Raw genomic sequence first — 57,493 nt, 5'->3', positions numbered from 1 at the left:
TCCACCAGCACCACTTCGTCGGCGCTGTCGAAAAAGGGATCGGGTACGGTTTCGCGCACCTGAATGCCGGTGACGCCGCCTACCACGTCATTCAGGCTCTCCAGATGCTGCACGTTGACGGTGGTAATCACGTCGATACCGGCATCCAGCAGCTCTTCAATGTCCTGCCAGCGCTTGGGATGGCGCGAGCCCTGCACGTTGGTGTGCGCCAGTTCATCCATCAGGATCACCGCCGGATGGCGCGCCAGCGCGGCATCGAGGTCGAATTCCGCATGGCGCGACCGACCGGTGGCGCGCCGCGCCAGCACCGCCAGCCCCTGCAGCAGCGCGGCGGTCTCTTCACGGCCGTGGGTTTCTACCACGCCAGCCAGCACGTCCAGCCCCTGCGCCCGCAGGCGCTGCGCCTCCTGCAGCATGGCGTAGGTTTTCCCTACGCCCGCACAGGCGCCGAAGTAGATTTTCAGTTTACCGCGATGGCTGTCGCTGTGATTGAGCAGCAGGGCATCGGGATCGGGGCGCGGTAATTCGTCGTTCATGCGAGGTCCATTTTTATCGCGTGCACCAATGTGGCATTGCGCAATAAATTGCGCCGCTACGGTATGTGCACATTTTTGTAGCGGCGCGATTCTTCGCGCGGTTTGAAACTATCCCTGCAAATCATCCAGTGCCATATTCAGCCGCAGCACGTTCACCGTTTCTTCGCCGATAAACGGCAGCAGCGGGCGCTCGGTGTTGCGCGCAATCAGCGCCTCGACGTCTTTCAGCGTCATGTTGCGCGCTGCCGCAACGCGCGGTGCCTGCCACAGCGCGGCTTCAGGGGAGATATCCGGATCCAGGCCGCTGCCTGAAGCGGTCACCAGCTCCACCGGCACCGCTGCCGGCGCCTGTGGATTGGCAGCGCGCAGCGCAGCCACCCGCTCCGCCACCGCTTTATCCAGCGCCGGATTACTGGCGGCAAGGTTGCTGCCGCCTGATGCCTGCGCGTTGTACGGCACGTCGCTGGTGGCCGATGGACGGCCCCAGAAGTGGCCCGGCTGGCTGAACGCCTGACCGATCTGCTCTGAGCCGCGCACCGCGCCGTCGCGCTCAATCAGCGAACCGTTGGCCTGCGACGGAAACCACCACTGCGCCAGGCCGGTGGTCAGCAGCGGATAGACCGCGCCGGTCAGCAGGGTAAGCAGGATTAACAATACTATAGCCGGACGTAACTGACTCATTTCTCTTCTCCTTACACCAGGCCCGACAGCGTCAGCAGCAGGTCGATCGCTTTAATGCCAATAAACGGCACCACTAAACCGCCTACGCCATAAATCCACAGATTGCGGCGCAGCAGCGCTGCCGCGCTCATCGGCCGATAGCTCACGCCTTTCAGCGCCAGCGGAATCAAAAACACAATTACCAGCGCGTTAAAGATCACCGCCGACAGAATCGCCGAGGCCGGTGAATGCAACGCCATCACGTTCAGCATATTGAGCTGCGGATAGGTCACGGCAAACGCCGCCGGGATGATGGCGAAGTATTTCGCCACATCGTTGGCGATACTGAAGGTGGTAAGCGAACCGCGCGTCATCAGCATCTGTTTGCCGATGTGCACCACTTCCAGCAGTTTGGTCGGGTTGGAGTCAAGATCGACCATGTTGCCCGCCTCTTTCGCCGCCTGGGTGCCGGAGTTCATCGCCACCGCCACGTCGGCCTGCGCCAGCGCGGGCGCATCGTTGGTGCCGTCGCCGGTCATTGCCACCAGGCGCCCTTCCGCCTGATACTGACGAATCAGCGCCAGCTTGGCTTCCGGCGTCGCTTCCGACAGGAAGTCATCGACACCGGCTTCCGCCGCAATCGCCGCGGCGGTTAACGGATTATCACCGGTGATCATCACCGTTTTGATGCCCATCTTGCGCAGCTCGGCGAAACGCTCCTTGATGCCGCCTTTAACGATGTCCTTCAACGCCACCACGCCCAGCACCTGCGCGCCTTCAGCCACCACCAGCGGCGTACCGCCGGCGCGCGCCACCTCTTCCACCCGGGCATTAACCTCAGCCGGGAAGCTGCCGTGGCTGGCTTCAATATGACGGCGTACCGCGTCCACCGCGCCTTTGCGGATCAGGCGATCCTGTACGTTGACGCCGCTCATGCGCGTCTGCGCGGAGAACGGGATAAAGCTGGCGCCCATGCTGCTGAGATCGCGTTCGCGCAGGTTAAATTTCTGCTTCGCCAGCACCACGATGCTGCGCCCTTCCGGCGTCTCATCGGCCAGCGATGCCAGCTGCGCCGCGTCGGCCAGTTGCTGCTCGCTGACGCCCGGCGCAGGCAGGAACTGCGTCGCCTGGCGGTTACCGAGCGTGATGGTGCCGGTTTTGTCCAGCATCAGCACATCCACGTCACCGGCGGCCTCCACGGCGCGCCCGCTGGTGGCAATCACGTTGGCTCCCAGCATGCGGCTCATGCCCGCCACGCCAATCGCCGACAGCAGTCCGCCGATGGTGGTGGGAATCAGGCAAACCAGCAGCGCCACCAGCACCGTCACGCTAACCGGCGTGCCGCCCCAGGCGGAAAACGGCCACAGCGTAGCGGTCGCCAGCAGGAACACAATGGTCAGCGACACCAGCAGGATGGTCAGGGCGATTTCGTTGGGCGTTTTGCGGCGTTTGGCGCCTTCCACCATGGCGATCATGCGGTCGAGGAAGGTTTCGCCCGGATTGACGCTGCACTGAATCACCAGCCAGTCCGACAGGATGCGCGTCCCGCCGGTCACCGAGGCAAAATCCCCGCCGGATTCACGAATCACCGGTGCCGATTCGCCGGTAATGGCGCTCTCATCCACTGACGCGCCGCCCTCCAGCACTTCACCGTCGCACGGGATGATGTCACCGGCTTCCACCAGCACCACATCGCCTTTGCGCAGCGTATCGGCCGCCACCGGCCGCCACTGCGCACCGTGAAACGGTTCCGCCAGTTTCTTCGCATCGCTGTGCTTGTTCACCCCTTTCAGGCTGTTGGCCTGCGCCTTGCTGCGCCCTTCCGCCAGTGCTTCGGCGAAGTTAGCGAACAGCACGGTAAACCACAGCCAGATGGCGACCGCCGCGGTAAAGCCGGCGCTGCCGTTCAGCTGCCCCGCCGCCATACCGATGGCCAGCAGCGAGGTGAGCACGCTGCCGATCCACACCAGAAACATCACCGGGTTGCGAAACTGTACGCGCGGATCGAGTTTTTTCACCGCATCCAGCATCGCGGTGCGCGTCAGCGCCGCATCAAACAGCGCCAGTTTTTGACGACTCATGATTCCGTTATCCCTGAATAAGTTGCAGATGTTCCGCCACCGGGCCAAGCGCCAGCGCGGGAACGAAGGTCAGCGCACCCACCAGCAGTACGGTGCCCACCAGCAGTGCGATAAACAGCGGGCCGTGAGTCGGCAGCGTGCCATTGCCCACCGGCTGAATTTTCTTCGCCGCCAGCGAACCGGCAATGGCCAGCACCGGAATGATGATGCCGAAGCGGCCGACCAGCATGCAGAAGCCCAGCAGCAGGTTCCAGAACGGGGTGTTGGCGCTGAGACCGGCGAAGGCGCTGCCGTTGTTGTTGGCCGCCGACGACACCGCATACAGCACCTCGCTGAAGCCGTGAATGCCAGGGTTGGCCATACCGGCGCGTCCGGCTTCGGTCATCATCGCCAGCGCAGTACCCAGCAGCACCAGCGTCGGCGTCACCAGAATCGCCAGCGCGGTCATTTTCATCTCCCACACATCGATCTTTTTGCCCATGTACTCCGGCGTACGGCCAATCATCAGACCGGCGATAAACACCCCGAGCAGCACGAACAGCAGCATGCCGTATAAGCCGGCACCGACGCCGCCGAACACCACTTCGCCCAGCTGCATCAGCCACATCGGCACCATGCCGCCCAGCGCAGTGAAGGAGTCATGCATGGCGTTTACCGCACCGCACGACGCCGCGGTGGTGATCACCGCAAACAGGCTGGAGTTGAGAATGCCGAAGCGTGTCTCCTTGCCTTCCATGTTGATCGCGCTATCGGCGCCCAGGGTCAGAAAGTGCGGATTGCCGCGCAGCTCAGCCCACATCACCGCGACTACCGCCAGCACAAACATGATGCTCATGGCCCACAGCAGCATATGGCCCTGACGGCGATCGCCCAGCTGCTGACCAAAGGCAAAACACAGCGCGGCCGGGATCAGGAAGATGCTCAGCATCTGCACAAAGTTGGTCAGTGCCGTCGGGTTTTCAAACGGATGCGCCGAGTTGGCGTTGAAGAAACCGCCGCCGTTGGTGCCGAGCATTTTGATCGCTTCCTGCGAGGCTACCGGCCCGAGCGGCAGCGTTTGCTGCGCGCCTTCCAGCGTGGTGAAGGCATGATAGGGTTCAAAGTTCTGAATGCTGCCCTGGCTGACAAAGAACAGCGCCATCAGCAGGCTAATCGGTAACAGCACGTAGACGGTGATACGCGTCAGGTCGCGCCAGGCGTTGCCGAGCGTTTCCAGCGAACGGTTGGCAAAACCGCGCATCAGCGCAAACGCCACCGCAATACCGGTTGCCGCCGAGAGGAAGTTTTGCACCGTTAAGCCCGCCATCTGGCTGAAGTAACTCAGCGTGCTCTCGCCCGCGTACGCCTGCCAGTTAGTGTTGGTGACAAAACTGATCGCCGTATTGAGCGCCAGATCCCAGCTCAGGCCAGGCAGATGCTGAGGATTGAGCGGCAGCGCGCCCTGCCCCATCAGCATCGCCAGCAGCAGCACAAAGCCGAGCGCGTTAAACAGCAGGATGGCCAGCAGATAGTGCGGCCAGCGCATCGCCGCGCCGTCAACGCCGGCCAGACGCCACAGCACGCGTTCACTGCGTGCCAGCAGGGGCTTATCCGCCACCATCAGCGCCAGCAAGCGGCCCAGCGGCTGCGCCAGCACCATCAGCACCAGCAGATAGCACGCAATCAGTAAAAACGCATTCGCCGCCATCAGAATGCCTCCGCATTAAGCAGGGCATAAATCAGGTAGCCCAGTAATAAAAATACCAGCACGATGCCGGCTATCACGCCCACACTCACAGCAACCTCCAGAGGATTTTGTAGTGCAGCAAGCATGCGCGGCGCGGCATAAAGAAGGGGTAAAAAGGCGCAGAGCGGGCGTAAAGAAAGTATAAAAACGCGGACAGATCAGGCGCTTTCCAGCGCCCAGATGCGATTCAGGTCAACGTTGTGCCACAAGCCGCTGTCCTCAGCGCCAGTGATGGTATCGGTGCAGAAGCTGTCGCCGAGGTCCAGCGCTTCCGGTTTGACCTCGCGCTGCGAATGCAGCGACCAGAACACATGCACTTTGGGCTTCAGCAGCGATTTTTCCCCGGCCTGCACCACCAGCGCCACACGCCCGGAGGCCAGCCGTACCAGCGAGCCCACCGGATAAATACCGATGGTGCGCACAAACGCGTGCAGCAGCGCACTGTCAAAGTGGCCGCGCCAGCTCAGCATATTGTGCATCGCCTCCGCCGGCGTCCAGCCTTTGCGATACGGGCGATCGGAGGTCACCGCGTCGTAGACGTCACACACCGCCGCCATGCGTGCGTAGAGCGAGATCTCTTCGCCCTGCAGCCGGTGCGGATAGCCGCTGCCATCGAATTTTTCATGGTGATGCAGCGCAATATCCAGCAAATCTTCATCCGCGTGGGCTTCCATCAGCATTTGCGCACCGACGATCGGATGCTGGCGCATAATCGTAAACTCTTCGTCGGTGAGCTTATCCGGCTTGTTGAGGATGGTCAGCGGCACCGCGGCTTTACCGACGTCATGCAGCAATCCGCCCATGCCCACGCGACGCAGCTGCTGCTCATCCAGCCCCATTTTCTTGCCCAGCGAAATCATCAGACCGCACACCGCCATGGAGTGCAGGTAAGTGTAATCATCATGATTTTTCAGCCGCGCCACGCTGAGCAGCGCGGTTGGCTCGCGGGTAATCGATCCGGCAATTTCATCGACCAGCTCAAGGGTAAAGGCAAGATCGAGGCCCTGCCCCATGCGCGCTTCGTTGAACATCGCCAGCACCTGCGGCTTGCCCTGGTTGAAGATGCACTGCGCCTGATCCATCTCGCGGAAAAACGGCGTCTGCGGAATGTCTTTTTTCGGCTGCGGCGTGGCAGGCGCGCGCACCGACCGCTCGGGATCGATCCATACCTGCTGGATCCCCTCGTTACGGATCAGGGCGATCTGACGCTTATCGGTGATCAGCATCTGGTTGCGAATGCGTTTGTCCTTGATCCACCAGACCTCAAGCTTGTGGATAAACATGCCTGGCCGCAGCTCGTCAACGGTAATCAGCTTTATCACGATATCGCTCCTTAATATCAGTGGATGGTAAGGAGTGATATCGGCAGCTGAGCAAAAAATCTTCAGGGCGGCGTGACTGGTCGGGTCAGGCAGGAACGTTTATGCATAGCGCAATAAATTGCGCCGCTACCGCGCAGTGCATTAAGCCACTTTAATGCCAGCCTTTTGCGCCGTTTTCTCTTCTGTGGCAACGGCAGCGTTGTGCCGATCGCCTACGCGTTCAATCGGGCCCATCACCAGCAGGAACAGCAGTGCCGCGACGACACAGTGCGCGCCGACGAACACCAGGCCAATGCTGTAGCTGCCGGTCAGGCCAACGATCACGCCAAACAACAGCGGCGTAATAAATCCTGCCATGTTGCCGATGCCGTTGAAGATCGCGCCGGCGAGGCCAACCGCCTCTTTGGGTGCCGTATCGCTGACCACGGTCCAGGTGCCTGCGCCCGCCGCCACGCCTTTGCCGAAGAAGGCAAACGACATGATGGCGATAATGCCGGCGTTGGAAGGGATCACCGCCGCCAGAATCAGCGAGGCGGCCATCAGCATGCCAACGATGTACGGCGTTTTGCGCGCCCACGACAGGCTCCAGCCGCGCGCCAGCAGCTTATCTGAGATATAGCCACCGCTGATACCGCCCAGAAAGCCAAACAGCGCCGGTGCAATGGTGGCGAAACCGGCATCCAGAATGTTCATGCCGCGCGCCTGCACCAGATAGATCGGGAACCAGGTAATGAAGAAGTAGCTAAGCGCGATGGTGCAATACTGGCCGAGGTAGGCGCACCACAGCATGCGGTTGGTGAGCAATGTTTTGAACATCGCTTTGCTGACCGGCGGCCGTGCGCGCAGCTTGTGTGTGGCGTCGATATCCACCAGCGCGCCACCCTGTTCAATGTAATGCAACTCGCTGGCGGAAACGTGCGGATGCTGACGCGGGCTGCGCATATAGCCCGCCCAGACAAACACCGCCAGCACGCCGATGCCGCCAAGCACAAAGAATGGCCATTCCCAGCCATAACGCGACACCAGCCAGCCGGAAAGCGGTGAGAATATCGCCACGGCAAAGTATTGTGCCGAGGCAAACAGCGACGATGCGCGTCCGCGCTCTGCGCCCGGGAACCACATGATCACTGCGCGGGCGTTGGCGGGAAAGCTCGGCGCCTCAATCAGGCCCAGCGCGAAGCGCAGCGCAAACATCAGCGTCAGCGCCATGGTCATGCCACTGGAAAACTCACCGACAAATCCCATCAGCAGGGTCGAAACCGACCACAGCGCCAGCGTCAGGCCGTAGACCTTTTTGGTGCCGAAGCGATCGAGAATCAATCCGCCGGGGATCTGGCCGATGACATACGCCCAGCTGAAGGCCGAAAGGATCAGGCCGAGCTGGATCGCCGACAGGCCAAACTCCTGTTTGATCGCCGAGCCGGAGATCGACAGGATCGAGCGATCGGCATAAGCGACCACTGACAGGAACAGAATCAGGCAAAGGATCCAGATACGCACGTGGCTGTTCTGGCTGCGGTTTTTGCGTTGCAACATAGGCTGAATTCCTTGATGGAGGAGCATCCTGCCCCGAAGCGATGATGGTCAGGAATACCGCGCAGATTTCCCTGTTCAGCAACTATAGAAAGCCAGTGTTGCTCTGGTCATTGTGCGAATGAAGGAATCCGCGCGGCGAAACGGCGCGGGTTTTGGTCGCTGACACAAAGCCGGGTGCGGTAGCGCACAAAATCTTTAATCCGTGCTGGCTTTCGCCGCGGAATGTGCGCCAGCGCTGAGAAAAGAGTTTGCGCGATCACTATGAGCAGGCAAAGCATCCATGCGCGTCGGGCAAATTGTGCGCTGCACAGCAAATTACGAAGCAGCAGATTGCCAGCTCTGCTGCCGGCTCGTAGGCTGAAAATGATTTCATTGAGCCATTTTCAACACCAATGAAAAATTTATTCTAATAAACAGCTTACTCTGGAGTCTGCGATGAAAACCCTCAAGGCGATACTGTTACTTGGCCTGCTGACCAGTTCTGCTTCCGCGCTGGCGGAGAAGATCGGCGTGTCGATGGCCTATTTTGACCAGAACTTCCTTACCATTATTCGTCATGCCATTGATAAAGAAGCCAAAGCGCGCGGGCTGGATGCCCAGTTTGAAGATGCGCGCGGCGACGTCGGCCGCCAGACCGACCAGGTGCAAAGTTTTATCAGCGCAGGCGTGGATGCCATCATCGTCGATCCGGTGGATTCTGCCAGCACACCACAGCTGACCCGACTGGCGCAGCAGGCGAAAATTCCGCTGGTGTACGTCAACCGCACGCCAGGCGATAAAACCCTGCCGCCCGGCGTGGTGTTTGTTGGTTCGGACGAACGCGAATCCGGCACGCTGCAAATGGAGGCGCTGGCTAAACTGGCGAATTATAAAGGTAACGTGGCGATCATGATCGGCAACCTGACCGATGCCGGCGCGCTGCAGCGCACCAAAGATGTCGAGCAGGTGGTGGCGAAATACCCGGGCATGAAAGTGGTACAGAAGCAGCCAGCAAACTATGCGCGCAACGAAGGCATGGACCTGATGCTCAACTGGATTGGCAACGGTGAAGCGATCGATATCGTCGCGGCCAATAACGATGAGATGGCGATTGGTGCGGCAATGGCGCTGGCAAAGAGCAATAAAAAGATTCTGGTGGGCGGCATCGACGCCACGCCGGACGGCCTGAAGGCTCTGGCGCAGGATAAGATGCAGGTGACAGTGTTTCAGGACGCCATCGGTCAGGGTAAAACCTCGGTAGACGTGGCGCAGAAGCTGATTAAAGGCGAGAAAGTGGCTTCACACGTGTGGATCCCGTTCGAGCTGGTGACCAAAGAGAATATGCAAAAATACGTCGAGCGCAGCCAGTAGCAGGCGGACACTGCCGGGGCGCGATTATGGCGAGCTGAGCTGCCTGGTGCGCATCAATGCGCACCCTACGGGCTACCTGTAGGGTCGCCATTTATGGCGACCTTATTCGTAGTTCAGATGGTGGGGCCACTTCCAGCAGTCTTAGCTGAGCTGATCGGATTGTTCAGCCAGCGCTTTGCGTAGGTTTGTGCGTACCCTATGCAGAAAATCGACAGCAGTGGTGCCCCATAAATGAGGATCAAACTCGTCCTGAAAATACGCTTCGAATGTCGTTTCTGGATCCGAACTTTCACTCAAAAAAAGATCAATATCCGCCGCTAGCCCCTGCCAACTGGCGGGATGCTCGTTGCGTAAAAACGCATCAATTTTTGGCTCGATTTCATCACTATCATCTATAAGGTCATAGTCCTGACCAAAATATATCGTAATGAAACAGCCTAGCTCATTGAAATTTGAACGGTTCATGTCAGGCCTTAGGAAACGCAGTAAGAATAAAATAGGGTTTTCCATGCCACTGCTCAAAACGAAGCACCAGCCGAACCCTATAGCAGCGAATAACGTCCGGGGAACCACGACGAATCATGATACCTGTCTGAGTGGCAAAAATTCTCTCCAGCTCCATTTTGGCATTCATTCCGGGAGGGAGATGTTTTACCCACATTTCTATCTGGTGGCTATTGTCCCTGATTACCTGACTAATTAGCTGCTCCGCCTCATTCACTGTCCTGAAGCTACTGGTCGCGTAAAGAGAGGGCCTGCGTTCCAGCCTGGCAACTAACTCTTCAGCTGTTTTACCAATATGGCGTTCAAGCGTGTGTCCGCCAGTGCTGCCCGCTAGCGCTTCATGAACCGCCAGGTTGATGCGACCAGAGCGAACAGCAGCAACGCGCACGGCTCCTGCCGCAAACGCGAAACTCATGGGAATCGCAACATCCACCGTCATGCCTACATGTAGGGCGGTTTGGCTATCCGCCCCTAAGGTTTTTGCGAGCTTCACGGCTGAATGATACGTATCAGTGCTGACATTGCGACCTGTCCAGACCTGTCGTAATGAGGCCTGTATGGTATCAAGTCCATGTGTACCGACAACAATACAACCAGCTTTGGTCAACATCGTGGGTTCTGGAACCACGCACATAGCACCAGCACCGAACATTTCTGCCACACCACCGATAAGTCCCAGTCCACCAAAAAGACGATTGCTGAGTGTTTCTCCTTCGCTGATATTTTTGTCTGATAGCACAGCCGCCATGTGCACAGGCGATACAGCAATTTTCAATCCATCATTTTCATCCATAAAACGCATCTCCGTTTGAAAAAATTCCATTTTGGCCAATCAGTAGTGCGACAGCATCACGATGTTTACTCTTTGATTCATTACAGTGGGTTTACGACCGCAACCATCACTCGCGCAGTATCGCCATGACGATAATGTCGTGGTACTCGCCCTCGCGCAGGCAGGCTTTGCGCTTCACGCCTTCCTGCTCAAAGCCCAGGCGCTGATACAGACGCAGCGCGCGCTGGTTGTCGTGAAACACTTCCAGCTCAACGCGAATCACGCCCAGCCAGTTAAAGGCATAGTCGATACCCGTGCGGATCAGCCGCTCGCCGATGCCACGACCGCTAAACGCCGGATCGACGCCAATACCAAAACTGATGCTGTGACGCGTACGCGGCCGCTGTTCGGTAAACAGCGTCAGCTCGCCCACCATCTGCCCGTCGATTTCCGCCACAAAACCGATATAGCCTTCGCTGTCCATACGCTCGAATTTTTTCTGCCAGGTGGCGACGCTGGGAAACGGCAGCTGCGTGGTCCAGCGATACACCTCGGGATGACTGTATAAACGTTGATAGGCGGCGGCATCGCCCGGTTCGCGTCCGCGAATCTGCAAATCCATGTCGATAATCCCTGTTCAGTTGCACTAAGCTGTTAACTCTCACCGATCGGAAAGAGTGGCCTTATGTTGTATCGTCGTTTTGAACGTTTTATCAATATTTTTCAGGATGCCCCCACCGATTCCCCACCCGCCAGCGTGTGGCCGTTTTACCTCTATTATCTGCGTCAGGTGTGGCCAAGTTTTGTCGCGCTGCTGATTGTCGGGCTGGCGCAGGCGCTGATCGAAGTGGCGCTGTTCAGCTACCTCAGCCGTATTATCGATCTGGTCAATCACACCACGCCCGCTACGCTGTTCAGCGATAACTGGCCGATTCTGCTGTGGATGGCGGCGGTGGCGCTGGTGCTGCGGCCGGTGGTGATCGCGCTGCACGATATGCTGGTGCATCAAAGCATTAACCCCAGCATGACCAGCATGATTCGCTGGCAGCATCACAACTATGTGCTGCGGCAGAGCCTCAATTTCTTCCAGAACGATTTTGCCGGCCGTATCGCCCAGCGCATCATGCAAACCGGTAACTCGCTGCGTGACTCGGCGGTTCAGCTGGTGGATGCCATCTGGCACGTAGTGATTTACGCCGTGACCTCACTGGTGCTGTTCGCGGAAGCCGACTGGCGCCTGATGATTCCGCTGATCGTCTGGATTGTGGCGTACAGCCTGTCGCTGCGCTTCTTTGTGCCGCGCGTTAAGCAGCGCTCGGTGGTGTCATCCGAGGCGCGCTCTAAGCTGATGGGCACCATCGTTGACGGTTACACCAACATCGCTACCCTGAAACTGTTTGCCCATAACGATCTGGAAAAACGCTACGCGCGCGACGCCATTCAGGAACAGACCGACAAAACCCAGCATGCCAGCCGCATGGTGACCAGCATGGATATCACGCTGTCGACGCTCAATGGCCTGCTGATTGTCAGCACCTCCGGCCTCGCGCTGTGGCTGTGGAGCCAGTCGCTGATCAGCGTAGGCGCCATCGCGCTGGCCACCGGGCTGGTGATTCGCCTGGTGAACATGTCCGGCTGGATCATGTGGGTGGTGAACGGCATCTTCGAAAACATCGGCATGGTGCAGGATGGCCTGAATACCATTGCGCAACCGCTCAGCGTGCAGGATGCGCCGCAGGCGAAAAAGCTGCAGGTGACGCGCGGCCAGATCCGCTTTGAGGATGTGCGTTTTGACTACGGCGGCGGCCGCCAGGTGATTAACCGCCTGAATCTCAACATCAAGCCTGGCGAGAAAATCGGTCTGATTGGCCCCTCCGGCGCCGGTAAATCGACCCTCGTGAACCTGCTGCTGCGGCTGTATGACATCAACGGCGGGCGCATTCTGATTGACGATCAGGACATCGCGCAGGTCACGCAGGCGAGCCTGCGCAGTCAGATTGGTATGATCACCCAGGATACGTCGCTGCTGCACCGCTCGATTCGCGAAAACCTGCTGTACGGTCGCCCGGATGCCAGCGAAGCCGAGCTGCAGGCGGCGATTGTGCGCGCCCGCGCCGACGAGTTTATCCCGCTGCTCTCCGATCCGCAGGGCCGCACCGGGCTGGATGCGCACGTCGGCGAGCGCGGCGTCAAACTCTCTGGCGGCCAGCGCCAGCGTATTGCCATCGCCCGCGTGCTGCTGAAAGATGCGCCGGTTCTGATCATGGATGAAGCCACGTCGGCGCTCGACTCGGAAGTGGAAGCGGCGATTCAGGAGAGCCTGGAGACGCTGATGCAGGGCAAAACGGTGATCGCCATCGCCCATCGCCTGTCGACCATCGCGAAAATGGACCGGCTGGTGGTGCTGGAGAACGGCGGCATTGTTGAGATGGGTAACCATCGCGAACTGCTGGCGCACGGCGGGCTGTACGCGCGCCTGTGGCAGCATCAGACCGGCGGATTTGTCGGCGTCGATTAATCGCCGCGCCGGTAAGGCAGGGCGTCGCGCGCTTCCTGTGCCCAGGCGCGTACCCCTGCCCGCTCCTGCTGCAGAAAATCCCCGACCGCATCACGCAGCCCCGGATGGCACAGATAGTGCCAGGAGTGGGTGAGTTGCGGTTCAAAGCCGCGCACCAGCTTATGCTCGCCCTGCGCACCGGCATCAAAGCGCTGCAGCCCTTCGGCGATGGCGAAATCCATGCCCTGGTAGAAACAGGTCTCGAAGTGCAGCCGGTCAAACTCCGCCAGACAGCCCCAGTAGCGGCCATACAGCGTGTCGTCATCCACCAGACAGAAGGCCATGGCGGCGGGCTGCTGCTGTAGCGTGGCGATCACCACGCGAATCGCCTGCGGCATCCGCTCCGCTAGCAGGCTGAAGAAGGAGCGCGTCAGATAAGGTCGCTGGCCGCGCACCGCGTAGGTGTTGGCGTAGCAGGTATACACAAAATCCCACTGATCTTCACGCAGCTCATCGCCGCGATACCAGTTAAACGCAAAGCCGCTGCTGGCCACCTGTTCGCGCTCTTTGCGTAGCTGCTTGCGTTTGCGCGACATCAGCGTGTCGAGAAAGTCGTGAAAATCGCGGTAGCCGCGATTGTGCCAGTGATACTGCACGCCGAGGCGCGCCAGCCAGTCCGGCTGGGTTGCCAGCAGCGCGTTGGCGTGCGGCGTGGTGAAGTTGATATGCGCCCCGCTTAAGCCGTGCCGCTGCAACGCATCGGGTAGCGCCTCCAGCATCGGGATAATCGCCGTCTCGTCGCCCAGCAGCCGCGCGCCGGTCACCGGGCTGAACGGAATGGCGCCGAGCCATTTGGGGTAATAGGCGATACCGGCACGCTGGCAGGCATCGGCCCACGCGTGATCGAACACATATTCGCCCCACGAGTTGCGTTTACGGTAGCCCGGCAGCGCTGCCCGCAGCCTGCCGTCTTCGCGCCACAGCAGATGATCCGGCTGCCAGCCGTTTTCCGCGCGCACGCTGCCACTCTCTTCCAGCGCGAGCAGGAAGGCGTGACGCAAAAAAGGTTGATTGTCAGGTAACAGCGCATCCCATTCGGCAGCGGTGATCTCCGCCAGCGATGACAGGTGAAGCAAAGGCATTGGTGGCTCCCGGCCAGCTTAAGGCGAACGCCTAGTTCAGCAGGTTTTGCCGCCGTGCGAAAGGTGCGGCGCACTGAATGTAAAGCGGGTCGTTGCGCCATGCTGCGCACATTGCTGTCGCGGCCCGTGCCACGATTTTTCACGTCGTCTGTGTATACTCACCCTTTTCCCTTGCAGGAAATGCCATGGATCGTCTTGATTGTGATCGCATGTTTGTCGCCGTACTCGAAGTCGGAAGTTTTGCCGGTGCCGCCGCCCGGCTCGGCACCAGCAGCGGCCAGGCGTCAAAGCTGGTGTCGCGTCTGGAGCAGCAACTTGGCGTGCAGCTGTTCAAGCGCAGCACACGGGCACTGTCGCCCACCGAGATCGGCCGCGCCTATTACGAGCGGGTGAAAACCCTGCTGGAGGCGTTCGACGCGCTGGATGCCACGGTGCAGGAAAATGCCCGCTCACCCACCGGCCGCCTGAAGATTAGCGCACCCGGCACCTTCGGCACCGCGGTGCTGGCCAGCGTGCTGGTGGCGTTCGCGCGTCACTATCCGCTGATTGAGCTGGACGTCAACTTCTCCGACCGCGCCGTGAATATCGTCGATGAAGGCTTCGATATGGCGATCCGCATCGGCAAGCTGGACGACAGCAGCCTGATTGCGCGCCGTCTGGGCGAGGTGCCGATTCGCCTCGCCGCCGCGCCCGGATATCTGCTGCAGCACGGCACGCCGCAGCACTGGCGCGACCTGGCGACGCATCAGTGCATCAGCGACACCAACTTTCGCGATCCGTGGCACTGGCCGTTCGTCACGCCGTGCGGCGACAGCGTCAGCATGCCGATTCGCGGCCGCCTGTGCTTCTCCAACACCGAAGCCTGCCTGCAGGCGGCGCTGGCCGGCCTCGGCATTGCGCGTCTGCCCGGTTTTATCGCTGCACCGGCGCTGCAGCGAGGCGAAATCGTCACGCTGCTGGAGGACTTTGCGCCGCCAGCCATGGGCCTGTTTGCTCTGTATCCGCCCGCGCGCCACCTGGCGCAGAAAACCCGCCTGCTGATCGACTTTCTGGCCGAGCACTTCCGCCTGCATCCGCCCGGCTGATTCCTTCCATTCTGGAAACAATCAAAGCCGTTTTGCCCGGATTATCAGCATAACGGCAGCAGGGTAAGCTGCTGACATCACTTCAGAGGAGCAGAGCGATGTTGGTAAACGGTAAGTGGAGCGCAGAGTGGCATCCGGTTCAGGCCACCGATAAACAGGGTGGCTTTGTACGCCAGACTTCCAGCTTTCGTCACTGGATCAGCGCCGATGGCAGCAGCGAATTTGCCGCCGAGCCGGATCGCTATCATCTGTACGTCGCGCTGATCTGCCCGTGGGCCTCGCGCACGCTCATTGCGCGCAGCCTGAAAGGGCTGGAGCAGATTGTCAGCGTGTCGGTGGTTGAGCCGCAGCTTGGCGCGCAGGGCTGGCGCTTCGGCGATTATCCCGGTGCCGATCGCGACCCGCTGAACAACGCTGAGTATCTCCACCAGCTGTATACCCGCACCGACGCCGACTTTACCGGGCGCGCCACCGTGCCGGTGCTGTGGGATAAAAAAACCCAGACCATCGTTAACAATGAGTCGGCGGATATTCTGCGCATGTTCAACAGCGGCTTTGGCGATCTGGCAGACAACCGGCTCGATCTCTACCCTGAGGATCTGCGCCCGGAGATCGACGCGCTGAACGCAACGATCTATCCGCGTCTCAATAACGGCGTTTATCGCACCGGTTTCGCCACCACCCAGGTGAGCTATCAGCAGGCGTTTAATGAAGTATTTGAGCAGCTTGATGAGCTGGAGCAACGGCTGAAAGATGGCCGCACTTTTCTGCTGGGTGAACGACTGACCGAGGCCGATATCCGCCTGTTCGTGACCCTGATACGCTTTGACGTCGCCTATCACGGCCTGTTCAAATGCAACCTGCGCCGCCTGCGCGATTACCCGCTGCTCGATCGTTATCTGAAGAGTGTGCTGGCGGTCTCCGGCGTGCGGCAAACGGTGAACATCGACCACATCAAACAGGGCTATTATTCGATTAAAGCGCTGAATCCCAACGGCATCGTGCCAGCGGGACCGGATTTGGCGGACTACGGTTTTTAAGGAGCAGGGCAATGGCAAAAGCGTTAGTGGTGTTTTTACATGGCGTCGGCAGTAATGGCGCGGATTTGGCGGTGCTGGGGCAACACTGGTCAGCGCTGCTGCCCGACGTGGCATTTGCCGCGCCCGATGCGCCCTTTCCCTTTGAACACGCCATGGGCTATCAGTGGTTCAGCCTGACCGGCATCACGCCGGAAAACCGTCCGGCACGCGTACGGGCTGCGCGCGACGCCTTTGACGCCACGCTGCAGCAGCTGATGGCGCAGCACGCGATGGCCGGCGCGTGGCAAAAGGTGATTCTGGTGGGATTCTCGCAGGGCTCGATCATGGCGCTGGATGCGCTGGCCTCCGGACGCTATCCGCTGGCTGGTGTGGTGGCCTTCTCCGGTCGCCTGGCCTTTGACGAGGCGCTCACGCCGCCGCCGCATGCCTCCGCGCTGCTGATTCACGGCAAAGCCGATGAGGTCATCCCGTTTAGCGAAACCGTCTCCGCCGCGCAGCGCCTGCAGAGCGCGGGCGTCGCGGTCACCGCACAGTATGAACCCGTCACCGGTCACACCATTTCCAGCCACGGCGCGATGCAGGCAGCGGCCTACATCGCCCAGTGCCTGCAGGATTAAGGCCAGTAGCGCTGCAGCGCCTGCCACGCCTGACGCGCGGCCGCTTCCGGCGGCTGTGCTTTGAGGCGATCGTTAAACACTTCGATGCCCACCGGACCGCGATAGCCTGCACTTTTCAGCTTATCGACAAAGCGTTCCACTTCAATGATGCCGTCGCCGGGCAGTAAGCGCTGATGGCGCGCATAGTCGCTCAGCGCCTGCTTTTCCTGCGGTGGCATCTGCGCCATATCGCACAGCTGCACTTCATAAATGCGGTCGGCCGGAATGCCGTCGAGCTGAGAGGCATCGCCACCGCGTGCGCAGATGTGGAACAGATCGACCACCAGCCCGATATTGGGCTGATCCAGCCGCTGCAAACGCTGCCACGCCAGCGGCAGCGTATTGTCGACGCTGCACCACGCCATCGGTTCATACATGATGCGCATGTTATAGCGCGCGGCTTCCGAGGCCAGCCAGCGCAGATCTTCATCAATGCGCTCCGCAACGCAGTCTTCGCGCGTGGTTGCCGGCGCCTGAATGGTATCGCAGCCCAGCGATTGCGCGACGCGAATGAAATCACGCAGTTCGGCGCGCTTTTGCAGCCGTTCGCTGTCCGGCGCGCCGGTAAAGTCACGCAGCACCTGCAGATTGGTAAAGCCCAGGTTCAGCTGCGCGGCCAGCGCCGCCGTGTGCTCAGTAACCTCTTCCCGCCATATTTCAACCTGATCGAACCCAGCGGCACGCGCCGCCTGCAGCTTATGCGCCGATTCACCGTTTAACAGCACCAGGTTAAGGAATTTCGGGTTTGCAGACATCAACAGCTCCTTAATCGTCCGGATAAAGCGGTGACAGAGGCTGTGCGCCACCCGCACAGCATCCTGATCAGTATCCCCCTCTCAAGGGTGATTTCAAGCGTGTCGTTTAGCCCAGCAGGTTCACCACGGCGAAACCGGCAAAGGTCATCAGCAATGAACCGATGACATGCACCATCACGCTCGACATTGCCCACAGGTATTTTCCTGATTGTAGCAACACCACGATCTCGGCCGAGAAGGTCGAAAACGTCGTCAGCCCGCCGCACAGGCCGGTGACGATCAGCAGTTTCCATACGGGATCGATGTGCGGATTGCGCACAAACCACGCCATTGCCGCGCCAATAATAAAGCCACCGACCAGATTAACGATCAGCGTACCTGGCGGCAGGTTGGGGAATAACGTATTGAAACGCAAAGAGATAAGCCAGCGCAGCGTGCAACCGATGGCACCACCGATCATGACCGCGAACAGCGACTTCAGCATAGTCTGGAGCTCCTGAATTGAGATACGCGCAGGGCCGCGGCAGGACAGAAACTACACCTGACACACCGCCGTCTCCCGCGCAGGGATAAGCAAGTTGTCAGGCGTCATCAGCCGTCTGTAACCAGAGGGCGGTTGGGTAAGGTGGCACGCCATCACCTCAGAGGCACGATAATACGCTGGCGCGGCGGAGGTGACAATATTCACCTGCCGTCAGCGTATCGTCGGGAACGATTATGTTTTACCGTGGCAGACATCATCAGCAAGGAGATTCCGATGCGTACCCTGATTTTTGATACTGATATCGGCGTGGATGACGCCTTTGCGCTGGCGTATGCGGCGCGCACGCAGCGGCTACTGGGCATCACCACGGTGTTTGGTAATGTCGCGGTTGGCCAGGCGGTAAAAAACGCCCGGCTGTTCTGTGCAAAGATGAACATCAGCGCGCCGGTGTATCGTGGCTGTTCGCGTCCGCTGGCGCTGGCCCCTTCCGCACCGGCCACCCTGCACGGCGCAGACGGTCTCGGCGATGCCTACGATAACCCGTATAGCGATGTCGCCGAAAGCGCGGTGCAGTTCATCATCGACAGCGTACGCGCGCAGCCGCACGCGATTACCCTGGTGGCAATCGGGCCGCTGACCAATATCGCCTGCGCCATCAACCAAGCGCCAGACATCATTCCGCTGGTGAAAGAGCTGGTGATCATGGGCGGCGCGTTTGGCACCGACGGCCACGCCGGCAACGTGACGCCGTTCGCCGAGTTCAATATCTGGAAAGATCCGCATGCCGCCGATCAGGTGCTGGCCTCGGCGCTGCCGGTGGTGATGCTGCCGCTGGATGTGACGCACAAGGTGCTGATCAGCGGAGAGGAAGTGCGCCAGCTGAATCAGCCGGTGTTGAGTGCCATCTGCCGGCCTTATCTGGCTTACAGCCTGCAAAAAGAGGGGTTTGATGGCATGGCGCTGCACGATACCCTGACGCTGTCATGGCTGGCGCTGCCGCAGGCGTTCAGCGTGACAACAGCGCCGGTGCGCGTGGTGACCGAAGGCATCAGCCGCGGCCAGACGCTGCAGCGCGTGAGCACTCTCGCCTCGCGCGACGATCCGTTCGCCGGCCTGCGCGCCCAGCGGTTGTGTCTGGGCGTCGACGCCGAGGCGGTACGGCAACATTTTTTTGCCACGCTGCGCGCCTGACACTCTCTCTAGCGGGCGAAATGGATGACGCCTTTGATCAGCTCAGGGTTGTTGATCACCCCGGGCTCAAAAGTCTCGGCCAGCGTCGAGAAGTCGTAATGGCGGTTGAGCATCATATCGGCCCGCAGCTGACCGCTGGCCATCAGGGTGCGCACCTTGTCGAAGTCTTCCCGCGTGGCGTTGCGGCTGCCCAGCAGCGTGGTCTCCTTTTTGTGAAACTCGGTGTCGGGGATCACCAGATCGCCTTTGTGCAGGCCGACAAACACGATGGTGCCGCCGTGACGAATCAGCTGCACGGCGCTGTTCATCGCCGCCGGACTGCCGGTGGCGTCAATCACTTTCGCGGCCAGCCGCCCGCCAAACTCTGCACGCAGCGCGGCGATAAAATCATCGGCCAGCGGATCGATCGTCGCCAGCTGCAACTGCTGCGCAACGTGCGCGCGCCGCTGAGCGCTGGTATCGGCCACCACCACCTGTGCACCGGCTGCGGCGGCAATCGCCGCGACGCCCAGGCCAATCGGTCCGGCTCCGACCACCAGCACCTGCTCATCGGCGACCAGCGCCGCGCGTCGCACCGCATGGGCGCTGATGGCAAAGGGCTCGATCAGTGCCGCTGCTTCAGGCGCCACATCGTCAACCGCCAGCAAATTCGTGTCCGGCACGCTGAGAAACTCGCAAAAACCGCCGTCCTGATGCACGCCAATCACTGAAATCTGTTCACAGCAGTTGGTTTTGCCGCTTAAGCAGGCGTCGCAACGCTGACAGGCCACGTAAGGAATCAGCGCCACGCGCTGCCCTGGCTGAAATCCCTGCGCCGCCGCGCCCAGCGCCACCACTTCACCGCACAGCTCATGGCCGAGCACGCGCGGATAGGAGAAAAACGGCTGATTGCCGGCCCAGGCGTGAATATCGGTGCCGCAAATGCCGGCGGCAATTGGTTTAATCAGGACTTCGTGCGCGGCAGGCGTCGGTACGCTGCGCTGCTGCCACACCATGCTGCGCGGTTCGGCGACCACCAGCGTTTTCATGTTCGTCATCGTTTCCTCCTGGGCTGTTCACGCAGTTATGGCGAAAATCGACCGCGGCGGGAGGTTGCGCTGTACGAAGTGTGAGTCAGCGCGATTTTTTTGGGCTTTGTGTGGTTTTTAATGCATAAAAAACCGGAGGGCCGTATGAGCCGAAGCCAGAATCTGCGCCAGAACGTCATCAATCAAATGCTGGAAGCCATTGCCCGCCGCCATGTGCGCTCGCCGCTGCCCCCGCAGGCAGCGCTGGCCGAGATGTTTAATATCAGCCGCACCACGGTGCGGCACACGCTGCAGCATCTGCATCAGCGCGGCGTGCTGGAAAAAGTGGCTGAGACCTACGTGATTGTGCGTGATCCCTGCGAGGAGGATGGGTTTAGCGTACTCAGCCCACCGATCGACCAACAGGCGGTGCACTTTGAGCAGGCGTTTTTTAACCTGATTAACCAGCGTTTGCTGATGCCAGGCGACAGTTTCACCGAACTGCAGCTGGCGCAGCAGGTGCGGGTCAGCCCGGTGGTGGTGCGCGAGTTCCTGCTGCGCTTTATGCGTTATAACCTGCTGGAACCGGTTAAGCGCGGCCACTGGCGAATGAAGAAATTCGATCAGGAGTACGCCGAAAAGCTGTTTGAACTGCGCGAAATGCTGGAGACGCACGCGCTGACCCGCTTTCTTAACCTCGCCGCCGGTGATGAACGCTGGGTGCAGGCGCGCGATCTGCTGGATCGTCATCGCGCGCTGCGCGACACCATCGCCAGCAACTACCGCCAGTTTGCCGCGCTGGATAAAGAGATGCATACGCTGATTCTCTCCGCCGCCAACAACCCGTTTTTCAACCAGTCACTGGAAATTATCTCTGTGATTTTTCACTCGCATTATCAGTGGGATGAAAGCGACCTGAAACAACGCAACATCGTCGCGCTGGAGGAGCATATGGCGATTCTTACCGCGCTCATCAGCCGCCAGGATGTGGACGCGCTGTGCGCGCTGCATGCGCATCTCAGAACCGCCAAACACTCGATGATCCGCTCTATCCGGCAGTACAATTAAAAACCGATTAAAAACCACAAAGCATAAGCGCCCGCACGAATCAGAAACATGTTTGCAACATCTCCCGCGGTTTACTTCTAGTCTCGAAGGCAGCCCCTTAGGGCAGCCCGTTTCGCTGCCGCAGGAACCCCAAGACTGATAACGATAAGTACCCGAACCTGGGAGGTTGCAATGGAAAATACATCAACGCGCGGCGGCACCACCGCGCCAGCACCGGAGCACGCCGGGCAGGATTATGTACCGGCGCGCGCCGATGTGGTGCGCTCTCCGCGCATCCGTAAGATTCAAATCACCGCCATGCTGTTGCTGCTGTTCGCCGCCATCATCAACTACCTTGACCGCAGCTCGCTTTCGGTGGCCAACATGACCATCCGCGAGGAGCTGGGCTTATCGGCCACCGAGATTGGCGTGCTGCTGTCGGCGTTTTCGCTGGCCTACGGTTTAGCCCAGCTGCCGTGCGGCGCGCTGCTCGATCGCAAAGGCCCGCGCATTATGCTGGCCATCGGCATGTTCTTCTGGTCACTGTTCCAGGCGGCGGCCGGGCTGGTGCATAACTTCACGCAATTTGTGCTGGTGCGCATCGGGCTGGGCATTGGTGAAGCGCCGATGAACCCGTGCGGCGTGAAGGTGATCAACGACTGGTTCAACATCAAAGATCGCGGTATGCCGATGGGGATGTTTAACGCGGCGTCGATGATTGGTCTGTCGGTGGCACCGCCGATTCTGGCGGCGATGATGCTGGTGATGGGCTGGCGCGGCATGTTTGTCACCATCGGCGTGCTGGGTATGTTTCTCGCCATTGGCTGGTATCTCACCTATCGCGACCGGGATAACAACAAACTGAGCGGTGAAGAGATTCACTATCTGCAGGCGGGCAGCGTGGCATCACGCAAAGAGCCGCTGAGTTTCGCCGAGTGGCGTGGGCTGTTTAAGCAGCGCACCATGTGGGGCATGATGATTGGCTTCAGCGGCATCAACTATACCGCGTGGCTGTACATCGCCTGGCTGCCGGGCTATCTGCAGTCGACCTATCATCTGGACCTGAAAAGCACCGGCCTGCTGGCCGCCATTCCTTTCCTGTTCGGCGCGGCGGGCATGCTGCTCAACGGTTACGTGGTGGATGCGCTGGTGCGTCGCGGTTTCGACGCGGTGAAAGTACGTAAAGTGTCGATTGTCAGCGGCATGCTGCTCTCTGCGGCCTTTACCACCTTTGTGACGCGCGCCACCGACACCACCAGCGCGGTAACGCTGATTGGTATGGCGCTGTTCTGCATTCACTTTGCCGGTACCTCATGCTGGGGCCTGATCCACGCTAACGTCACGGCGCGCATGACGGCGTCAGTGGGCAGTATCCAGAACTTTGCCAGCTTCGTTTTCGCCTCTTTTGCGCCAGTAATTACCGGCTGGGTGCTGGATACCACCAAATCGTTCAGCCTCGCGCTGATGATATGTGCGGGCGTCACGGTGGTCGGCGCGCTGGCTTACCTGCTGCTGGTCAGAAAACCGATCACCGATGGGGTGTAACGCCAGGGTTTCTGCTTAATGCTCTTCTCCGGGTGCGCAGGTTATGCGCACCCTTTCTTCATCCGCCCGCCACACCTATTCCAGCCGCCGCGTTATCGCCTGATTCTGCATCTGATCAGATAAATTAAACTGCATGATGGCAATTACTATCCAGCACTATTAAGCCCAAAATAAGGAAAATATACCGCTAAACACGCCGGTAATAGTTATTATTTTAAGACAAAACTCAAAGACGAATATTATAAATCACCATCCTCAGTGCATTATTATCCATTAATGCATTAACGAAGGTGAATTAATTAGATACAGTAAACTTTTGTGGATTAGATCAAAGTTTGACCGCATAATTTAACTTACCGTTCAGTCACTATTAATGTTCAGGTATGAGCGTGGTGACCAAATGGATTTACAACGCAGGGCCCTTTTTATCTCTTTTGATGCCGTGGCATTATCGGGTATTACGGTAGAAGCTACTAAAATTGCCGTTCGTTTACGCGAGCAGGGAATCACCTCCTTTCTTGATATCGGCTACGACATAAAAATTGATAAGGGAAACTTCGGACGTCCCTATTCCGAAAATGAAATTAATTCGCTAAAGCATCATTTTACATTAGTCCGGCACGATGAGATTCGTCAGGTGGAAGGTTATAACCCGGCCTTTCTGCAATATATTCATGACGTACTGATTAATCATAGCCAGACGCTGGATGCCGCCGCAGAAAAAATCCTGGTGCAGCAGACGGAAAAGATGGCACAGGCGGTGGCAAACGCGCTGTGCGCAAAATGGCAGGCGCTGGATATCAATTATTTAATCATTGAGAACGGGACGCTGCCGGATAATATTATTTTTACCCGCGCGCTCTATCTGGCGATAGCGCAATACGGCGCCGCAAAACAGCTCGGCCGGTTTGTGTTGTGGCGCGACCACGACCTGATGTGGAACAGCGAATCCACTTCATCGCGTTACGGCAGCGCGCCCTGGCCACATGCCGTCAGGCCGCAGCCCTCGCCGCATATCACCTACGTCACGCTGAACCAGGCACTGGCCTCACAGCTGGCAGCCTGGTGCGAACATCAGGTCGAAATCGAGGTGATGCGTAATACCTATCCTTTTGACCCGAGCCATCCGCGCAAAGATTTACGCCGCCAGTTTGGGTTGCTGGCGCAGGACAAGGTGATTGCCCGCACCACGCGAATTATTCCGGCTAAGCGACTCGATAGGGATATTCACCTGTTGCATGCGCTGAACAGTCAACTTATCGCGCAGCATCAGCCACAGCGCGTTTATTTAATGGTCGCCGGCGATCCGCTGGAAGACAGCGTGCATTATCACGCATTAAAGCAGTTAATTAGCCGGTTCCAGCTGGAGCGTTACGTCATCTTTTTTGGCGCGTTAAATCACGACTTTATGGAGCGTAATCCACAGGCCACCACCATTCAGGATGTTTATCACGCCTGCGATGTGGTGTCGTTTTTAACCGCATGGGATTACGACAGCTACGGTAATCCGATTGGCGAGGCGATCAGCCATCAGCGCTGTTATATCGCCACCCGCTATGAATATTATCACGAGGTGTATGGCCAGTACGGTTTTGAAGGCGAACTGATGGCGATTTCCGCCAGCCATGATGGCCTGCCGGATGCCGATTTTATTCAGCGCGTCAGTGCCTTATTACAGGATGACGCACGCCGCGACGCCATCGCCATGCGCAATTATCAGAAAGGAAAATCCCTGCTGTCGGATCACATCTTCCGGCAGATATTTAATGTGTAGTTAAGGAGTGACTATGGATAACCGTTGTTTTATTTCTGTCGTGCTGCCGGTTTATAACGAGGCAGCACGTATTAACGCGGTGCTGAAATCAATATTGCAGCAGCGTTCACCCGGCGGATTGTTTAATTTTGGTAATCTGGAAGTGATCATGGTGGATAATAATTCCACCGATAATTCGGTCGCGCTGATTGAAGCCTTTGCCGCGCAGCATCCGCAGCTGACGATTCATCAGCTGCAGGAGACGGTGCAGGGCGTCTCTTCGGCGCGGAAAAAAGGCATGGATTTCGCCTCACAGCGCGCCGGTCTGCGCGACGAGGCCAGTGGTTTTCAGCGCAAGCACTACATCCTTTCGGCCGATGCGGACTGTACCGTTGATGCACTGTGGATCGACGAACTGGTCGGCACCATGATTGCGCAAAACGGCGATCTGGGCACCTGTAACTACTACTACGAAACCGCAGATTTCCACGAGCGCCCGCGGCTGTATGCGGAGATTGATAAAACGCTGCGCTGCCGCCACGCTTCCTTCTCCCTGTTTGGCGGCTTTCCGGACGGCAAAGGCTTTGGCGTCGAAAAGCAGCTGTACGATGAAGTGGGCGGCATCGAGATTTTTTACCAGCTGAAAAACGGTGAGTTTGTTGAACATCTGTCAGACGACTGGGATTTTGGCATCAAGGTGATCGCCGCTGGCGGCAAACCGGTGTATGCGCCCAATTCCCGCGTGCAGATCAACAGCCGCCGGGTGGATAACCTGCTGCACGAAGTGATTGAAGGCGTGGCCTACGGCCATAACGGCACCATCATCATGAAAGATGTGCGACCCACGCTCACCGCGCTGACGCCGTTCACCGATGTCAGCGCAGAGCAGGCGCAGCAGGCGTGGCAGTACTCGATTAAAGATTACGTGCCAAAAAATCTGGTGCTGCCGGTGTTGCTGAATCCGTCGCTGCTGCGCGACGATGCCGCGGTGATTGATTTCTTCACGCCAGAGGTGGCTGAACGCCTGTTCGCCCGCATTCACAGCATGATGCAGGAGATGAGCGTGACCGATTTCCTGCCGATTCACAGCTACAAAACCCCGGCGTTTCGCCTCTATTTTGAATTCCGCCATGAGCTGTTTGCCGCGCTGCGGCGTGCCGTCGGCGCAGAGATTGGCGAGCCACCGCCGCTGCCTGCCTGCTTTGCCCGGGTGACGGAAAATGATTTCGCCCGCTTTGTCTGGTATTACTGCGAAGATCGCGAATCCGGTGAGGCGCATAACTACTTTGCAAACGGCGGGGTGTTCTGATGCGTGCTGCCTGGCTGCAATCCCTGCAGGATATCGATCGTCACTATCCTCGCCCGGCCATGTGCGAGGTGCTTAGCCGGCCGGAAAACGCCGATTTGCTGGAATACGTGGTGCATGATCCTTTTGGCTGCCATGTGTTTCCCGGTGATATCGACGATTTTCCGCTGCCGAATTTTTTCCGCGCCATGCAGCACAGCCTGAGCCATGCGCCGCAAATTCATCTGTGGGCGTATATCCCCACCTGCCGCTATAAGTGCCATTTCTGCCAGTTTCCTACGGTGATTGTAAATCCGCAGTCGCCGCGCGCGCCTGAGCTGTTCCGCGATATCGTCGATCGCAACATTCAGGAGGCGAAACTGTGGCTGGCGCAGCTGCCGGCACTGGGTGAAGTGCCGGTGGGTGAGTTCAACCTGTTCGGCGGCACGCCCTCGCTGCTGCCACCGGATGAGCTGCGGCGCTTAATGGATTTTTACCGCAACCATTTCAACTTCCGCGAGGCCACGCTGCGCTTCGAAGGCGAGCCCGGCACGCTGACGCGCGAATTCCTCGCGCAGCTGCGCGAACTGGGCTTCAGCAAACTGTCGTTTGGCGCGCAGTCATTCTCAGACCGCCTGATCAAAGGCTGTGGTCGCCTGCACAGCGCGGATGCCTGCTACAAGGTGATTCGTGATGCACGCGAGCTGGGCTTCGCCCTGGTCAGCGTCGACCTGATGTATGGCCTGCTGGGACAAACGGTGGACGACGTGCGTGACGATTTGCAGCAGGCGCGCGCGCTTGACCTGTCGCATCTGGTGTTCACCAAGCTGCACATGAAGCCGTTCGCCGAGAGCCGCACCGGCGTGTCGGCGGAGGGAGAAAATGCCTGGCAGCGTAAGAATGCGGCGATGCCCAGTCTGGGTCAGCAGTATCAGATGCGCGCGCTGGCCGAGCAGTGGCTGGATGGCGATTACCTTGAACATCCCACCATGTATTTCCACCATCGCAGCGCACCGCCGGAGAAGTGGAAAGCGATCATTACCGATCTCGACCAGCAGGCGCCGGAAGTGGCGATTGGCCTAGGCGGCAGCTCCAAATGTGCCGGCGCGGAGCTGATTAACCTGACCGACTACGCCGATTATCAGCGCGCACTGGATAACGGTGAGCTGCCGATCGCCTCGGTGCGCGGTATGTCGCCGGATCAGCAGGCCATCAACGGCTGCAAGATGGCGCTGTCAACGCTGATTCCGCTCGACGATGTGCTGTTTCAGCAGAAGTTTGGCGTCAGCCTGTTTGCCCAGCCAACCATCGCCCGCGCGCTGCGTGAGTTGCAGCAGCGCGAGTTAGTGCACAGCGATGGCCGCTACGTCACGCTCACCCCCGCCGGCCGCGTGCTGGTAGAAGCCATCATCAATACCCAGTTCGACTAAACCGCCCTTACCTCTCAACGGCACGCGACGGCGTGCCTGGAGCCTGTTATGTCCCAGTCTGTTTATAGCTTTTTTTATATCGCCATCGACACCGAAGCGGGCGTCACCGCTGAACAGTTTGAAACCTTCGTGCGCGAAAAAGGCGTGCATCTCCCCTGCTATCCCGGCTGGCGCTGGACGCTGTTTCGCGGTCTGCGCGGCGAGCGCGTCGATCAATACCTGATGCTGTTTGAAATGAAAGATGCGGCACAGCGCGCGCGCTTTATGCAGGATGACGGTGAACTTACCGCCGAGGCAGAGCACTTCTGGCATCTGCATCCCGACGCGGACACGCTGCTCAGCGAGTGGCGCCAGCTGGCGACCTTCGCGCGGCGCCCGACAATTTTCACCCATTTCGATCTGCTGGCAGAGAATCCTCACAGTACGCTGCCGGGTGGCCCGCGTTTTGATGCCCGCAGCGGCACCGCGCGCATTCTCGGTACCCACTATCTGGCGCTGCGGCCGGGCGTGCAGCCGCAGGAATTTGAGCAATTCATCGCGCAGAATGCCGCGCGTATCGTTGATTATCCCGGCTGGAAGTTTCATCTGCTGAAAGGCCACAGCGGCAACCGGCTGGACGGCTATGTGGTGATGATGGAGATTGAGAGTGAAGCGGCGCTGAATGTGTTTTATCCGCAGCCTGATATCGCCACCGCCAGCGCGGCTGACTTTGCGCGCGCGCACCGGGATACCAAACAGATGTATGAAGAGTGGAAGCAGCTGGCGTCCTTTTCCGGTTCGCCACAGCTGTATACCGATTATCTCGCCGTGGCGGAATGTGGCATGCTGAAGTGAGTGCTGGCGGCGCGTTCTGCTTACGGCTGTAACGCGCCGCCGGTTATCTCCGTTACGACTGGTAGTAATACACCGCTTCAAAAGGCCGCAGGTGCGTCAATGCCCCAGGCGGCGATGCCTCACTGTAATTACTCATCAGTACCTGCCAGTTGCCTTCAACTTCCGGCAACAGCAGTGGCTGCGCACTGTGACTCAGGTTCGCCACCACCAGCAGGCTTTCACGCGGCGAATTGCGACGATAACACCAGATGTGTGACGCTTGCGGTGCCAGATCCTGATAATCGCCCTCGGTGAAGATAGCGTAACGCTTACGCAGCCGAATCAGCGTTTGGTAGCCATAGAACACCGAGTTGCTGTCGAGCAGCGCGTTAGCCGCGTTGATCAGCGTATAGTTATCCGCCACGCCTATCCACGGCTCACCCCGCGTGAAGCCGGCATTGGCGCTGCTGTCCCACAGCATCGGAGAGCGGCTGTTGTCGCGCGATTTACTGGCCAGAATCGCCAGGATTGCCGCCTCCGGCTTGCCCTGCGCCAGCCATGCAGTGTGGATGTTATGGCTCTCGATGTCCTGATACTGCTCAATGCGAGTGAAATGGGGGTTGGTCATTCCCAGCTCTTCGCCCTGATAGATATAGGGCGTGCCCTGCATGCCGTGCAGCAACATCGCAAAGCATTTTGCCGAGGCGATGCGCAGCGCGCCTTCATCACCGAAGCGCGTGACGATACGCGGCTGATCGTGGTTACACCAGAACAGCGCATTCCACGCCACGTCGTGCATCCCGCGCTGCCACTCCGCAAAAATTGCCTTGAGCTGAACGAAGTCCGGTGCCGCCAGCGTCCATTTGTCGCCCTGGGGATAATCCACCTTGAGATGGTGGAAGTTAAAGGTCATCGACAGCTCGTTTTGCGCCAGCGAAGCATAGCGCTGGCAGTTGGCCAGCGTGGTCGAGGACATTTCCCCCACCGTCATCAGCCCGCGCGGCGTGAACACATCGCGGTTGAACTCCTGCAGGTAGTCATGGATGCGCGGGCCATCGGTGTAGAAGCGCCGCCCGTCATGGCCGGGTAGATCGTCGCTAAAATCCTGGTGCTTCGACACCAGGTTGATCACATCAAGCCGCAATCCATCGACGCCTCGATCCGCCCAGAAGTGGCACACCTGCTTTAACGCCTCGCGCACCGCCGGATTTTCCCAGTTGAGATCGGCCTGCTCCGGCGCGTATAGGTGCAGATAGTATTGCTGACGCCGTTCGTTCCACGCCCAGGCGCTGCCGCCAAACTTAGACTGCCAGTTGTTGGGTGGCGTACCGGGCACCCCGTCGCGCCAGATATAGAAATCGACGTACGGCTGTTCACCGGCTTCGGCACGCTTAAACCAGTCGTGCTCGGTCGAGGTGTGGTTAAACACCATATCCAGCACCATGCACATACCGCGCCGGTGCGTCTCCGCCAGCAGGTGGTCAAAGTCGGCCATGGTGCCATAGGCGGGATCGATGGCGGTGTAATCCGCCACGTCGTAACCGTTATCGATCTGCGGCGACACATAGATCGGCGTCAGCCACAGCGCATCGACGCCCAGCTGCTGCAGATAATCCAGCCGCTGAATCACACCGTTGAGATCGCCGGTGCCGCGCGCCCCGCTGTCCTGAAAACTTTTGGGATAGATTTGGTAGATCACCGCCTGGCGCCACCAGGGATATTCAGCGTGCCTGTTCATGTTGCACCTCGGCCTGGCTGATGATGGCGGTTGCCGCTTTACGTTTGGTGATGATGATGGTCAGCAGCAGCGGAACCAGAATCGCCACCAGAATCGCCAGCGAGTAAACCGTCCAGTACTGTGGCTGAATCGAGAGGATGCCCGGCAAGCCACCTACGCCGATGCCGTTGGCCATCACGCCGTTGAGGCCGCACAGCAGCGCCGCCAGTGCAGAGCCAATCATGGCGCACAGCATGGGGTAGCGGTACTTGAGGTTGACGCCGTACATCGCCGGCTCCGTTACGCCGAGCCACGCTGAAATGGCGGCCGGCACGGTGAGGTCGCGTTCAGCACGATCTTTGTTAGCGATAATGATGCCGACCACCGCAGCACCCTGTGCAATATTGGACAGCGCAATCAGCGGCCACACCGGCGTGCCGCCCATGCTCTGAATCATCTGCAGATCAACCGCCAGCGTGGTCTGATGCACGCCGGTGATCACCATCGGCGCATACAGGAAGCCAAACAGCGCGGCACCAATCGGCGCGAAGCTGCCGGTCATCAGGTGACGCACCGCAAAAGCGATGCCGTCGCCAATCAGACGGCCAAACGGGCCAATCAGACTGTGGGCGAGGAAAACCGACAGCAGCAGCGCACACACCGGCACCACCACCAGCGTCAGATAGGCGGGCACGATACGTTTTAGCGCCAGTTCGATTTTCGCCAGCGCCAGCCCGGCCAGCAACGCCGGGATCACCTGCGCCTGATAGCCGACCCGATCAATACTGAACCAGCCGAAGTTCCACACTTCCGGCACCTGGCTGCCAATCAGATACGCATTCATCAGCTGCGGTGAAACCAGCGTAATGCCCAGCACAATCCCCAGGATTGGCGTACCACCCAGCTTGCGCACCACCGACCAGCAAATCCCCACCGGCAAATAGAAGAAGATCGCTTCGCCAATCAGCCAGAGGAAATCGTACAGCCCTTTCACACCGGGATAGAGCTGCACCAGGGTTTTATCATCCGCCACGGCAATATCGCCGAGCACGTTACGGAAACCGAGAATTAAACCGCCGCTAATTAACGCCGGTAATAACGGGAAAAATATCTCAGCAAAATGGGATAATAATGCCTCGTACCATTTCATCTGGCTGCGCGCCGCAGATTTAATCTGCTCCTTAGAGGTCTCACTAATATTTAGTGCTTCAACTAACGCTTTATAATAAGTGTCAACTTCGGTTCCAATAATTACCTGAAACTGTCCGGCAGCGTTAAAGCATCCTTTAACGCCGGGCGTGGCGCGGATGGCCGCCGGATCGGCTTTGTCGACATCCTGCAGCACAAAGCGCAGGCGGGTAATACAGTGCGAAAGTGACAGAATATTTTCCCGACCGCCCACGCGGTCAATGAGATCGTTAATGATCTCGCGACTGATGGTTTTCATTATCATCCCTTATTTCCATGCCGGAATCGGCAGTGGACGATAATACGCCGCTGCTTTTAATTTTAACTATAGCAAAGCGAGGGAATTAGTTGGCGATCACAAAAATATTTACGCAATACATCGCAGGAAAATTAACTTAACAATAATTATTTAACCTGATAACTAAATCTGCGCCATTTAAATATAAATTCGGGACATTTCGTATTGCTGAATATTTATTTAAACGGTAGCGCGGTGGCAGTGCGAATTTCGCCACCGCGCAATAATGCGTCAGACGATGCGGTGGCGCAGACGACCAATCTTCTCAATTTCCACTTCGATCTCATCGCCAGGGAACATAAACAGCGGTGGCGTACGCTTTTTCCCCACGCCGCCTGGTGAGCCGGTGATGATGACATCGCCCGGTGACAGCGGACTAAACGCCGAGATGTATTCAATGATCTTCGCCACCGGATGCACCATGCTGGCCGTGGTATCGTTCTGCACTTCGCGCTGATTCAGCCAGGTTTTGATCGCCAGCTGCTGCGGGTCCGGGATGTCGTCGGCGGTGGTCATCCATGGGCCAAAGCCGCCGGTTTGCTGCCAGTTTTTGCCCGCGGTAAACCAGGTGAACTGCATGTCGCGCACCGTGGCATCCATAAAGCAGCTGTAGCCCGCTACATGCTGTAGCGCATCGGCGGCTTTTACCTGATAAGCCGCCTTGCCGATGATCACCGCCAGCTCGCCTTCGTAATCAAATTCAGCCGTGGTCGCCGGTTTCAGCAGGGGCTGCTCGTGCGCAGCCAGCGAATCGGCAAAGCGCACGAATAGCGTCGGCGCGTCGAGCGTGGCGGCAAACTCCTGACGCTTGTCGGCATAGTTCATGCCAACGCAGAAGACTTTGCCTGGGTTTTCCACCACCGGCAGGAAGCGAATCGCGCTGAAGGCATAGTCCACCGGCTCGCTCAGGTACCCCTGCAGGTCACTCAGGCCACCGCGCTGCAGCAGGGTTTTCAAATCCGGACAGCTGTCGCCCAGCCGCGTACCGAGATCGATCACGCCGTCGGGTTGCACGATGCCATAACTTTTTCTTGCCTGGTCAATAAGAGAAAAACTGCACAGCTGCATGATGGCCTCAATGTTATAGAGAATTTGCGCGCAGGTTATCAAAAGCCAGACGGAAAAGCGGTATGACCTGAGGGTAAAGTAATTAATGTTTGTGAGTTTTGGTGACAGAGGTGCGCAGAGGGGAACGGCGCCGGGTGATAACCACAGGTCGATCCCTGACCGCGATTATCGAGGGTTTCTGGCGGAGCGCTTAGTTTAAGGCGCCCGGCGGTACGTGTTTGAAGGTCTCAACATAAGAGCGAAACACGGAGCGGAAAAAACGTTTCATGGTGCACCTGATACAAAAATTGTTGAAGAATTACGCGAAAATTATAACGCCCGCGCATTTTTCACGCAATTATTTTTGAACCAGATCACAAAATCGTGCCAGACGTTAACGGAACAGCCCTAAGTGCTCAATCAGGATGGTGCAGCCAATGCTGATCAGTACCACGCCGCCCAGCACTTCCGCCCATTTGCCCATTACCGGACCGATAAAGCGGCCGACCAGCACACCGGTGGTCGCCATGATAGTGGTGGCCGCACCGATGGTGAGCGCGGTGAGCACAATGTTAACCTGCAGGAACGCGAGGCCAACGCCCACCGCCAGCGCATCAAGGCTGGTCGCTACCGCCGTCAGCGCCAGTACCATAAAGCCGTGGCGCTGCGGCGCTTCGCACGGCTCATCGGCCGTCTGACGGAAACCTTCCATGATCATCCGCCCGCCAAGAATGCCCAGCAGACCAAATGCCACCCAGTGATCCCACGCCATAATGTAGTGGCTGGCAGCCAGCCCGATGGCCCACCCCACTAGCGGCGTCAGCATTTCAATGACGCCAAAAATCAGCCCTGTGCGTAATGCTTCTTTGAAGCCCGGACGATACAGCGACGCGCCTTTGCCCAATGCTGCAGCGAAAGCGTCCATCGACATACCAAAGGCCAGAATCAGGGTTGCGATAAATGTCATGGTTTTCAGTCAATGCGGTGAAATAAGACGATTAAGCCTGCACTTTGTCCGCATATCGGGTTCAGTAATGAAAAAGTGCGCGCAGTCTAGCACGCCAACCCGCCAAAAAAAAGACAACAAAATCATGGGTTTAAGTATAGCAAAGGCTATAACTCTTAACTGCCGCTATTTCTGCAGCTAAGTGGATGGAATAGAAGAAATTTCTTAGCGCGCGCTGCTGCGGGGATTGCACCGCGCCGCGGTTTTATGCGCTAATGCCCGCGCTAACTGATTTGGAATGATGCGATGAAAAACCCATTTGAAACGCTGATCATCCCGGGCGGCATTCTGCTGCTGGGCTTTCTTTCGGCGCTACTGCTGCCCGCCCCTTCGTTTGGCGTGGCGCTGGCAAAACAGCTGCAGCAGGCTCTGCATCTGCAGGATGTGAATCAGCTGTACACCATGGTGTTCTGCGTCTGGTTTTTGCTGCTGGGTACCGTTGAGTTTTTCATTATCCGCTTCGTCTGGCGCCGCTGGTTCCAGCTGCGCTGAACGGTGTACGTGATGCATTTTTCTTCTGACGGGCGCCTGACACGGTGCCCAAATTAAAAGTCACACAAATGTAACATTATTTTTACACGATCTGGCGAAACATCAGGCAACATAAAATCCGCATAAAAAATCAATTTCGCTAAAACCTATCGTTTTCAATGCGTTAATTTGTGATCCAGCTCACCGTGTGAAATCAACCCTCTCCATTTCCCTCACACTGCCGCAACAACTACGTTACTATAACTGCCTGATTAGGGGATAAAAATCCCTTATGACAGCGCCGTCGGGCTGATTAATTCTTATGCTGAATCATTTCTGCATTTAAAAAATAAACAAACGTTTAATTCCGATACGAGAATGTTATATTCGAATGCATATGCATAACGTGCAGTTAACCGTTATCACACCTATGGCTTAAACCTGAGTCTTAACCTTTGAGAAATAGCGCAACGCGCTTGCAAAAAGCGTGGCTGTTTCGCCTGCGAACCTGTTGAGCTTCAGGGCAACAGAGAGGAGATGTCGCCTCATGAGCAACACTGCGGTAAATCTGGCGCTAGCCGCCGCTGGCATGGAAAGCACACACCTTCAGGAACGAAAAGACGTAGATGTCCTGCTGATCGGCGCAGGCGTGATGAGTGCTACTTTAGGCACCTGGCTGCAGGATCTCGAGCCAGACTGGTCGATTGAGATGGTCGAGCGGCTGGATGATGTCGCGGTCGAATCCTCTAACGGCTGGAACAATGCCGGCACCGGCCACGCGGCGCTGGCCGAGCTGAACTATACGCCCGAAAGAGCGGATGGCAGCATCGACATTGCTAAAGCGGTGGCGATTAACGAATCCTTCCAGATTTCCCGCCAGTTCTGGGCGTATCACGTACAGAAAGGCAACCTGAGTAATCCACAAAGCTTTATTCACAGCACGCCGCACATGAGTTTTGTCTGGGGCGAGGCCAACGTGGCTTTCCTGCGCAAGCGCTTCCAGGCGCTGCAGAAAAGCACCCTGTTCCGCGGCATGAACTACTCCGAAGATCGTGACCAGATCGCTGAGTGGATTCCGCTGGTGATGAACGGGCGTGACCGCAAGCAGAAAGTGGCCGCCACCTGGACCGACATGGGCACCGACGTTAACTTCGGTGAAGTGACGCGCCAGCTGATTGCCGCGCTGGAGAAGAAAGAGAATTTCCGCCTGCGTCTGCGTCAGGAAGTGCGCGATATCAAGCGCCTGAGCGATGGGCGCTGGCAGGTAAGCCTGCACAACCTCGCCAGCGGTGAGTCGCGGGTGCTGACCGCGCGCCAGCTGTTTATCGGCGCCGGCGGTGCCGCGCTGCCGCTGCTGCAAAAAACCGGCATCCCGGAAGTAAAAGGCTACGCTGGTTTCCCGGTGGGCGGCTCGTTCCTCGTCACGGAAAACCCGGACGTGGTGGCGCAGCACATGGCGAAGGTATACGGCAAAGCCAGCGTGGGCGCACCACCGATGTCGGTACCGCATGTTGATACCCGCGTACTGGATGGCAAGCAGGTGCTGCTGTTTGGCCCGTTTGCGACCTTCTCCACCAAATTCCTCAAGCAGGGCTCGCTGCTGGATATGTTCGGCGCGATGAACAGCAGTAACCTGCTGCCGATGATGCAGGTTGGGCTGAAAAGCTTCGATCTGGTGAAATATCTGGTCGATCAGGTGCTGCAGAGCGATGACGATCGTATGGAAGCGCTGCGCGCTTATGTGCCGCAGGCAAAACAGGAAGACTGGAAGCTGGTCACGGCCGGTCAGCGCGTGCAAATCATCAAAAATGATGAGAAAGAGGGCGGCGTGCTGCGTCTCGGTACCGAAGTGGTCACCTCGGCCGACGGCTCGATCTCTGCGCTGCTGGGCGCGTCACCGGGCGCCTCCACCGCAGCACCGATTATGCTGGAGCTGATGGCGAAAGTGTTCCCGGAGCAGATGCGCTCGCCCGAGTGGCAAACTAAAATCCGCGCGGTAATCCCGTCGTGGGGCCGCAAGCTGAACGGCGACGTGGCGCTGACCGAGAAGGTGCTGGCCGAAACCAGTCGCGTGCTGCAGCTGGATTATGCACCGGTCATCACGCCGGAAGCCGCCAACGACGAAGGCCGTGAAACCGCCCATGTGGTGGGCAAGTAAGCGGCGACGCCTGTCCCTTCAACCGGTAAATACAGACCTGACTGAGGCCGCAATCGCGGCCTCTTTTTTTGATTACGGTGTCGCCCTTTGGATGACGCAATCCCTGACGGTTCAGCCTGGGATTTATTCACCAGGAAGCGCGCGTTTGTTAGCGGCACAATACATTGCACATTGCGCGATAAATCGCGCCGCTACATCAGGGTGCGTCGTACGGCTTCGTTAACTGACCAGCCCCCATATTGTGCCCCTGCTTACCGCGCCATCCAACGCCGTGGCATCAGCTGAATAGCAGCGCGTCATACAGCATCCAGCCGGTGGTCGCCACCAGCGACAGCGCCATTAGCGTGTTGAACGCCTGACGTTTCCACGCAATCTGCAGGTGATGGCGCAGCCGGTCGCCTAGCGCTGCCCAGATTAAAATGCACGGCAGGTTGAGGGCGGCAAAGCCGAGCAGCACCGCCAGCACACCGTTGCTGTTGGCATACATCAGCGCCACGTTGGTGACCATCAGCCAGGCTTTCGGATTCACCGCCTGGAAACACACACCTCCCAGCAAGGTCATCGGACGCGGACGTTCGCGCAGTTGCGGCGCACCGGCGCGGAAGATTTTCCACGACAGCCACAGCAGATAGCTGCATCCCACCACCGTCAGCGGCAACCGCACCGACGCCATCCAGTGCAACAGCAGCTCCAGCGCCACGCTCGCCAGCAGCATCTGCAACGCACAGCCGAGCAGGATGCCAAATAGCATCGGCAGCGTGCGCCGGAAGCCAAAATTGACGCCGGACGTGGCCAGTAACAGATTGTTCGGACCCGGTGTAATCGACATCACCGTAACGTAGCTAAAGAAGGATGGATCGAGCATGGTGCGTTTCCCTGAGAATCAACGAAGCACCATGCTAATGTGCAAATTACGATGGCAACAGAGACACAAAATCACTATTGTGATGGATACAGTTAAGGCAATTTTAAATTGTACCTATCGCGCGCGGAGGCTTTTGTGTCCCTTCCTCTCTCATCCGGCCAGACGCTGTACCAGCAGCTGGCGGACAGCTTTGCCGAATCTATCCATCAGGGCACGCTGAAGCCGGGTAAGCGCCTGCCGGCCATCCGGCGCGTGGCACAGTCGCACCAGGTCAGCATCAATACCGTGCTAAGTGCCTGGCATATTCTTGAAGATCGCGGCCTGATAGAAGCCCGTCCGCAGTCGGGCTACTACGTGCGTGGCGTGCTGCCCGCGGTGACGCGACCGCTCAGGCCGATGAGCGCCAGCGTCAATGACCCCAGCACACAAAAACTGGAACTGATCGAGCAGGTGTTCGCCGCGCAGAATCACCCCGACTACACCAATATTTCGCTGGCCTGCCCGCAGGATAGTGAGCTGTTTCCGGCGGCGAAACTGGGACGCATTACCGCCTCCCTTATTCGCCGCGATAACGACATCATTGGTCGTTATGCGCTTCCGCCGGGTAGTGAGCGCTTACGGGAGGAGATTGCGCGCCGTAGCCTGCACACCGGCCTGAATCTCACTGTCGCGGACATCACCCTGACCCACGGCTGCATGGAAGCGCTGCAGCTGGCGCTGCGTGCGGTGACGAAGCCGGGCGACTGCGTCGGGCTGGAATCGCCGACCTACTTCTTTTTGTTCCCGCTGCTGGCCTCACTCGGGCTGAAGGCGCTGGAAATCCCCACCGATCCGCAAAACGGCCTGTCGCTGGACGCGCTGGAGATGCTGCTGCAGGAGCAGCGCATTCAGGCGCTGATCGCTATGCCGGGCGCGCAGAATCCGCTGGGCTACGTGATGCCGCTGGAGAATAAAAAGCGTCTCGCGAAGTTAGTGAACACTTACCACATTCCGCTGCTGGAGGATGGGCTGTATGACGAATTGCAGTTTGACTGGCCGCTGTCGCCGCCGGTCAAAGCCTTTGACCGCGAAGGCTGGGTGATTTACTGCACCAGCTTCACCAAAACCGTCGCGCCCGATTTTCGCGTGGGCTGGACGGCTGCCGGCCGCTTCCACCCGGCGATTGCGCGGCTGAAAGCGGTATCGTCGATGACCGAATCAAAACTGCTGAGCGAAACGCTGGCCGAATTCCTCGCCAGCGGCGGTTATGATCACCATCTGCGTTCGCTGCGGCGTCGCTATGCCGCCAATCTGGATGCGGCGCGCGGCATCATTGCCCGTCACTTCCCGCAGGGCACGCGCGCTACCCTGCCGCGCGGCGGCTTTGTATTTTGGGTCGAGCTGCCGGGCAAGGTTGACACGGTGGAGATGTTCCATCGCCTGTTGCAGGAGCAGATTTGCGTCACGCCGGGCGCGCTCTATTCACTGAGCGATCGCTATCGCCATGCGCTGCGTCTCTCCTGTTGCTATCCGTTTGATGAGCGTTACACCTGGGCACTGAAACGCACCGGCGCGCTGGCCTGTGAAATCACCGGTATCGCGCCGGGTCAGGATCAGGGCTTACCGTTGCGGCCCCAGGTAGTGTAACCCTCGCGTTCCGTCAGGCGCTCATAATAGGTTTGCACGGCAGGGAAGTCCGGATGGTCGAGCGGGGTTTCAAACCAGCGGTTCACCGCCAGGCCAACCGGAATATCGGCCAGGGTAAAGTTACGGCCCGCGACGTAGCGCCCGGTTTTTTCCAGCTGCTGATTAAGAATACCCATGGTGTGGCTCCAGCCCTTGATGGCGGCAGCCAGCAGGCGCGGATCCTGATGGGCTGGCGAATTGCGCACCAGCGACATAAAAGCATAGCGCCATGAGGTGTTGAGCTCGGTGGCCTGCCAGTCCATCCACTGATCGACCGGCGCACGCGCGCGCGGATTATCCGGGTAGAGCCATTCACCGCCGTTGCTGTTGGCGAGATAGCGCAGAATCGCGTTGGACTCCCACATCACGAAGTCATCTTCGATGATCACCGGCACCATGGCGTTGGGATTGAGCGCCATAAACTGCGGTGAGTGCAACGACTGCGGGTCTTCGCCCCACGGCTCGTGCTCCCAGGCAATATCCAGCTCTGAACAGAGCCACAGCACTTTACGAACGTTGATTGACGAGTTACGGCCCAGAATTTTTAACATAGCGGACTCCGCTGGCAGAATTGTTAATCTATTCATAGTCCTGTTAGACGCCTTAAGCAATCAGCAGGATGTAAATCCGGATTTCAGACAACCTCAATGAGGAAAGGAGCGAACATGCAGGTGGCGTTTAAACAAGTGGATGTGTTCTCCACAGGCGCGTTCAGCGGCAATCCGCTGGCGGTGATTATGGATGCCCGGGGTCTGAGCGACGCACAGCTGGCGGCCATCGCACGCTGGACCAATCTGTCGGAAACCACCTTCGTGCTGCCACCACAGGATGCCACAGCCGACTATCGTGTGCGCATTTTTACGCCCGGCGGCGAACTGCCGTTTGCCGGACACCCCACGCTTGGCACCGCGCATGCCTTGCTGGAAGCCGGCTGGCCCCTGAAAACAGCGGGTAAGATTGTGCAGGAGTGCGGCGTGGGCCTGGTTGAGGTGCAGATTGGCGCTGACGGTACGCTGGCCTTTGCCGCGCCGGACGCCAGCCTGACGCCATTCAGCGATGCGCTGATGAGCAGCGCGCTGCACAGTGACGCGTTCGATCTCAGCCAGACGCCAGCCGTGGCGGATATGGGGATTCGCTGGCTGTTGATTCCGATGAGCAGCGCGCAGGCGGTGCTGGAGGTGGTCACCCAGGCGGACGATTTACTGCGGCTGCAGCAGCATGCGGGCGTGAACGGCATCGCCCTGTTTGGCCCGCTGCCGCAGGACGCAGAGGCGCAGTACGAGGTGCGCGCGCTGCTGGTCGAGAACGGTAGCCTGGTCGAAGATCCGGTCACCGGCAGCGCCAACGCCTGTCTGGCACGCTATCTGGCGGCGCAGGGCCAGCGGCAGGATTACTGCGCACGTCAGGGCAGCGCCATCCAGCGTGCCGGTCGTATTGTGGTGCGTTTTGCCGGTGAGACAATCTGGATCGGCGGGCAAACCCTCACCCTGATTGATGGCACGATTGAGGTGTAAAACGGGCGCTGCTCCGTTCTTTTACACGATCCGGTCGCAGCGCGATGTTTTTACAGTGCCTGACCGCCGGAGGCCTCGATACGCTGGGCGGTAATCCAGCCGGTTTCGTCGCTCAGGATCGCGCTGATGGCATCACCGATATCATCCGGCAGACCAACGCGGCCCAGCGCGGTCACTGAAGCAATATGCGCGTTCAGATCTTTCGTGTCGCGCACGCGACCGCCGCCAAAGTCGGTTTCAATCGCCCCTGGCGCCAGAATGTTGACGCGAATGCGGCGCTCGCCCAGCTCCTTCGCCTGATAGCGCGTCAGCACTTCCATCGCCCCTTTCATGGCGGCGTAAGTACCTGAACCCGGCAGCGTCATGCGCGTCAGGCCACTGGAAATGTTCAGGATGCGTCCACCATCGGCGATCAGCGGCAGCAGTTTCTGCGTCAGGAAATACGGCCCTTTAAAATGCACATTCACCAGCGCATCAAACTCCTCTTCACTGGTTTCGGCCAGCAGCTTGTAATGACCGTGGCCAGCGTTGTTCACTAAATAATCAAAGCTATCGCGCTGCCAGGTCTCGTTCAGCGTTGCTTTGACCCGCGCCGCAAAGTCATCAAACTGTTTACTGTCGCCCACATCCAGCTGCAGCGCCACCGCACGCGCGCCCAGCGCCTCAATCTCCTTCACGACCGCCTGCGCTTCTTCAGCATGACCGCGCCAGGTAAACAGAATATCGACGCCCTTAGCGGCCAGTTTTAGCGCGCCATTCTTGCCCAGACCGCGGTTACCGCCGGTAATCAATGCAATTTTATGAGACATGTTTCGCTCCGGTTGGAAAATTGAACACGGATTAAGGATATTCGCGAATAATTGATCTATAAACGCAGGGGAATACACAGCACTGTTTCACTAACAACAACAATCGGTGAACAACATGGATAAAATTCACGCTATGCAGGTGTTTGTGCGGGTGGCAGAAATGGGCAGTTTTACCCGCGCGGCTGAGAGTCTGGGTTTACCCAAGGGCAGCGTGTCCCGCCAGCTGCAGGCGCTGGAAAACCAGATGGGCACTCGCCTGCTGCACCGTACCACGCGCCGTGTGCATCTCACCCAGGATGGGCTGGTGTATTACGATCGCTGCCTGGATTTGCTGTCGATGCTGGATGATATGGACAGCCTGTTCCAGCACGATCCTGCCACGCTGAGCGGCAAGCTGCGCGTCGATATGTCGGTGGCAATGGCGACCGGTTTTATCCTGCCGCGCCTGCCGGAGTTTTTGCAGCACTATCCGGGCGTGGAGATTGAACTGAGCAGCAGCGATCGCCAGGTTGATGTGATTCGCGAGGGCTTTGACTGCGTGTTGCGCGTTGGCGAACTGAAAGATTCCGGCCTGATTGCGCGAAAAATTGGCTCGCACGCCTTGATCAACTGCGCCAGCCCTGGCTACCTTTCCCGCTTCGGCATGCCGGTGCGGCTGGACGATCTCGGCCAGCACGCCATGGTGCACTATACCCAACAGCTGGGGCAGCCCTCGCCGGGCTTTGAGTACTTTGATGGCAAACAGTGCCACTACGTGCAGACCGGCGGCGTGGTGACGGTAAACAGCACTGAGACCTATCGCGCCGCCTGTATTGCCGGGCTGGGCATTATTCAGGTACCGGCGATTGGCGTGCAGCCGCTGCTGGAATCCGGCCAGCTGGTCGAAGTGCTGCACCACTTCCCGGCCAAACCGATGCCGATTTCCCTGCTCTATCCTCACCGTCGCAACGTGGCGCGCCGCGTGCGGGTGTTTATGGAGTGGCTGAGTCAGGTGCTGCAGGAATACGTGACCTGAACGGGCAGGCTATAATTTTATTTTCGCTGTGAACAGGATGCAGAAGGTCTATGACGGACAAAACCACAAAAGCCTCAGCGGCTGAAGCTAAGCCGCTGATTGATATCAAAACCGGGAACAAAACCGTAGATGGCTCAATCAGGCGCGTCTCACGCTTTGCCGCCTGGTTCCAGGCGATCCCGGCGGTGGCGCACTTTCTGCGCGCGCTGGAACGCTTTAACGATCGCCTCGGCAGCCAGTTTGGCGCGGCGATCACCTATTTTTCGTTCCTTTCGCTGATACCGATTTTGATGGTCTCCTTTGCGGCGGTCGGCTTTGTGCTGGCGTCCAATCAGGACCTGCTTTCTGAGTTGATCAACAAAATCGTTAACAGCATCAGCGACCCGACGCTGGCCACCACGCTGAAAAATACCGTGAATACCGCGATTCAGCAGCGCGCGACCGTGGGCCTGACCGGTTTGCTGCTGGCGCTCTACTCCGGCATTAACTGGATGGGTAACCTGCGCGAAGCGGTGCGCGCCCAGTCGCGTGACGTATGGGAACGCACGCCCGATGACCAGGAAAAGTGGTGGAAGAAGTATCTGCGCGACCTGGTTTCGCTGCTGGGTCTGATGCTGGCGCTGGTGATTACGCTGTCGCTGACCTCGATTGCCGGCGCAGCGCAGGCGGCGATCGTGAATGCGCTGGGGCTGGGCGATATTGAGTGGCTGCGGCCGGCGATGACCATCATCGCGCTGTCGATCTCCATCTTCGCCAACTATCTGCTGTTCCTGTGGATTTTCTGGATCCTGCCGCGCCATAAGCCGCGCAAAAAAGCGCTGCTGCGCGGAACACTGCTGGCGGCGATTGGGTTTGAGGTGATCAAGTTTGTTATGACGCTGACGCTGCCGAAGCTGGCGACGTCGCCCTCCGGTGCCGCCTTTGGATCGGTGCTGGGGCTGATGGCCTTCTTCTACTTTTTCGCGCGTCTGACGCTGTTCTGCGCCGCGTGGATCGCCACCGCAAAATACAAGGATGATCCCGAGATGTCGCAGCCGCATCACTCTGCCTAACGCGACAATTCAGTTACATTTGCCGCAACAGCAAAAAATGTTTCCTGCTGGCTACTAAAGCAGCAAAAACCAGCAGGAAACGCTAAAGGGTCACTTTTATTTGGCCCTTTTGCAGAGAATCACGCCAGAAAAGCCGCGCTTCCCCTTCCCATCCGCCGCCGATTGCCGTAACTCAGAAATTATCCTCTTTTTCGCCGCCAAAGCCCGGTGTGACGCGGTTTTTCGTCATTGAATGCGGCAAAACAGGTGCGTAAGATTCTTTGTTTACATTTACAATTAAGAAACAGTTATGCAAGCCTCCATCTCCGAAACACCCGACCAACCACACGACGGCACACCGGTTAACTCACGCAGTAAAGTGGTAGTTGCCTCGCTGGTTGGCACTGCGATCGAATTCTTCGATTTTTATATCTATGCCACCGCCGCGGTAATCGTTTTTCCGCATATCTTCTTCCCGCAGGGTGATGCTACGGTTGCCACACTGCAGTCGCTGGCCACCTTCGCTATCGCCTTTGTTGCGCGCCCTATTGGCTCCGCGCTGTTTGGTCACTTTGGCGACCGCGTGGGCCGTAAAGCGACACTGGTTGCCTCGCTGCTGACCATGGGCGTCTCTACCGTACTGATCGGCCTGCTGCCGGGTTATCAGACCATTGGCGTGGCGGCACCGCTGCTGCTGGCGCTGGCGCGTTTTGGTCAGGGCCTGGGACTGGGTGGCGAGTGGGGCGGCGCAGCGCTGCTGGCCACCGAGAACGCCCCGGCGAAGAAACGCGCGCTGTACGGCTCGTTCCCGCAGCTGGGCGCACCGATTGGCTTCTTCTTTGCCAACGGCACGTTCCTGCTGCTCTCGTGGCTGCTGACCGATGAGCAGTTCATGAACTGGGGCTGGCGCGTACCGTTTGTGCTTTCTGCGGTGCTGGTGATTATCGGCCTGTATGTGCGCGTATCGCTGCATGAGAGCCCGGTGTTTGCCAAAGTGCAGAAAGAGAAGAAACAGGTGCGGATCCCTATCGGTACGCTGCTGAGCAAGCATATGACGGCGACCATTCTTGGCACGTTTATCATGCTGGCGACCTATACACTTTTCTACATTATGACGGTGTATTCGATGAGCTACGGCACCGCGCCGGCGCCGGTTGGTCTCGGTTATTCGCGCAACAGCTTCCTGTGGATGCTGATGGTGGCGGTCATCGGTTTTGGCGTGATGGTGCCGATTGCCGGCCTGCTGGCGGACCGTTTTGGCCGTCGCAAAACGATGATCACCATTACGCTGATGATCATCGCCTTTGCGCTGATGTTCCCGCTGCTGCTCGGCTCCGGCTCGCAAATTCTGGTGATGGGCTTCCTGCTGCTCGGCCTGAGTATTATGGGTCTGACATTCGGCCCGATGGGCGCGCTGCTGCCAGAACTGTTCCCGACCGAAGTTCGTTATACCGGTGCGTCGTTCTCTTACAACCTGTCGTCAATACTTGGTGCCTCGGTAGCGCCTTATATTGCGACCTGGCTGAATGCGAACTACGGCTTGCAGGCGGTGGGCTTCTATCTGGCCTCCATGGCGGTGCTGACGCTGATCGCGCTGATTGCCTGTAAAGAGACGCGCCACCAGACGCTGTATGAAGCGGTGTGATTGATTGCGTGTTGACAGAACCCGGCTCCGGCCGGGTTTTTTATTGGCGGTGTGGGGATGGTGCGGTGTTTCCCTCACCCCGGCCCTCTCCCGTAAACGGGAGAGGGAGCGTCCGCGCGATGTTGATAGATAAGTGTAGAAACATCAGCCCGCACCAAACGGTTCCCTCTCCCGCCAGCGGGAGAGGGCCAGGGTGAGGGTGAGAGAAACGCTTCTGCCCCCCCAGACACAAGACATAAAAAAACCCCGGCAAGCCGGGGTTTGAGTGTGCTGAAAACTGTGTCTCGCGTGCCTTAACCGGCGACGGCGATGCGTTTCATGTCGGTCATATAGCCACGCAGTTTGCGGCCAACGGCTTCGATTGGATGCTGGCGGATCGCTTCGTTCACGTCGCGCAGCTGCGCGTTATCCACCTGCGTGCCTTCTACCGCTTTGCCCAGGTCGCCAGGCTGCAGCGTGGTCATGAACTCTTTCAGCAGCGGAACGGCTGCGAAGGAGAACAGGTAGTTACCGTATTCTGCGGTATCGGAAATTACCACGTTCATTTCATACAGACGCTTACGGGCGATGGTGTTGGCAATCAGCGGCAGCTCGTGCAGCGATTCATAGTAAGCCGACTCTTCGATGATGCCCGCGTCAACCATGGTTTCGAATGCCAGCTCAACGCCCGCTTTCACCATCGCAACCATGACCACGCCTTTGTCGTAGTACTCCTGCTCGTCGATTTTGCCTTCGAACTGCGGGGCATTTTCGAACGCGGTTTTACCGGTCTCTTCACGCCAGGTCAGCAGGTTTTTGTCGTCGTTCGCCCAGTCAGCCATCATACCGGAAGAGAATTCACCCGAGATGATGTCATCCATGTGCTTCTGGAACAGCGGTGCCATGATGGTTTTCAGCTGCTCAGACAGCGCGTAAGCGCGGATTTTTGCCGGATTAGACAGACGATCCATCATCAGCGTGATGCCGCCGAACTTCAGCGATTCGGTGATGGTTTCCCAGCCGAACTGAATCAGTTTCTCGGTATACGCCGCGTCGTGACCTTCAGCCACCAGCTTGTCGAAGCACAGCAGTGAACCGGCCTGCAGCATACCGCACAGAATGGTCTGCTCGCCCATCAGGTCTGATTTGACTTCTGCCACGAAAGACGATTCCAGCACGCCTGCACGGTCGCCGCCGGTGGCTGCAGCCCAGGCTTTGGCAATCGCCATGCCTTCGCCTTTTGGATCGTTTTCCGGGTGAACAGCGATCAGCGTTGGAACGCCGAAGCCACGTTTGTACTCTTCACGCACTTCGGTACCCGGGCACTTCGGTGCCACCATCACCACGGTGATGTCTTTACGGATGGTCTCGCCCACTTCGACGATGTTGAAACCGTGAGAGTAACCCAGCGCGGCACCGTCTTTCATCAGCGGCTGAACGGCCTGCACAACGGCAGAGTGCTGCTTGTCCGGCGTCAGGTTAACTACCAGATCCGCCTGCGGGATCAGCTCTTCGTAAGTACCCACTTTAAAACCGTTTTCGGTGGCTTTACGGAACGACGCACGCTTCTCAGCGATGGCTTCAGCGCGCAGTGCGTAAGACACATCGAGGCCAGAGTCACGCATGTTCAGACCCTGGTTCAGGCCCTGCGCGCCGCAGCCGACGATGACCACTTTCTTACCTTTCAGGAAGCTAGCGCCATCCGCGAATTCATCGCGCGACATGAAGCGACATTTGCCTAACTGCGCTAACTGATTGCGCAGATTCAATGTGTTGAAGTAGTTAGCCATGGGTACTCCGCTCAGATGTTGTGTTTGCTTTTGTTCAGTAACGGCGCCGGATTTAGCGCCGCGAATGACCCCATCATATGACAGGAAATCTGTTGCTTAAATTGATATATTAACAACGTCACATTGCAGAATTTGCAACATCACGCTGAGGGCAAAACGCGCATGGATTTACGAGACCTGAAACTATTTCTTCACCTGGCGGAAAGCTGCCACTTTGGCCGCACCGCGCGCGCCATGCACGTCAGCCCGTCGACATTATCACGCCAGATTCAGCGGCTGGAAGAGGATGTCGGACACGCGCTGTTCCTGCGCGACAACCGTACCGTGACGCTGACCGAAGCCGGCGAGCGGCTGCGTCAGTTCGCCCAGCAGACCCTGCTGCAGTATCAACAACTGCGCCATGTCATGGACCTGAACGGCCCGTCGCTAAGCGGCGAGCTGCGCCTGTTCTGCTCAGTAACCGCCGCCTACAGCCATCTGCCGCCGATTCTCGACCGCTTTCGCGCGGAGCATCCGCAGGTGGAAATTAAACTCACCACCGGCGACGCCGCCGATGCCATTGAAATGGTGCAGTCCGGCGAAGCGGATCTGGCCATCGCCGGCCGGCCGGAGTCGCTGCCCGCCAGTATCGATTTTACACCGCTGGGTTTGATCCCGCTGGTGCTAATCGCCCCGGCGCTGCCCTGCCCGGTGCGCAGCCAGGCGACGCAGGAACAGCCGGACTGGTCGCAGATTCCCTTTATCCTGCCGGATCAGGGGCCGGCGCGGCGCGGTATTGATGTATGGTTTCGCCGCCACCGCATTGCCAACCCGCAGATTTACGCCACGGTGTCTGGCCATGAGGCGATTGTGTCGATGGTGGCGCTCGGCTGCGGCATCGCGCTGCTGCCGGATGTGGTGCTGGAAAACAGTCCGGAACCGGTGCGCAATCGCGTGCTGACGCTGGAGAATGTCGAGTCGGTGGCGCCGCTGGAGCTTGGCGTATGCGTACAAAAAAAGCGGCTCGGGGAGCCGCTGATTAATGCTTTCTGGCACCTGCTGTAATTTAGCCGGCGAGGAAGAAGCGAAACGCCGGATTGCTGGCCTCGTCGTGCCACTCATAGCCGAGCGCGTTGAGGTGAGTGTCGAAATCCGGCTCTTTGTCGTTGATCTCGAACGCTGCCAGCACGCGACCAAAATCGGTGCCGTGGCTGCGATAGTGGAACAGCGAAATGTTCCAGTGCGCGCCCAGCGTCTGCAGGAACTTCAGCAGCGCGCCCGGTGCTTCCGGGAATTCGAAGCTGAACAGCCGTTCGCGCAGCGGTTTTGACGGGCGTCCGCCCACCATGTAGCGCACATGCAGCTTCGCCATCTCATCGTCCGACAAATCCACCACCTGATAGCCGCCTTCAGCCAGCTGGCTGATGATCTCACTGCGCTCTTCAAGGCCGCGCGTTAAACGCACGCCAACGAAGATGCAGGCATTGTCGGCATCGGCATAACGGTAGTTGAACTCGGTTACCGCGCGGCCGCCCAGCGTCTGGCAGAAACGCAGGAAGCTGCCCTGCTGCTCAGGGATGGTCACCGCCAGCAGTGCTTCACGCTGTTCACCCAGTTCACAGCGCTCGGAGACATAGCGCAGACCGTGGAAGTTAACGTTGGCGCCCGACAGCACGTGCGCCAGCCGCTCGCCTTTGATGTCGTGCTGCTGGATGTACTTCTTCATGCCCGCCAGCGCCAGCGCGCCGGATGGCTCCGCCACCGCACGCACATCCTCGAACAGATCCTTCATCGCCGCGCAGATGGCATCGCTGTCCACGGTGATGATGTCGTCGAGGTATTCTTTGCACAGGCGGAAAGTTTCGCTGCCGATACGCTTGACCGCCACGCCTTCGGCAAACAGCCCGACGCGCGGCAAATCCACCGGCTCGCCGGCATCAAGCGCCGCCTTCAGGCAGGCAGAGTCCTGCGACTCGACCGCGATAACCTTGATTTGCGGCATCAGCTGTTTAATCAGTACCGCCACACCCGCCGCTAAGCCGCCGCCGCCAACCGGCACAAACACGCGATCGAGATGCGCATCCTGCTGCAACAGCTCCATCGCCAGCGTGCCCTGACCGGCAATCACCGCCGGATGATCAAACGGCGGCACGAAGGTGTAACCCTGCTGCTCCGCCAGCTCAAGCGCTTTGGCTTTTGCCTCGTCAAAGTTGGCGCCAAACAGGTAAGCCTCACCGCCAAACGCGCGCACTGCATCAACCTTGATGTCCGCCGTCGCCACTGGCATCACAATCAGTGACTTGATGCCGAGCGTGCTGGCCGAGAGCGCCACGCCCTGCGCGTGGTTGCCCGCCGAAGCAGTAACCACGCCGCGCGCTTTCTGCTCTTCCGTCAGGCCGGCGATCATGGCGTAGGCACCGCGCAGCTTGAAGCTGTGCACCGGCTGGCGATCTTCGCGCTTCACCAGAATGGTGTTGCCAAGACGCGACGAAATTTTTTCCATTTTTTGCAGCGGCGTCACCTGGGCAATTTCGTACACAGGCGCACGCAGCACCGCGCGCAGATACTCCGCGCCATTGGGCGACGCGGAAAGCGGTTGAGACTCAGCCATCAGAGATTAGCCTCCCAGCTTAGACTTATCGCGCACCGCGCCCTTGTCAGCGCTGGTGGCGAGCGATGCATAAGCACGCAGTGCGAAGGAGACCTGACGCACGCGACCGTGCGGCGTATAAGCCGCTTCACCACGCGCTTCCTCTTCTTCACGACGGGCATGCAGTTCGTTATCCGGTACCGCCAGCTTAATGCCGCGATTCGGGATATCGATTTCAATGATGTCGCCATCTTTAACCAGCGCGATGGTGCCGCCGTTCGCTGCTTCCGGTGATGCGTGGCCAATGGAGAGGCCCGAGGTGCCGCCCGAGAAGCGTCCGTCAGTGATCAGCGCACAGCTTTTGCCAAGGCCCATCGATTTCAGATAAGTGGTCGGATAGAGCATTTCCTGCATGCCCGGACCGCCTTTCGGCCCTTCGTAGCGGATCACCACCACGTCACCGGCGACCACTTTGCCGCCGAGAATCGCTTCCACCGCATCGTCCTGGCTTTCATACACTTTTGCCGGACCTTTAAAGGTGAGGATCTCTTTGTCGACGCCGGCGGTTTTCACGATGCAGCCATCTTCCGCCATGTTGCCGTACAGCACTGCCAGACCGCCATCCTGAGAGAACGCGTGTTCGCGCGTACGGATACAGCCCTCCTGGCGATCGTCATCCAGCGTGTCCCAGCGGCAATCCTGTGAGAACGCCTGGGTAGTACGGATGCCCGCCGGGCCGGCGCGGAACATCTTCTTCACCGCTTCGTCTTTGGTCAGCATGATGTCGTACTGATCGAGGGTTTCGCGCAGATTGAGACCCAGCACGTTGCGTACGTCGGTGTGCAGCAGGCCGGCACGATCCAGCTCGCCAAGAATACCGATTACCCCGCCCGCACGGTGCACATCTTCCATATGATATTTCTGTGTGCTCGGCGCTACTTTGCACAGGTGCGGCACTTTACGTGACAGGCGATCGATGTCGGAAATGTTGAAATCGATCTCGCCTTCCTGCGCGGCGGCCAGCAGGTGCAGCACGGTATTGGTGGAACCGCCCATGGCGATATCCAGTGTCATGGCGTTTTCGAACGCAGCTTTGCTGGCGATGTTACGCGGCAGCACGCGCGCATCATCCTGCTCGTAGTACTGTTTGGTCAGGTTAACGATGCGCTTGCCAGCGTTGATGAACAGGTCTTTACGATCGGCGTGGGTTGCCAGCAGCGAGCCGTTGCCTGGCTGCGACAGGCCCAGCGCTTCGGTCAGGCAGTTCATGGAGTTGGCGGTGAACATGCCAGAGCACGAGCCGCAGGTCGGGCAGGCGGAACGCTCAATCTGTTCGCTGTCGGCATCGCTGACGTTCGGGTTCGCACCCTGAATCATCGCGTCCACCAGATCCAGCTTGATGATTTTGTCTGACAGCTTGGTTTTACCGGCTTCCATCGGACCGCCGGAGACAAAGATCACCGGAATGTTGAGGCGCAGCGAGGCCATCAGCATGCCGGGGGTGATTTTGTCGCAGTTGGAGATACACACCATGGCGTCGGCGCAGTGGGCGTTCACCATATATTCCACGGAGTCGGCAATCAGCTCACGTGAAGGCAGTGAATACAGCATGCCGCCATGACCCATGGCGATACCGTCATCCACCGCGATGGTGTTGAACTCTTTGGCTACACCACCCGCGGCTTCGATTTGCTCAGCGACCAGCTTGCCAAGATCGCGCAGGTGCACGTGACCCGGTACGAATTGGGTGAAGGAGTTGACCACGGCGATAATCGGTTTACCGAAATCGTCGTCGGTCATTCCGGTGGCGCGCCACAGGGCACGGGCACCCGCCATGTTACGACCATGGGTGGTGGTGGCGGAACGGTACTTAGGCATGCTCTATTTACTCCAGTCTGAAAAATGACGCGGGCGCTGCTGCACCCGCGTTACTGTCTTGTTATGGATTCACCTGATCCAGCCAGCCGTACTTGTCTTCGGTTTCGCCGGTGAACAGGCCAAAGAACGCCTGCTGGATTTTGGTGGTCACCGGGCCACGTTTGCCCTCACCCACCTGGATGCCGTCCACGCTGCGTACCGGCGTGATTTCTGCGGCAGTACCGGACATGAACACTTCATCCGCCAGGTACAGTGATTCGCGAGACAGCACCTGCTCGCGCACTTCGATACCAAGATCCTTCGCCAGCTTGATGATTGCGTCGCGGGTGATGCCCGGCAGCGCTGAAGAGGTGAACGGCGGGGTGAACAGGATGCCGTCTTTCACTTCAAACAGGTTTTCGCCAGCACCTTCGGAGATATAACCCTGGGTATCCAGCGCGATACCTTCCTGATAGCCGTGGCGGCGCGCTTCACTGCCAACCAGCAGGGAAGAGAGATAGTTACCGCCCGCTTTCGCCGCGGTTGGCAGGGTGTTTGGCGCCACGCGATTCCAGGAGGAAACCATGGCGTTGATGCCCTGCTCCAGCGCTTCGGCACCCAGATAAGCCCCCCACGGGAACGCAGCGATGATTACATCGGTGGTGAAGCCGTCTGGCGGGTTAACGCCGAGACCCACGTCGCCGACAAAGGCCAGCGGACGAATGTAGGCGCTCTTCAGTTTATTGACGCGGATGACTTCGCGGCACGCTTCCATCAACTCATCCACGCTGGCTTTGATCGGGAAACGGTAAATTTTGGCGGAGTCGTGCAGACGCTGCATGTGTTCACGGTGACGGAACACCACCGGACCTTTGTGTGAGTCGTAGCAGCGAACGCCTTCGAACACAGAGGTGCCGTAATGCAGTGCGTGAGACATAACGCTAACCTTAGCGTCTTCCCACTTAACCATCTCTCCATTGAACCAGATAAAGTCTGCTTTCTTCGTACTCATTGTTATTTCCTTTGGCGACTAGGCGCGGATTTGTTGTGTTGTCTGTTGCTGGATCTCGACACAGGCGACATCCATAAGTTTGCTTAACTGCGAAGACAGTAAATCGACAGAGCGCTGGCTGGCAACGGTCATTTCGATATTAATGTTCTCCGCATTGACGGCGGACGCCATATTCATCGCGCAGACCTGGAAGCCACGGTGACGCACGACGCGCAAAATGCGCTCCAATATTTCAGGGCGAAAGCGGGCTTCGATAGACAATTGATGCTGGTTCATACGGTTTTCTCCATCATGTTTGCGTTGCTGGCACCCGGCGGTACCAGTGGCCAGACGTTTTCATGCTCATCAATCGCAACATGCAGGAAGTAAGGACCTTCACTGTTCAGCAGAGCATCAATCGCGGCGTCGACCTGATCTTTACGGCTAATGCGCTGGCCCGGAATATCAAAGGCGCTGGCCAGCGTGAGGAAATCGGGGTTATCGGTGAGGATGGTTTCGCTGTAGCGACCATCAAAGAACAGCTGCTGCCACTGGCGAACCATGCCAAGACGCTGGTTATCCAGCAGCAGGATTTTTACCGGCAGCTGCTTACGCTTGATGGTGCCCAGCTCCTGAATATTCATCATGATTGAGCCGTCGCCGGACACGCAGACAACGGTGTCATCCGGACGGGCAACCTGCGCGCCCACCGCAGCCGGCAGTCCAAAGCCCATAGTGCCCAGACCGCTGGAGGTGATGAAGTTTTCCGGCGCGCTGAAGCGCATGTGCTGCGCCGCCCACATCTGGTGCTGGCCAACGTCGGTGGTTACCACCGCGCTGTCAGGTTTACGATCTGACAATTGCTTCAGCAGCAGCGGCGCGTAGATCGCCTCGCCGGGATGGTCGTAACGCCACGCGAACTCCGCGTTCATCGCTTTAACTTCAGTACGCCAGCCGTCGATCTGCAGCGGCATGCTCAGCGCCGGCAACACCTGGTTGAGATCGCCCTGGAGCGAAACGTGAGCGCGACGCAGTTTGTTCAATTCCGCCGGATCGATATCGATATGAATGACGCTGGCGTGCGGCGCGAAGGTATCCAGCTTACCGGTGACGCGGTCGTCGAATCGTGCGCCGACGGCAATCAGCAAATCACAGGATTGCACCGCCAGATTGGCCGCTTTGGTGCCGTGCATGCCGAGCATACCGAGATAGAGATCGCTGCTGGCTTCGGCGCTGCCCAGCCCTTTCAGGGTAGAAACCATCGGGATGCCGGTCTCCTGCGCCATAGCCCGCAGCGCCGGGACGGCCTGCGCCATGCCGACACCGCCGCCGATATACAGCATCGGTTTTTGCGCCTGCGCCATCAGCGCGCGCGCTTCGGCAATGTGCTGCGGTGAGTGGCTCAGTGCCTCTTCAACCGGCAGCAGGTGCGGCGTCAGGTCACCGCTGGCAATCTGAATATCTTTGGGAATGTCGACCAGCACGGGTCCCGGACGGCCGGACTGCGCGATGGCGAAAGCTTCCGCCATCACCGAGGGTAAATCATCCAGCGATTCAACGAGGAAGCTGTGTTTAGTACAGGCTAATGACAGGCCAAGAACGTCGATCTCCTGAAAGGCGTCGGTACCGATAAACGCTGAAGACACCTGCCCGGTGATGGCGACAACCGGAACGGAATCCATCATCGCATCGGCCAGCCCGGTGATCAGGTTGGTGGCGCCCGGTCCGGAAGTCGCAATGCAAACCCCGGTTTTGCCGGTCGCACGCGCATAACCGATCGCTGCCATCACCGCACCTTGTTCATGACGACACAGTAGATGTTCCACGCCGCCATCGTAGAGCGCATCGTACACTGGCATGATTGCTCCGCCAGGATAACCAAACACTGTGTCGACACCCTGCGCGCGTAAAGCCTGAACTACCCACTGTGCACCTGTCATGGTTATTCTCCTGTATTCCTGCTGGAACAACAGAATTTTATGCTACTGCTCATAATCTGTTCCTCGCTGATTCGCTGATATTTCGTCTGGTCGAAAAAAAACCCCCGGACCTTACGGTGCGGGGGTTTTTCGAATTCCAGGCTTGATTTTTAAGCCTTTCTTTCTCCAAGCGTAGCCCCGCACGGTGGGTTAATAATCACCACCACGCTAATCACGACTAGGCTAATCACTTGTAGAAGGGCTTTCATGTGTCGTCTGTTTTTTCGTTAGTTCGAAGTAATACCTACAGAGTTACCATAGTTAGCAGGGGATTTACAATAATTTTCATCGGAAAATTTTATGACGCGCGCAGCTGACGCGCGTTATCGCTTTGTAAGTAAAAGGTTATTCGCATTTGTGATAATTATTCATTACGCCCGCGACGCAACCGTTATTTTGCTTTTGCGATCTGGCTGCGAAAATTAATGAACAGGATGAAAAGCGCAGCGATTTTCCTGAATACCGCTTCGGGATGATAGTTTTAGCGATCGCCGTGTGGATTTTTTTCAGCAAGGATAAAGGCAACAAGGAGCGGTTATGTCTTTATCGAAAGTATTAACACGCGCGGCGCTCGGAGTGCAGGCTCCACTGGTGACGATTGAAGTGCATATCAGCAATGGTCTGCCAGCATTGACGCTGGTAGGTCTGCCGGAAACCACCGTCAAAGAAGCCCGCGAACGCGTGCGCAGCGCCATTATCAATAGCGGTTTCACCTTTCCGGCGAAGCGCGTCACCATTAATCTCGCGCCAGCAGATTTACCTAAAGAGGGTGGGCGCTACGACCTGCCGATCGCTATCGCCATTCTCGCGGCCTCAGAGCAGCTGCCAGGCGATAAGCTGGCCCATTATGAGTTCTTGGGTGAGCTGGCGCTAAACGGCGCGCTGTGTGGCGTTCAGGCCGCGATTCCTGCTGCCATGGCGGCACTGCAGGCCGGGCGTCAGATGGTCTTAGCGGAGCAGAATCAACAGGATGTCGGCCTGATACAACAGGGTGAAACGCTGGTGGGCAAGCATCTGGTGGAGATCTGCGCTTTCCTGCATAACCAGACGGCGCTGACGGTCGCCCACTACCAGCCTGAAACGGTGCCGCACGAGCAGCAGGACCTGAGCGATATTATTGGCCAGCAGCAGGGACGGCGCGCGCTGGAAATTACCGCCGCCGGTGGCCATAACCTGTTGCTGCTGGGCCCGCCCGGCACCGGTAAGACCATGCTGGCAACCCGATTGCCCGGCATTATGCCGCCGCTGGACGACCAGGAAGCGCTGGAGTGCGCCGCAATTGCCAGCCTGGTCAGCAGCGGTACGCGACATCATCAGTGGCGTAAACGGCCGTTCAGAGCGCCTCATCACAGCGCATCGCTGTATGCGCTGGTCGGCGGAGGATCACTGCCGCGGCCGGGTGAAATTTCGCTGGCGCACAACGGGGTGCTGTTTCTTGATGAACTGCCCGAGTTTGAGCGCAAAGCGCTGGATGCGTTACGCGAGCCGATTGAGTCCGGTGAAATCGCCATTTCCCGTTCCCGCGCCAAAGTCACTTTCCCTGCGCGCTTTCAGCTGATTGGTGCAATGAATCCCAGCCCGACGGGCCATTATCAGGGGAATCATAATCGCTGCACGCCGCAGCAGGTGCTGCGCTATCTCAGCCGGCTGTCTGGTCCGTTTCTGGATCGCTTCGACCTGTCGCTGGAGATTCCGCTGCTACCGGGCGGCTCGCTCAGCCAGAAGCAGCAGCACAGCGAAACCAGCGCGCAGGTGCGCGCCCGCGTCCTGGCCGCCCGGGCGATACAGATGGCACGCGCGGGCAAAGTGAATGCGCAGCTGTCGAATCCGGAGATCGCCCGTGATTGTGTGTTACAGCAGCAGGACGCGGAATGGCTGGAGGAGATCCTGAATGCACTGGGATTATCGGTGCGTGCATGGCAGCGCATCTTAAAGGTGGCGAGAACCATCGCAGATTTAGCGGGTGAACGGCAGATTACGCGTCAGCATCTGCAGGAGGCGGTGGGATATCGCAGTATCGATCGTTTACTGATTTACCTGCATAAAAGCCTGGAATGACAACGGGGCTGAAATCAGCCCCGTCATGTTAATCGTCGCTATCGCTGAAGTCTTCCACCGTGTCCATCTGCGGTTTACCGCCGGACAAGGTATGAAAACGTTTCGGACGCTTGATACGTGCAGTGTATTTTGACCAGACACGTTCAGCCTCAGTCTGCGGCTCACGCAGACCACGACAGACTTCAATAAACAGACGCTCTTCTTCGGTCTCCGGATCGCGCTTAGCGAGATCCAGTTCGTTGAAAGCGTATCCGTGGCGTTCCAGAAGCTGAGCTTCTTTAATGGTGAAGTCACCATGACGCGAAAAACCACGAGGGTAATGTTTGTTATCAAAGAAACGATTAGTTGTTGCGAAGCTGTCCGCCATCTTACACGCTCCTGATTCTCATATGGCCGTGCTATTTATGGCGCGGAGTATTAGATAGGCTTGACAGAGTGTAAAACAAAACATTTAAATCAGTACGACAAACATTTTTTGGGAGAATGCTGTGGATACGGAATTACTGAAAACTTTCCTCGAAGTGAGCAGAACGCGTCATTTCGGGCGTGCTGCTGAAGCGCTTTACCTCACGCAATCTGCCGTTAGTTTTCGCATCCGTCAGCTGGAAAATCAGCTGGGCGTTAATCTTTTTACCCGTCACCGCAATAATATCCGGCTGACTTCAGCAGGCGAGCGCTTATTGCCCTACGCTGAAAGCCTGATGAGTACCTGGCTGATGGCAAAGAAGGAGGTTTCGCATACCCAGCAGCACCATGAGCTATCAATCGGTGCCAGTGCATCGCTCTGGGAAGCGTATCTTACGCCCTGGCTGCAGACGCTATACGAGAACCGGGAGAGCCTGCATCTGGAAGCACGTATTGCTCAGCGCCATTTGCTGGTCAAGCAGTTACATGAGCGTCAGCTCGATTTGCTGATCACCACCGAAGCGCCAAAAATGGATGAACTCACCAGTCAGCAGATCGGTCATATTTCACTCGCGCTCTTTCGCGCACGCAAAACTGAAAAGCGTGAAAAATATGATTACATCAAACTCGAGTGGGGCGCGGATTTCCATCAGCATGAAAGTTATCTTTCCAGTGATGACGTACCGGTATTAACTACCACTTCAGCACATGTGACCCGCGAATTGCTGCATACCACGGGAGCCTGCGCTTTTTTACCTGATTTCTGGCACGGCATTTATAGCGATTTGATGGTTATTCCAGACACACCCGTCGCAGTGCGACCGTTATATGCGGTATGGCTGCAGAATAGCGATCAACAGGCACACATTCGTCAGCTGCTTAAATATCCGGTCCTGACTCACTGAAGCAATAATTGAGGGAGTTTGAGTGGAAGAAATGAAACTCAGGCTCTTGCCTGTGCCGAATTTCAGGCAAAAAAAATCCTTTGCCGAAGCAAAGGATTATTTTCTGGCAGGGGCGGAGGGACTCGAACCCCCAACACCCGGTTTTGGAGACCGGTGCTCTACCAATTGAACTACGCCCCTAATTAGGGTGGCGGAACGGACGGGGCTCGAACCCGCGACCCCCTGCGTGACAGGCAGGTATTCTAACCAACTGAACTACCGCTCCACCGATTCTGTACTGATATCAGACCGTCGCTGATTTCAGGTGTTTCGCC

Annotated in this window: 52 protein-coding genes, 2 tRNA genes and 1 riboswitch (1 of these 55 cut by a window edge); of the genes, 22 read left to right on the top strand and 32 right to left on the bottom strand. The window is 58.2% G+C overall.

Annotated elements, in window-relative coordinates; all coding sequences use genetic code 11:
* From kdpD to F3I21_RS19960, 7 genes are all read right to left on the bottom strand, one after another.
* Positions 1-536: the start of a two-component system sensor histidine kinase KdpD gene (kdpD, locus tag F3I21_RS19990; RefSeq protein WP_150059620.1), read on the bottom strand. It extends 2,140 nt beyond the left edge of the window; the window shows 536 of its 2,676 coding nt (coding positions 1-536); its start codon is at positions 534-536; the stop codon falls past the left edge of the window.
* A gap of 108 nt (positions 537-644) precedes the next feature.
* Positions 645-1,217 (bottom strand): potassium-transporting ATPase subunit KdpC, encoded by a 573-nt coding sequence (gene kdpC, locus F3I21_RS19985; protein ID WP_150059619.1) that lies wholly within the window; start codon positions 1,215-1,217, stop codon positions 645-647.
* A gap of 11 nt (positions 1,218-1,228) precedes the next feature.
* Positions 1,229-3,277: a potassium-transporting ATPase subunit KdpB gene (kdpB, locus tag F3I21_RS19980; protein WP_150059618.1), complete on the bottom strand. Its 2,049-nt coding sequence runs from the start codon at positions 3,275-3,277 to the stop codon at positions 1,229-1,231.
* Between the two features lie 7 nt (positions 3,278-3,284).
* Positions 3,285-4,964: a potassium-transporting ATPase subunit KdpA gene (kdpA, locus tag F3I21_RS19975; protein ID WP_088516523.1), complete on the bottom strand. Its 1,680-nt coding sequence runs from the start codon at positions 4,962-4,964 to the stop codon at positions 3,285-3,287.
* Positions 4,964-5,053, bottom strand: coding sequence for a K(+)-transporting ATPase subunit F (gene kdpF / locus F3I21_RS19970; RefSeq protein ID WP_021507879.1), 90 nt, complete (start codon positions 5,051-5,053; stop codon positions 4,964-4,966). The genes kdpA and kdpF overlap by 1 nt, the downstream gene beginning before the upstream one ends.
* Positions 5,054-5,161: 108 nt before the next feature.
* Entirely contained in the window at positions 5,162-6,325 is a 1,164-nt protein-coding gene (locus tag F3I21_RS19965; protein ID WP_021507880.1) for an HD-GYP domain-containing protein, read from the bottom strand.
* A gap of 141 nt (positions 6,326-6,466) precedes the next feature.
* Positions 6,467-7,861: an MFS transporter gene (locus F3I21_RS19960; protein WP_150059617.1), complete on the bottom strand. Its 1,395-nt coding sequence runs from the start codon at positions 7,859-7,861 to the stop codon at positions 6,467-6,469.
* A 435-nt stretch (positions 7,862-8,296) separates the two neighbouring features.
* Here F3I21_RS19960 and F3I21_RS19955 point away from each other — a divergent pair, with 435 nt between their 5' ends.
* The gene (locus tag F3I21_RS19955) at positions 8,297-9,211 is read left to right on the top strand and encodes a sugar ABC transporter substrate-binding protein (protein ID WP_021507882.1); all 915 of its coding nucleotides are present in this window, start codon (positions 8,297-8,299) and stop codon (positions 9,209-9,211) included.
* A gap of 141 nt (positions 9,212-9,352) precedes the next feature.
* Here F3I21_RS19955 and F3I21_RS19950 read toward each other — a convergent pair whose 3' ends face one another.
* From F3I21_RS19950 to F3I21_RS19940, 3 genes are all read right to left on the bottom strand, one after another.
* Entirely contained in the window at positions 9,353-9,676 is a 324-nt protein-coding gene (locus F3I21_RS19950) for a contact-dependent growth inhibition system immunity protein (protein WP_058759357.1), read from the bottom strand.
* Between the two features lies 1 nt (position 9,677).
* The gene (locus tag F3I21_RS19945) at positions 9,678-10,508 is read right to left on the bottom strand and encodes an RNase A-like domain-containing protein (RefSeq protein WP_150059668.1); all 831 of its coding nucleotides are present in this window, start codon (positions 10,506-10,508) and stop codon (positions 9,678-9,680) included.
* Between the two features lie 106 nt (positions 10,509-10,614).
* On the bottom strand, positions 10,615-11,109 hold the full coding sequence (locus F3I21_RS19940) for a GNAT family N-acetyltransferase (RefSeq protein WP_021507883.1): 495 nt from the start codon (positions 11,107-11,109) through the stop codon (positions 10,615-10,617).
* 63 nt (positions 11,110-11,172) lie between these two features.
* On the opposite strand from F3I21_RS19940, the gene F3I21_RS19935 reads away from it, so the two are divergent.
* Positions 11,173-13,005, top strand: coding sequence for an ABC transporter ATP-binding protein (locus tag F3I21_RS19935; RefSeq protein ID WP_141496773.1), 1,833 nt, complete (start codon positions 11,173-11,175; stop codon positions 13,003-13,005).
* On the opposite strand, the gene F3I21_RS19930 is transcribed toward F3I21_RS19935, so the two are convergent.
* Positions 13,002-14,126: a GNAT family N-acetyltransferase gene (locus tag F3I21_RS19930; RefSeq protein WP_058775152.1), complete on the bottom strand. Its 1,125-nt coding sequence runs from the start codon at positions 14,124-14,126 to the stop codon at positions 13,002-13,004. The two genes, F3I21_RS19935 and F3I21_RS19930, sit on opposite strands and share 4 nt — an antisense overlap.
* Positions 14,127-14,311: 185 nt before the next feature.
* On the opposite strand from F3I21_RS19930, the gene F3I21_RS19925 reads away from it, so the two are divergent.
* The 3 genes from F3I21_RS19925 (at position 14,312) to F3I21_RS19915 (ending at position 16,868) form a co-directional block, all read left to right on the top strand.
* Positions 14,312-15,211 (top strand): LysR family transcriptional regulator, encoded by a 900-nt coding sequence (locus F3I21_RS19925; RefSeq protein WP_058759361.1) that lies wholly within the window; start codon positions 14,312-14,314, stop codon positions 15,209-15,211.
* Positions 15,212-15,309: 98 nt separating this feature from the next.
* Positions 15,310-16,251, top strand: coding sequence for a glutathione S-transferase family protein (locus tag F3I21_RS19920; protein WP_150059616.1), 942 nt, complete (start codon positions 15,310-15,312; stop codon positions 16,249-16,251).
* A gap of 11 nt (positions 16,252-16,262) precedes the next feature.
* Complete coding sequence (locus F3I21_RS19915) at positions 16,263-16,868, top strand: alpha/beta hydrolase (RefSeq protein WP_058780232.1); 606 nt, start codon at positions 16,263-16,265, stop codon at positions 16,866-16,868.
* Here F3I21_RS19915 and F3I21_RS19910 read toward each other — a convergent pair.
* Both F3I21_RS19910 and crcB read right to left on the bottom strand, forming a co-directional pair.
* Positions 16,865-17,662: a sugar phosphate isomerase/epimerase gene (locus F3I21_RS19910; RefSeq protein WP_150059615.1), complete on the bottom strand. Its 798-nt coding sequence runs from the start codon at positions 17,660-17,662 to the stop codon at positions 16,865-16,867. The two genes, F3I21_RS19915 and F3I21_RS19910, sit on opposite strands and share 4 nt — an antisense overlap.
* A gap of 106 nt (positions 17,663-17,768) precedes the next feature.
* Positions 17,769-18,146 (bottom strand): fluoride efflux transporter CrcB, encoded by a 378-nt coding sequence (gene crcB / locus F3I21_RS19905; RefSeq protein WP_021507890.1) that lies wholly within the window; start codon positions 18,144-18,146, stop codon positions 17,769-17,771.
* A gap of 91 nt (positions 18,147-18,237) precedes the next feature.
* A riboswitch (Fluoride riboswitch) is annotated at positions 18,238-18,312 on the bottom strand.
* A 107-nt stretch (positions 18,313-18,419) separates the two neighbouring features.
* Between crcB and F3I21_RS19900 the strand changes: the two genes are divergently transcribed.
* Complete coding sequence (locus F3I21_RS19900; RefSeq protein WP_150059614.1) at positions 18,420-19,337, top strand: nucleoside hydrolase; 918 nt, start codon at positions 18,420-18,422, stop codon at positions 19,335-19,337.
* Positions 19,338-19,345: 8 nt separating this feature from the next.
* Here the strand turns inward: F3I21_RS19900 and F3I21_RS19895 are convergent, their stop codons facing one another.
* Positions 19,346-20,374: a zinc-binding alcohol dehydrogenase family protein gene (locus F3I21_RS19895; protein ID WP_150059613.1), complete on the bottom strand. Its 1,029-nt coding sequence runs from the start codon at positions 20,372-20,374 to the stop codon at positions 19,346-19,348.
* Positions 20,375-20,509: 135 nt separating this feature from the next.
* On the opposite strand from F3I21_RS19895, the gene F3I21_RS19890 reads away from it, so the two are divergent.
* From F3I21_RS19890 to F3I21_RS19865, 6 genes are all read left to right on the top strand, one after another.
* Complete coding sequence (locus tag F3I21_RS19890) at positions 20,510-21,412, top strand: GntR family transcriptional regulator (protein WP_150059612.1); 903 nt, start codon at positions 20,510-20,512, stop codon at positions 21,410-21,412.
* A gap of 171 nt (positions 21,413-21,583) precedes the next feature.
* Positions 21,584-22,936 (top strand): MFS transporter, encoded by a 1,353-nt coding sequence (locus F3I21_RS19885; RefSeq protein WP_021507894.1) that lies wholly within the window; start codon positions 21,584-21,586, stop codon positions 22,934-22,936.
* 400 nt (positions 22,937-23,336) lie between these two features.
* Positions 23,337-24,710, top strand: a complete 1,374-nt coding sequence (locus tag F3I21_RS23450) for a glycosyltransferase (RefSeq protein ID WP_150059611.1) — start codon at positions 23,337-23,339, stop codon at positions 24,708-24,710.
* 13 nt (positions 24,711-24,723) lie between these two features.
* A complete protein-coding gene (locus F3I21_RS23445) occupies positions 24,724-25,998 on the top strand; it encodes a glycosyltransferase (RefSeq protein ID WP_150059610.1) in 1,275 nt (424 codons plus the stop codon).
* The gene (locus F3I21_RS19870) at positions 25,998-27,404 is read left to right on the top strand and encodes a radical SAM protein (protein ID WP_150059609.1); all 1,407 of its coding nucleotides are present in this window, start codon (positions 25,998-26,000) and stop codon (positions 27,402-27,404) included. Before F3I21_RS23445 ends, F3I21_RS19870 begins: the two co-directional genes overlap by 1 nt.
* Before the next feature lie 48 nt (positions 27,405-27,452).
* Positions 27,453-28,238, top strand: coding sequence for a hypothetical protein (locus tag F3I21_RS19865; protein ID WP_150059608.1), 786 nt, complete (start codon positions 27,453-27,455; stop codon positions 28,236-28,238).
* A gap of 52 nt (positions 28,239-28,290) precedes the next feature.
* Here F3I21_RS19865 and treC read toward each other — a convergent pair whose 3' ends face one another.
* The 5 genes from treC to mntP form a co-directional block, all read right to left on the bottom strand.
* On the bottom strand, positions 28,291-29,955 hold the full coding sequence (gene treC, locus F3I21_RS19860) for an alpha,alpha-phosphotrehalase (RefSeq protein ID WP_141496783.1): 1,665 nt from the start codon (positions 29,953-29,955) through the stop codon (positions 28,291-28,293).
* Positions 29,939-31,381, bottom strand: a complete 1,443-nt coding sequence (gene treB, locus F3I21_RS19855; RefSeq protein ID WP_150059607.1) for a PTS trehalose transporter subunit IIBC — start codon at positions 31,379-31,381, stop codon at positions 29,939-29,941. Before treB ends, treC begins: the two co-directional genes overlap by 17 nt.
* A gap of 270 nt (positions 31,382-31,651) precedes the next feature.
* On the bottom strand, positions 31,652-32,488 hold the full coding sequence (locus F3I21_RS19850; protein WP_088516510.1) for a fumarylacetoacetate hydrolase family protein: 837 nt from the start codon (positions 32,486-32,488) through the stop codon (positions 31,652-31,654).
* A 190-nt stretch (positions 32,489-32,678) separates the two neighbouring features.
* Entirely contained in the window at positions 32,679-32,756 is a 78-nt protein-coding gene (gene azuC / locus F3I21_RS23640) for a stress response protein AzuC (protein ID WP_125310475.1), read from the bottom strand.
* Positions 32,757-32,861: 105 nt separating this feature from the next.
* Positions 32,862-33,434: a manganese efflux pump MntP gene (gene mntP, locus F3I21_RS19840; RefSeq protein WP_021507902.1), complete on the bottom strand. Its 573-nt coding sequence runs from the start codon at positions 33,432-33,434 to the stop codon at positions 32,862-32,864.
* A gap of 285 nt (positions 33,435-33,719) precedes the next feature.
* Between mntP and F3I21_RS19835 the strand changes: the two genes are divergently transcribed.
* Together F3I21_RS19835 and mqo are read left to right on the top strand one after the other, a co-directional pair.
* Positions 33,720-33,965 (top strand): DUF1158 domain-containing protein, encoded by a 246-nt coding sequence (locus F3I21_RS19835; protein ID WP_010615729.1) that lies wholly within the window; start codon positions 33,720-33,722, stop codon positions 33,963-33,965.
* A 526-nt stretch (positions 33,966-34,491) separates the two neighbouring features.
* Positions 34,492-36,102, top strand: a complete 1,611-nt coding sequence (gene mqo / locus F3I21_RS19830) for a malate dehydrogenase (quinone) (RefSeq protein WP_021507903.1) — start codon at positions 34,492-34,494, stop codon at positions 36,100-36,102.
* Between the two features lie 277 nt (positions 36,103-36,379).
* On the opposite strand, the gene F3I21_RS19825 is transcribed toward mqo, so the two are convergent.
* Positions 36,380-36,967 carry a LysE family translocator gene (locus F3I21_RS19825; protein WP_150059606.1) on the bottom strand — a complete coding sequence of 196 codons (588 nt, stop codon included), beginning with the start codon at positions 36,965-36,967 and terminating at the stop codon, positions 36,380-36,382.
* 135 nt (positions 36,968-37,102) lie between these two features.
* On the opposite strand from F3I21_RS19825, the gene F3I21_RS19820 reads away from it, so the two are divergent.
* Positions 37,103-38,593 carry a PLP-dependent aminotransferase family protein gene (locus F3I21_RS19820; RefSeq protein ID WP_150059605.1) on the top strand — a complete coding sequence of 497 codons (1,491 nt, stop codon included), beginning with the start codon at positions 37,103-37,105 and terminating at the stop codon, positions 38,591-38,593.
* Here the strand turns inward: F3I21_RS19820 and F3I21_RS19815 are convergent.
* The gene (locus F3I21_RS19815; protein WP_021507906.1) at positions 38,560-39,183 is read right to left on the bottom strand and encodes a glutathione S-transferase family protein; all 624 of its coding nucleotides are present in this window, start codon (positions 39,181-39,183) and stop codon (positions 38,560-38,562) included. The two genes, F3I21_RS19820 and F3I21_RS19815, sit on opposite strands and share 34 nt — an antisense overlap.
* 114 nt (positions 39,184-39,297) lie before the next feature.
* Between F3I21_RS19815 and F3I21_RS19810 the strand changes: the two genes are divergently transcribed.
* The gene (locus F3I21_RS19810) at positions 39,298-40,146 is read left to right on the top strand and encodes a PhzF family phenazine biosynthesis protein (RefSeq protein ID WP_141496785.1); all 849 of its coding nucleotides are present in this window, start codon (positions 39,298-39,300) and stop codon (positions 40,144-40,146) included.
* Between the two features lie 50 nt (positions 40,147-40,196).
* Here the strand turns inward: F3I21_RS19810 and F3I21_RS19805 are convergent, their stop codons facing one another.
* Positions 40,197-40,955 (bottom strand): SDR family NAD(P)-dependent oxidoreductase, encoded by a 759-nt coding sequence (locus F3I21_RS19805; RefSeq protein ID WP_021507908.1) that lies wholly within the window; start codon positions 40,953-40,955, stop codon positions 40,197-40,199.
* Positions 40,956-41,070: 115 nt separating this feature from the next.
* Here F3I21_RS19805 and F3I21_RS19800 point away from each other — a divergent pair, with 115 nt between their 5' ends.
* From F3I21_RS19800 to F3I21_RS19790, 3 genes are all read left to right on the top strand, one after another.
* On the top strand, positions 41,071-41,970 hold the full coding sequence (locus F3I21_RS19800; protein WP_031279769.1) for a LysR family transcriptional regulator: 900 nt from the start codon (positions 41,071-41,073) through the stop codon (positions 41,968-41,970).
* A gap of 50 nt (positions 41,971-42,020) precedes the next feature.
* Positions 42,021-43,022: an inner membrane protein YhjD gene (gene yhjD / locus F3I21_RS19795; RefSeq protein WP_058759376.1), complete on the top strand. Its 1,002-nt coding sequence runs from the start codon at positions 42,021-42,023 to the stop codon at positions 43,020-43,022.
* A gap of 289 nt (positions 43,023-43,311) precedes the next feature.
* Positions 43,312-44,646: an MFS transporter gene (locus F3I21_RS19790; RefSeq protein ID WP_021507911.1), complete on the top strand. Its 1,335-nt coding sequence runs from the start codon at positions 43,312-43,314 to the stop codon at positions 44,644-44,646.
* Positions 44,647-44,939: 293 nt separating this feature from the next.
* Here the strand turns inward: F3I21_RS19790 and ilvC are convergent, their stop codons facing one another.
* A complete protein-coding gene (gene ilvC / locus F3I21_RS19785; protein WP_021507912.1) occupies positions 44,940-46,415 on the bottom strand; it encodes a ketol-acid reductoisomerase in 1,476 nt (491 codons plus the stop codon).
* A 162-nt stretch (positions 46,416-46,577) separates the two neighbouring features.
* Between ilvC and ilvY the strand changes: the two genes are divergently transcribed.
* Positions 46,578-47,459, top strand: a complete 882-nt coding sequence (gene ilvY, locus F3I21_RS19780) for an HTH-type transcriptional activator IlvY (protein ID WP_058759908.1) — start codon at positions 46,578-46,580, stop codon at positions 47,457-47,459.
* Position 47,460: 1 nt separating this feature from the next.
* Here the strand turns inward: ilvY and ilvA are convergent, their stop codons facing one another.
* The 6 genes from ilvA to ilvL form a co-directional block, all read right to left on the bottom strand.
* The gene (gene ilvA, locus F3I21_RS19775; protein ID WP_150059604.1) at positions 47,461-49,005 is read right to left on the bottom strand and encodes a threonine ammonia-lyase, biosynthetic; all 1,545 of its coding nucleotides are present in this window, start codon (positions 49,003-49,005) and stop codon (positions 47,461-47,463) included.
* 6 nt (positions 49,006-49,011) lie between these two features.
* A complete protein-coding gene (ilvD, locus tag F3I21_RS19770) occupies positions 49,012-50,862 on the bottom strand; it encodes a dihydroxy-acid dehydratase (RefSeq protein WP_021507915.1) in 1,851 nt (616 codons plus the stop codon).
* A 61-nt stretch (positions 50,863-50,923) separates the two neighbouring features.
* Positions 50,924-51,853: a branched-chain amino acid transaminase gene (locus F3I21_RS19765; protein ID WP_021507916.1), complete on the bottom strand. Its 930-nt coding sequence runs from the start codon at positions 51,851-51,853 to the stop codon at positions 50,924-50,926.
* Between the two features lie 18 nt (positions 51,854-51,871).
* Entirely contained in the window at positions 51,872-52,129 is a 258-nt protein-coding gene (ilvM, locus tag F3I21_RS19760; protein ID WP_008106624.1) for an acetolactate synthase 2 small subunit, read from the bottom strand.
* Complete coding sequence (gene ilvG, locus F3I21_RS19755) at positions 52,126-53,772, bottom strand: acetolactate synthase 2 catalytic subunit (protein ID WP_150059603.1); 1,647 nt, start codon at positions 53,770-53,772, stop codon at positions 52,126-52,128. The genes ilvM and ilvG overlap by 4 nt, the downstream gene beginning before the upstream one ends.
* A 149-nt stretch (positions 53,773-53,921) precedes the next feature.
* A complete protein-coding gene (ilvL, locus tag F3I21_RS19750) occupies positions 53,922-54,020 on the bottom strand; it encodes an ilv operon leader peptide (RefSeq protein WP_071813600.1) in 99 nt (32 codons plus the stop codon).
* 328 nt (positions 54,021-54,348) lie between these two features.
* Between ilvL and F3I21_RS19745 the strand changes: the two genes are divergently transcribed.
* A complete protein-coding gene (locus F3I21_RS19745) occupies positions 54,349-55,869 on the top strand; it encodes a YifB family Mg chelatase-like AAA ATPase (RefSeq protein WP_150059602.1) in 1,521 nt (506 codons plus the stop codon).
* Between the two features lie 28 nt (positions 55,870-55,897).
* On the opposite strand, the gene F3I21_RS19740 is transcribed toward F3I21_RS19745, so the two are convergent.
* Positions 55,898-56,236 carry a DUF413 domain-containing protein gene (locus F3I21_RS19740; RefSeq protein WP_021507919.1) on the bottom strand — a complete coding sequence of 113 codons (339 nt, stop codon included), beginning with the start codon at positions 56,234-56,236 and terminating at the stop codon, positions 55,898-55,900.
* A gap of 121 nt (positions 56,237-56,357) precedes the next feature.
* Between F3I21_RS19740 and hdfR the strand changes: the two genes are divergently transcribed.
* A complete protein-coding gene (gene hdfR / locus F3I21_RS19735) occupies positions 56,358-57,179 on the top strand; it encodes an HTH-type transcriptional regulator HdfR (RefSeq protein ID WP_031279770.1) in 822 nt (273 codons plus the stop codon).
* Positions 57,180-57,283: 104 nt separating this feature from the next.
* Here hdfR and F3I21_RS19730 read toward each other — a convergent pair.
* A tRNA-Trp gene (locus tag F3I21_RS19730) sits at positions 57,284-57,359 on the bottom strand.
* Positions 57,360-57,367: 8 nt separating this feature from the next.
* Positions 57,368-57,444, bottom strand: a tRNA-Asp gene (locus F3I21_RS19725).
* Positions 57,445-57,493: the final 49 nt, after the last annotated feature.

Source organism: Pantoea sp. B_9, assembly GCF_008632015.1.
GTDB lineage: Bacteria > Pseudomonadota > Gammaproteobacteria > Enterobacterales > Enterobacteriaceae > Pantoea > Pantoea dispersa.
Note: the sequence above shows the minus strand (reverse complement) of the source record. Positions and strands in the feature narration are given on the sequence as shown.

Coding starts and splice junctions, on each gene's coding strand:
- ilvC (WP_021507912.1), bottom strand. CDS start 46,415: ATGGCTAACTACTTCAACACATTGAATCTGCGCAATCAGTTAGCGCAG.
- F3I21_RS19950 (WP_058759357.1), bottom strand. CDS start 9,676: ATGAACCGTTCAAATTTCAATGAGCTAGGCTGTTTCATTACGATATAT.
- F3I21_RS19895 (WP_150059613.1), bottom strand. CDS start 20,374: ATGACGAACATGAAAACGCTGGTGGTCGCCGAACCGCGCAGCATGGTG.
- F3I21_RS19835 (WP_010615729.1), top strand. CDS start 33,720: ATGAAAAACCCATTTGAAACGCTGATCATCCCGGGCGGCATTCTGCTG.
- kdpA (WP_088516523.1), bottom strand. CDS start 4,964: ATGGCGGCGAATGCGTTTTTACTGATTGCGTGCTATCTGCTGGTGCTG.
- F3I21_RS19890 (WP_150059612.1), top strand. CDS start 20,510: ATGAGCCGAAGCCAGAATCTGCGCCAGAACGTCATCAATCAAATGCTG.
- mqo (WP_021507903.1), top strand. CDS start 34,492: ATGAGCAACACTGCGGTAAATCTGGCGCTAGCCGCCGCTGGCATGGAA.
- ilvM (WP_008106624.1), bottom strand. CDS start 52,129: ATGAACCAGCATCAATTGTCTATCGAAGCCCGCTTTCGCCCTGAAATA.
- ilvL (WP_071813600.1), bottom strand. CDS start 54,020: ATGAAAGCCCTTCTACAAGTGATTAGCCTAGTCGTGATTAGCGTGGTG.
- F3I21_RS19935 (WP_141496773.1), top strand. CDS start 11,173: ATGTTGTATCGTCGTTTTGAACGTTTTATCAATATTTTTCAGGATGCC.
- mntP (WP_021507902.1), bottom strand. CDS start 33,434: ATGACATTTATCGCAACCCTGATTCTGGCCTTTGGTATGTCGATGGAC.
- kdpB (WP_150059618.1), bottom strand. CDS start 3,277: ATGAGTCGTCAAAAACTGGCGCTGTTTGATGCGGCGCTGACGCGCACC.
- F3I21_RS23445 (WP_150059610.1), top strand. CDS start 24,724: ATGGATAACCGTTGTTTTATTTCTGTCGTGCTGCCGGTTTATAACGAG.
- F3I21_RS19765 (WP_021507916.1), bottom strand. CDS start 51,853: ATGAGTACGAAGAAAGCAGACTTTATCTGGTTCAATGGAGAGATGGTT.
- ilvG (WP_150059603.1), bottom strand. CDS start 53,772: ATGACAGGTGCACAGTGGGTAGTTCAGGCTTTACGCGCGCAGGGTGTC.
- crcB (WP_021507890.1), bottom strand. CDS start 18,146: ATGCTGAAGTCGCTGTTCGCGGTCATGATCGGTGGTGCCATCGGTTGC.
- F3I21_RS19850 (WP_088516510.1), bottom strand. CDS start 32,488: ATGCAGCTGTGCAGTTTTTCTCTTATTGACCAGGCAAGAAAAAGTTAT.
- F3I21_RS19815 (WP_021507906.1), bottom strand. CDS start 39,183: ATGTTAAAAATTCTGGGCCGTAACTCGTCAATCAACGTTCGTAAAGTG.
- azuC (WP_125310475.1), bottom strand. CDS start 32,756: ATGAAACGTTTTTTCCGCTCCGTGTTTCGCTCTTATGTTGAGACCTTC.
- F3I21_RS19915 (WP_058780232.1), top strand. CDS start 16,263: ATGGCAAAAGCGTTAGTGGTGTTTTTACATGGCGTCGGCAGTAATGGC.
- F3I21_RS19810 (WP_141496785.1), top strand. CDS start 39,298: ATGCAGGTGGCGTTTAAACAAGTGGATGTGTTCTCCACAGGCGCGTTC.
- F3I21_RS19805 (WP_021507908.1), bottom strand. CDS start 40,955: ATGTCTCATAAAATTGCATTGATTACCGGCGGTAACCGCGGTCTGGGC.
- yhjD (WP_058759376.1), top strand. CDS start 42,021: ATGACGGACAAAACCACAAAAGCCTCAGCGGCTGAAGCTAAGCCGCTG.
- ilvY (WP_058759908.1), top strand. CDS start 46,578: ATGGATTTACGAGACCTGAAACTATTTCTTCACCTGGCGGAAAGCTGC.
- F3I21_RS19865 (WP_150059608.1), top strand. CDS start 27,453: ATGTCCCAGTCTGTTTATAGCTTTTTTTATATCGCCATCGACACCGAA.
- F3I21_RS19930 (WP_058775152.1), bottom strand. CDS start 14,126: ATGCCTTTGCTTCACCTGTCATCGCTGGCGGAGATCACCGCTGCCGAA.
- F3I21_RS19870 (WP_150059609.1), top strand. CDS start 25,998: ATGCGTGCTGCCTGGCTGCAATCCCTGCAGGATATCGATCGTCACTAT.
- F3I21_RS19910 (WP_150059615.1), bottom strand. CDS start 17,662: ATGTCTGCAAACCCGAAATTCCTTAACCTGGTGCTGTTAAACGGTGAA.
- F3I21_RS19920 (WP_150059616.1), top strand. CDS start 15,310: ATGTTGGTAAACGGTAAGTGGAGCGCAGAGTGGCATCCGGTTCAGGCC.
- ilvD (WP_021507915.1), bottom strand. CDS start 50,862: ATGCCTAAGTACCGTTCCGCCACCACCACCCATGGTCGTAACATGGCG.
- treC (WP_141496783.1), bottom strand. CDS start 29,955: ATGAACAGGCACGCTGAATATCCCTGGTGGCGCCAGGCGGTGATCTAC.
- kdpC (WP_150059619.1), bottom strand. CDS start 1,217: ATGAGTCAGTTACGTCCGGCTATAGTATTGTTAATCCTGCTTACCCTG.
- F3I21_RS19960 (WP_150059617.1), bottom strand. CDS start 7,861: ATGTTGCAACGCAAAAACCGCAGCCAGAACAGCCACGTGCGTATCTGG.
- F3I21_RS19925 (WP_058759361.1), top strand. CDS start 14,312: ATGGATCGTCTTGATTGTGATCGCATGTTTGTCGCCGTACTCGAAGTC.
- ilvA (WP_150059604.1), bottom strand. CDS start 49,005: ATGGCTGAGTCTCAACCGCTTTCCGCGTCGCCCAATGGCGCGGAGTAT.
- F3I21_RS19885 (WP_021507894.1), top strand. CDS start 21,584: ATGGAAAATACATCAACGCGCGGCGGCACCACCGCGCCAGCACCGGAG.
- F3I21_RS19790 (WP_021507911.1), top strand. CDS start 43,312: ATGCAAGCCTCCATCTCCGAAACACCCGACCAACCACACGACGGCACA.
- F3I21_RS19825 (WP_150059606.1), bottom strand. CDS start 36,967: ATGCTCGATCCATCCTTCTTTAGCTACGTTACGGTGATGTCGATTACA.
- F3I21_RS19900 (WP_150059614.1), top strand. CDS start 18,420: ATGCGTACCCTGATTTTTGATACTGATATCGGCGTGGATGACGCCTTT.
- F3I21_RS19800 (WP_031279769.1), top strand. CDS start 41,071: ATGGATAAAATTCACGCTATGCAGGTGTTTGTGCGGGTGGCAGAAATG.
- treB (WP_150059607.1), bottom strand. CDS start 31,381: ATGAAAACCATCAGTCGCGAGATCATTAACGATCTCATTGACCGCGTG.
- F3I21_RS19740 (WP_021507919.1), bottom strand. CDS start 56,236: ATGGCGGACAGCTTCGCAACAACTAATCGTTTCTTTGATAACAAACAT.
- F3I21_RS19940 (WP_021507883.1), bottom strand. CDS start 11,109: ATGGATTTGCAGATTCGCGGACGCGAACCGGGCGATGCCGCCGCCTAT.
- F3I21_RS19745 (WP_150059602.1), top strand. CDS start 54,349: ATGTCTTTATCGAAAGTATTAACACGCGCGGCGCTCGGAGTGCAGGCT.
- F3I21_RS19945 (WP_150059668.1), bottom strand. CDS start 10,508: ATGGATGAAAATGATGGATTGAAAATTGCTGTATCGCCTGTGCACATG.
- F3I21_RS19955 (WP_021507882.1), top strand. CDS start 8,297: ATGAAAACCCTCAAGGCGATACTGTTACTTGGCCTGCTGACCAGTTCT.
- F3I21_RS23450 (WP_150059611.1), top strand. CDS start 23,337: ATGGATTTACAACGCAGGGCCCTTTTTATCTCTTTTGATGCCGTGGCA.